General features: G+C 47.5%; 23 protein-coding genes and 1 pseudogene (2 of these 24 running past the window's edge). 1 reads left to right on the top strand and 23 read right to left on the bottom strand.

Annotated elements, in window-relative coordinates; all coding sequences use genetic code 11:
- The 9 genes from H583_RS31990 to H583_RS0105585 form a co-directional block, all read right to left on the bottom strand.
- A protein-coding gene (locus H583_RS31990) for a non-ribosomal peptide synthetase (RefSeq protein WP_051236041.1) crosses the window boundary here: on the bottom strand, positions 1-7483 show its 5' portion. Its footprint begins 3572 nt before the window's first position; 7483 of the gene's 11055 nt are visible here — the first part of the coding sequence; the start codon lies at positions 7481-7483; its stop codon lies off the left edge, out of view.
- A 24-nt stretch (positions 7484-7507) separates the two neighbouring features.
- Entirely contained in the window at positions 7508-15280 is a 7773-nt protein-coding gene (locus tag H583_RS0105620) for a non-ribosomal peptide synthetase (RefSeq protein ID WP_028559621.1), read from the bottom strand.
- Positions 15281-15348: 68 nt separating this feature from the next.
- On the bottom strand, positions 15349-31104 hold the full coding sequence (locus H583_RS0105615) for a non-ribosomal peptide synthetase (RefSeq protein ID WP_028559620.1): 15756 nt from the start codon (positions 31102-31104) through the stop codon (positions 15349-15351).
- 20 nt (positions 31105-31124) lie between these two features.
- Positions 31125-32369: an ACP S-malonyltransferase gene (gene fabD, locus H583_RS31985; protein ID WP_281170098.1), complete on the bottom strand. Its 1245-nt coding sequence runs from the start codon at positions 32367-32369 to the stop codon at positions 31125-31127.
- A gap of 418 nt (positions 32370-32787) precedes the next feature.
- Entirely contained in the window at positions 32788-35187 is a 2400-nt protein-coding gene (locus H583_RS0105605) for an ABC transporter permease (protein ID WP_028559619.1), read from the bottom strand.
- Positions 35188-35190: 3 nt separating this feature from the next.
- Positions 35191-35967, bottom strand: a complete 777-nt coding sequence (locus H583_RS0105600; RefSeq protein WP_028559618.1) for an ABC transporter ATP-binding protein — start codon at positions 35965-35967, stop codon at positions 35191-35193.
- A 35-nt stretch (positions 35968-36002) separates the two neighbouring features.
- A complete protein-coding gene (locus tag H583_RS0105595) occupies positions 36003-36764 on the bottom strand; it encodes a DUF4097 family beta strand repeat-containing protein (RefSeq protein WP_028559617.1) in 762 nt (253 codons plus the stop codon).
- A 6-nt stretch (positions 36765-36770) separates the two neighbouring features.
- The gene (locus H583_RS0105590) at positions 36771-37313 is read right to left on the bottom strand and encodes an HAAS signaling domain-containing protein (protein WP_028559616.1); all 543 of its coding nucleotides are present in this window, start codon (positions 37311-37313) and stop codon (positions 36771-36773) included.
- Positions 37306-37626 carry a PadR family transcriptional regulator gene (locus tag H583_RS0105585; protein ID WP_028559615.1) on the bottom strand — a complete coding sequence of 107 codons (321 nt, stop codon included), beginning with the start codon at positions 37624-37626 and terminating at the stop codon, positions 37306-37308. The genes H583_RS0105590 and H583_RS0105585 overlap by 8 nt, the downstream gene beginning before the upstream one ends.
- 463 nt (positions 37627-38089) lie before the next feature.
- Here H583_RS0105585 and H583_RS36480 point away from each other — a divergent pair, with 463 nt between their 5' ends.
- On the top strand, positions 38090-39271 hold the full coding sequence (locus H583_RS36480) for a hypothetical protein (RefSeq protein WP_154665805.1): 1182 nt from the start codon (positions 38090-38092) through the stop codon (positions 39269-39271).
- Between the two features lie 258 nt (positions 39272-39529).
- Here the strand turns inward: H583_RS36480 and H583_RS0105575 are convergent, their stop codons facing one another.
- The 14 genes and pseudogenes from H583_RS0105575 to H583_RS0105515 form a co-directional block, all read right to left on the bottom strand.
- Positions 39530-40159, bottom strand: a complete 630-nt coding sequence (locus H583_RS0105575; RefSeq protein WP_028559614.1) for a DapH/DapD/GlmU-related protein — start codon at positions 40157-40159, stop codon at positions 39530-39532.
- 565 nt (positions 40160-40724) lie between these two features.
- The gene (locus H583_RS31980; protein WP_051236027.1) at positions 40725-43391 is read right to left on the bottom strand and encodes a carbohydrate-binding protein; all 2667 of its coding nucleotides are present in this window, start codon (positions 43389-43391) and stop codon (positions 40725-40727) included.
- Positions 43392-44342: 951 nt separating this feature from the next.
- Entirely contained in the window at positions 44343-45278 is a 936-nt protein-coding gene (locus H583_RS31975; RefSeq protein WP_051236025.1) for a CPBP family intramembrane glutamic endopeptidase, read from the bottom strand.
- 390 nt (positions 45279-45668) lie between these two features.
- Positions 45669-45806, bottom strand: coding sequence for a hypothetical protein (locus H583_RS37955; protein ID WP_342663514.1), 138 nt, complete (start codon positions 45804-45806; stop codon positions 45669-45671).
- Positions 45807-45812: 6 nt separating this feature from the next.
- Positions 45813-45887: pseudogene (locus H583_RS37950) on the bottom strand (hypothetical protein); the annotation flags it as partial.
- On the bottom strand, positions 45869-46243 hold the full coding sequence (locus H583_RS37945; protein WP_051236023.1) for an aldo/keto reductase: 375 nt from the start codon (positions 46241-46243) through the stop codon (positions 45869-45871). The gene H583_RS37945 and the pseudogene H583_RS37950, both read right to left, overlap by 19 nt.
- Before the next feature lie 629 nt (positions 46244-46872).
- Positions 46873-47865 (bottom strand): carbohydrate ABC transporter permease, encoded by a 993-nt coding sequence (locus H583_RS0105550; protein ID WP_051236022.1) that lies wholly within the window; start codon positions 47863-47865, stop codon positions 46873-46875.
- Between the two features lie 14 nt (positions 47866-47879).
- On the bottom strand, positions 47880-48779 hold the full coding sequence (locus H583_RS0105545) for a carbohydrate ABC transporter permease (RefSeq protein ID WP_028559610.1): 900 nt from the start codon (positions 48777-48779) through the stop codon (positions 47880-47882).
- The gene (locus H583_RS0105540; protein ID WP_028559609.1) at positions 48780-51371 is read right to left on the bottom strand and encodes a DUF5696 domain-containing protein; all 2592 of its coding nucleotides are present in this window, start codon (positions 51369-51371) and stop codon (positions 48780-48782) included.
- A gap of 19 nt (positions 51372-51390) precedes the next feature.
- Complete coding sequence (locus H583_RS0105535) at positions 51391-52011, bottom strand: Yip1 family protein (RefSeq protein WP_028559608.1); 621 nt, start codon at positions 52009-52011, stop codon at positions 51391-51393.
- Positions 51992-53455, bottom strand: a complete 1464-nt coding sequence (locus H583_RS0105530; RefSeq protein ID WP_028559607.1) for a hypothetical protein — start codon at positions 53453-53455, stop codon at positions 51992-51994. Before H583_RS0105530 ends, H583_RS0105535 begins: the two co-directional genes overlap by 20 nt.
- Before the next feature lie 18 nt (positions 53456-53473).
- Entirely contained in the window at positions 53474-54352 is an 879-nt protein-coding gene (locus H583_RS0105525; protein ID WP_028559606.1) for a carbohydrate ABC transporter permease, read from the bottom strand.
- A 4-nt stretch (positions 54353-54356) separates the two neighbouring features.
- Complete coding sequence (locus H583_RS0105520; protein WP_245585851.1) at positions 54357-55229, bottom strand: carbohydrate ABC transporter permease; 873 nt, start codon at positions 55227-55229, stop codon at positions 54357-54359.
- Positions 55230-55309: 80 nt separating this feature from the next.
- Positions 55310-57671, bottom strand: the 3' portion of a protein-coding gene (locus tag H583_RS0105515) for an extracellular solute-binding protein (RefSeq protein ID WP_051236020.1). It continues 578 nt past the right edge of the window; 2362 of the gene's 2940 nt are visible here — the last part of the coding sequence; its start codon lies off the right edge, out of view — the gene reads right to left on this strand; it ends in the stop codon at positions 55310-55312.

Raw genomic sequence — 57671 nt, 5'->3', positions numbered from 1 at the left:
GCATCAAATCGAATTTGGATGCGCCGTTATCGAACGGGTACGGCTCAATGTGCAGATCATCCATCCGAATTTCCTCAATGCCGACATTATCCACAGCAAACATCGTATCGAACAATGGATTTCGGCTTACATCCCGCTTGATGTCCAACTTATCGAGCAAATCCTCGTACTGGACCATCTGATTTTCAAACGCTTGCAACGAATGCTCCTTAACTTCCTCCAAGAAGACCCTGAATCGTTTTTCCCCTTCAGGCCGGTTCCGAATCGCAAGGGTATTCACGAACATGCCTACGACGGTCTCCAGTTCTTTCTGCCATCTTCCCGCCGTCGGGGTGCCTACGATGATATCCTCCTGATTCGCATATTTTGACAAGAGAATGTTGTACCCGGCAAGAAGGAACATATACAATGTAGTTCCCGTTTCGGCAACCGCCTCTCGAATCCGGGAGCTCAAATCAATATCGATTACAACAGAGAAAGCATCCCCTTCGAAGCTCTGCATTAGCGGCCGCTGGTAATCTGCCGGGAGAGTTAGCACAGGCAATTCTCCCGAGAAGCGTTCGAGCCAATATTGCTCTTGCTTCTCATACGCTTCCGTCTGATGCATTTTACTTTGCCATGCCGCATAATCCTTATATTCGATCCGTGTTGCCGTTTCAGCGAGCTGTTCGCCGTTGTATAACCAACCGAGCTCTTCGACCAGAAGGCGAACCGAAGCCCCGTCTGAAACCGTATGATGAAGATCAATCATTAAAATATGCTTGTCCGTCCGCAGACTGGCCAGGCTCGCGCGAATTAACGGCGCTTCCTGCAAGTGAAAAGGCTGGACAAATTGCTGGACGGCTTTCTTTATTTGGCTCGAATCATCCGCTAACTCTATCTGCCCAATCGCAAATGAGACTTCCGGATACACGATTTGAACCAACTCTCCCTCTCTCATATCAAAAGAAGTTCTAAGCGCTTCATGTCTGCGAATCAGACCATCAAACGCCTGCTGTAACCGGAAACGGTCTATATTTCCTGATATCTGCATAACAAAAGGCATATTATAAGTTAGACCGGCCCCTTCGAGCTCATTTAGAATAAGCAAACGCTTCTGTGCTGACGAAACTGGATAGTACTCCTGGTCGGGTACACGTTCGATCAAGGAGTATCGCGTCCGTTCGAGTGCATCGATACTTGCCGCCATTTGTTCCAGAACCGGATATTGAAAGATTCCGCTTATCGGAAAATCGACATGAAAAGCTTCTCGAATATGGGCCGTCAGCGTTGCGGCTTTCAAGGAATGTCCGCCCTGTTCGAAGAAATGGCTGTATGCCCCAATAGGAGAAGCACTGAGCACCTCTGACCAGAGCTCCGCCAGCCGCTGCTCCATTTCACTGCGCGGCGGAACATAGTTAGCTGCAGCTGCGAAAGCAAAATCGGGCTCAGGCAATGCGCGGCGATCCACTTTCCCGTTCGCGGTCAACGGCAATTTATCCAGAAATACATAGTGGACGGGGAGCATATATTCCGGCAGCTCCAAAGCCAGACACTCTCGCATTTCCCTTACCGAGAACTTGCGGGACGCCGAAACATAAGCACAAAGTTCCTTTTCTTGTTTCAAATTCTCCACGACCGTGACAACTGCCTCACGGATTCCTGCCTGTTTCAGAAGGACATTTTCAATTTCACCCAATTCGATACGATATCCGCGGATTTTGACCTGTTCATCCATCCGGCCCAAATATTCCAGGATACCTTCCGGTAGCCATCTCGCCAAATCCCCGGTTTTATACATCCTCTCGCCTGGATAGAAGGGATCCGTCGTAAACTTCTCCGCCGTCAGGTCAGGGCGATTCATATATCCCCGTGCCAAGCTGTCCCCCGCTATGCACAGCTCTCCCGGAACCCCTACAGGGAGAAGCTTATTATTCGGATCAAGAATATAAACCCGCACATTGTCGATTGGTTTACCGATCGGAATATTGTCGTATTCCCCATTCACCTTAAATGCCGTAGTTACAATCGTATTCTCCGTCGGGCCATAGTTATTGACGATTTCGTAGGACCCAAAGCGATATGTTCTGAGTTTATCCCCTCCGGTAATCAAAACGCGCAGCGAATCGTTATCAAGCTGGCAAAATTGCTCGCAAACCGCTGTAGGCAAGAAACTGACGGTAATATGCCGGTTATTATAATAATCCGCCAATTGATGCACATCATATCGAATTTCATCCGGTATAATATGAAGCTCGCTGCCTGATAATAGAGCAGGGAAAATCTCCCATACAGAAGCATCAAAACCAAATCCCGCATACTTTGTACATTTGTCTTCTGTTGTCAGCTTATAATAGGTTTGATACCACCTCGTCATATTCAGTAAGGAGCGATGCTCGATCATGACCCCTTTCGGCTTGCCTGTGGAACCGGAGGTGTAAATCATATAGGCCAGGTCTGATGAGGAGCAATGTACCGGTGACAGCGGCTTCCCAACTTGGAAATCTGCCGGCAACGCCAGTATTTCTTCCAGGTCTATGTTTTCGATCTTCCAGCCCCTTGAAGGCATCAAACTATTTTTGGTAAGCAGCAAACCAGCCCCGCTATCCTCCAAAATATAAGCGATCCGATCCTCCGGATATTCATGGTCAATCGGAACATATGCACCTCCCGCCTTCAACACACCCAGTACAGCAACGATCATCTCGATCGAATGCTCGATTAGAATCGCCGTAACTTGTCCAGCCTTGACGCCTTTTTCTTGCAAAATAAAAGCAAGCCGGTCCGCTTGCTTGTCCAATTCCCGGTAAGTCAGCTGCCGGTCTTTGAATACGACCGCAATATGCTCCGGCGTTCGCGAGGCCTGCTCAGCAAATAATTCATGAGCCGTACGATGCTGCTCAAAATTCTGCTTTGAACCATTGAAATGAATTAGTACCTGGTCGCGTTCCTCAGCAGACAACAACTCGATATCTGACAGCTTGATCTGTCCATTCCCGGCAATTGCACGCAAAACCTCGACAAAATGCTTCAGCATACGAGTTATCGTTTCGGGCTTGAACAGTTTGACCGCAAATTCTGCATCGACGACCATTCCTTGATCCTTCTCTATAACCGTTAATGTCAAATCAAATTTGGACATCCGGCCATCCCAAGAACTGGATTGAACAGTGAGTCCGTTTAGCGCAGCCTCTTGGATATCGATGTTCTGCAGTGTGAACACCGTATCGAATAGCGGATTGCGGCTCAAATCCCGCCTTAACCTGAGCTTCTCGACAAGTTCTCCATACGGGTAGTCTTGATGCTCGAAAGCTTGAAGTGCGCTTTGCTTCACCTCATTCACGAAAGCTGCAAACGACTTATTCGCTTCCGGCTTCACGCGTATAGCGAGCGTATTGACAAACATGCCGATCGTTTGAAGCACATCCGCATGGGATCTGCCGGCTGTCGGGGAGCCGATGACGATATCCTCTTGTGAGGCATATTTGCCCAGCAGAATGCTGTAGGCGGCAAACAGTACCATATATAAGGTCGCTCCCGTGTCATTTGCCAGTTGCTTTAACTGGGATGACAGCTCCCGGTCAATATCCACGGAGACTACTGCTCCTTCAAAGTTCTGGATTTGCGGACGAGGGTAATCTGTCAGCAAATTAAGCACAGGAGGTTCATCAGCAAATTGTTCAAGCCAGAAGCGTTCCTGCTGCTGCAACAATCCGGAACCGAGTTGTGTATTTTGCCATACGGCATAATCCTTGTATTGGATTCGCTGAGCTTGTGAGCCAAGCCCATCCCCGTTATCAGAACGATCTGCACCGCTGTTGTACAGATCGCTGAATTCTTTTACGATCAGGGCGATGGAGGAACCGTCGGCAACGATATGATGAATATCGATAATTAAGACATGCTGCTCTTCCTTCAGCTTGGCACATCCAGCCCGAAGTAAAGGAGCTGAGCCAAGCTCAAACGGTGCGACGAACGAATCCACGATTTCCTCCACGCTCTGACCGGGATGAGCTTCCAAATGCTTTATGGCAAAAGACACGTTCTCATGCACCCGCTGAATCGGCTCGCCCTTCATGAAATCAAAGGAGGTTCGCAATGATTCATGACGTGAGATCAGCGTTTGAAAAGCAAGCTCCAAACGCTTAACATCAAGACATCCTTCCAGCCGCATAACAAACGGCATGTTATATGCGGTATCCATTCCTGCCATTCCATTTAAAATAAACAGTCTTTTTTGCGAGGACGACACCGGATAAAATTCCGCCGCCGGAGCAGGTTCTATTGCGGAATAATCCGTTTCCTCGTTTCCGCTGATCAGAGCCGCCATATCTGAGAGCACAGGCGTATTGAACACATCTTGCAGAGGAAGCTGAATTTGAAACTGCTTCTTCACTTCCGTGATGAGCTTCAAGGCAGTTAAGGAATGCCCGCCTAAATCAAAGAAATGGTCGTACGCCCCAATCGTGGACACAGCCAGAATAGAGCTCCAAATCTCAGCCAATTTCTGTTCGGATTCATTCCGGGGCTCAACAAAAGTCCCGTCATTATAGGTGATGCTCCACTCGGGTTCAGGCAATGCCTGACGGTGCACCTTCCCATTTGGATTAAGCGGCAGCTGGTCCATGAATGTCCAATTGGTCGGAATCATGTAATCGGGAATACTGCGGGACAAATATTCTTTTAAGTCCGCTGCGCTCAAGCTATCGCCACATACAACATAAGCACATAAAGACTTGTTGCTTTCGCCCTTATCCCAAATTTTGACCGCCGCTTCCTTTACACCTTCATGCAGTTGAATTCGGGTCTCAATTTCCCCGATTTCGACGCGGAATCCCCTGATCTTCACTTGCTGATCAAGCCGGCCAATGAATTCAACAGCTCCGTCCGGAAGCCAGCGTACGGCATCACCTGTACGGTATATTCGATCCCCGTCCGCAAATGGGTTATTCATGAACTTTTCTGATGTTAATGCCTCATTGTTGATATAACCCAAGGCCACACCGTCACCGCCAACCCACAGTTCACCCGGAACGCCGATAGGGGATAAATGGCCGTACATATCGACGACATAAACTGTCGAATGGGCAATTGGCCCGCCGATCGGAATGTTTGTCTCTTCATACGAGCGGATAGTATGGCATGTTGAAAAGGTAGTATTTTCAGTCGGACCATATCCGTTTATCATCGTTGTCTTCTCGCAATGCTCCGCTACGAGTTGGATATGCTTGGGTGAAAGGACGTCTCCTCCAATGATCAAGTGGCGTACCGGGCGGAATAATGCCGGCTGCTGCTGGGCCAGCTGATTGAATAACGGGGCGGTCATCCACAACGTCGTGATACCATAATCACGCAGCGCCTTGCCCAGTTGCCCTGCATCCAAGATGGATTCCTTGTCGATCATATAGAGCTCCAACCCGTTTAATAGTGCACCCCATATCTCAAACGTACAGGCATCAAACACGGGAGCTCCCGTCTGCAGAATTCGGTCCCCTTGCTGAAAAGGAACGTAGTTCGTATTTTGGACAAGGCGTACCACGTTTCGATGCTGAACCATCACTCCCTTGGGCCGCCCCGTGGAACCGGAAGTGTACATCACATATGCCAGGCTTGATGGCGTCAAAGCATTTGAAGCCGGGAGCTCATCACTTGGCAGCTGCGAAATTGGCGGCAAGTCTTCTTCCCGTTCTTCCTCATCAAGGATAATCATTTCGATGCCGCCAACCCGGATATCCTCATAGCATTTCGGAGTAACGATCCACTTTGCTTGACTGTCATACAGCATATATTCCATACGGTCCGCCGGATATTCCGGATCAATAGGCAAATAAGCTCCGCCTGCCTTCAAAATACCCAGCATCCCCACCACCGTTTCAGCGGTACGGTCACCGATTAAACCGACAATCTGTCCGGGGCCGACTCCTCTTCTTCTCAGCCTGGATGCAAGCCGATTCACCTTCACGTTGAGTTCCCCATAGGTCATCCTGACATCCTTATGAACAAGTGCAGTATGGGACGGAACTCGTCCAGCCTGCCGTTCGAACAATTGTACAATGGTTTGATCCCGGGGGTACTCGCCCGCTGTATCGTTAAATTGATGCCGTATTTTCCGGCTTTCATTGTCTGTTATGATCGAAATCTCTCGAATCCGCACATTCGGATTCCGGCTAATTTGACTCAGCACGTGCTCATAATGCTCGAACAGCCGATCCATTGCCGATGAATCATACCGGGCCGCATTGTACTTGAATTTGACCTTGAGCCCTTCGTGAGGCATCAGGATCAGGTTGAAATCATAATGCGTCTGTTCAAAATCCTCGAGCTCGGTAATGGAAAAGGGCGGCTCCGATTCATCCACCGGATCAGCGCTGACCGGGTAATTTTGAAAAGCATAAATATGATTGATTAGATTTCGCTTCATAGTTGAAAGGTTCTGAATTTCTGCAAGCGGATAAAAATCATAGTTTTGCGTTTCCAGAGAGATTTGTTGGACTTGTTGTATTAAAGAAGAGAACGATTGGTCGCCGCCAAAGGTGACCCGGATCGGAACCGTGTTAATAAACAGCCCGACCATTTCCTCGACACCTTCCACTTCGGCCGGACGGCCGGAGGTGACGGAACCGAAGACCACATCCTCGGTTCCGTTATAGCGGCCCAGCAACAGAGCCCATGCCGACTGAAGAACTGTATTCAAGGTCACTTGATTCGCCCTGGCGAGCTGTTCAAGCCTGAGCGTCGTCTCCTCGCTTATTAAATAACTGCAATCGACCGGAAGATGCTCCTCTTGCTGCTGCAAGCCACGGCTGGAGCTAGCCTTGCCGTCAGGAGTCTTAATAATGCCCCCAGGTCTCATGCCGAAGGACGGCAGCTCAATTGTGGAGTCATAGTCCTGCAAATAATCGGCCCAGTAGTTTCGGGCTTCATCACGGTTTTGCCGATCCAGCCACTGAATATAGCTCGCAAACGGAGGAGCCTCATCCAATTCCACAGCTTCCCCTTTACTTAGCGCTCCATAGACCCCAAACAGTTCCTGCACAATCGTTTTTAAACACCAGCCGTCCATAATGATATGATGGTAGCTCCAAATCAGCTTATACCGGTGATCATCCATTTGCAGAACGGCTGCGCGCAGCAGCATTTCCTTGGCCAGGTCGAAGCCTTTCTTCTGGTCGGCTTGGACAAAGCGTTGTATATATTGCACCTGCTCCGCTTCATCCAGATGGGATAAGTTCTCGTAGAAGACGGACATGGCTCTTTTTTTGAATACGATCTGCTTCGGGTTTTTCATATTTTCATGGAGGAAGTTCAGTCTTAACACATCGTACTTTTCGATCAGAGCATTAAAACTGCTTTCCAACAACCCAACATCCAGCTGCCCCGAAACGGTGCAGGAAAACTGTTCAAAATATGCGGCAGACTCCGGGTTTAAATAGGTATGAAACAGCATTCCCTCTTGCATTGGCGTTAAGTTGTATATCCCCCCGATCGACAGCTTTTCGTTCATGACCATCTCTCCTTGAATTTAATTTTATTGATTATAAAAATTCATTATGGCTTCTAACTCCTCAATAGACAGATCGTTTCCTCCCACGTCGGAAGGCGTCAGTTCCTGCGTATCCCGTTCCATACAGTGATTAATGACCTCTGTCAGCTGCATCTTGAAGTACCGGCCAAACCGGCTGATATCTGCTTCGGAAAATTCCGCGAGATTGTACTCGATCGTCATCGTCAGTTGGCCATTTTCAACCAACCCCGTAATATTAAGAGCAATTTCCCGCTCCGCCTCCGGGCTCACAGTTTGTCCGTAAGGAACATTGGAGCCCTGGAACACACCTGTGTTTAAATCGTTATCGAATTGCCCCAGGTAGTTGAACTTGATTTCAGGCTCCAAGTGAAATTTCATTTCCCCAAGCTGGCGTTGCGAAGCCAGATATCTCAGTAAACTATAACCGATCCCCTTGTTCGGAATATGCCTCAGGTTCTCCTTGATCGATTTGATATGATAGGATACATCTGCCGAGCTTGGCACGTTGAGTATGACGGGGTAAATCGAAGTAAACCACCCCACCGTTCTGCTGATATTTATGTTCTTCAAAATCTCTTCTCTTCCATGACCTTCCAGACAGATCAGAACACGATCTTGCTCGCCTGTCCACTGCCACACGGCCCTTCCCAAAGCTGTGAGCAGGATGTCGTTTATTTCCGTGTTATAGGCTTTATGCACTTTACCGAGCAGTTGCTCCGTCGCAAGCTTTGGTAATTGGAAGGAATAAGTCATGTTATCCATCACCTTGGCCGGGCCTGTTCTATAACTTGACTTGGGCAGCGCTTTAGTTGGCGTTGATTCGATTTGTTTCCAGTAGGGCAACTCGGTTTGCATGGACTTGCTTTCAGCGTGATCTTTCAAACGCTCCGCCCACGTCCGGAAGGAGTCCGTTTTGGCGGGAAGCATAATCGGCTCGCCTTTGGCGGCTTGCTCATAAGCCAGTGTCAGGTCTTCGAACAAAATTCTCCAGGAAATGCCATCGATGACCAAATGGTGGATGATAACCGCCAGGTGATCGCCGTTATCCGTCTTGAATAGTCCTATCTTGACCAAGGGGCCCCGCTCCAGGTTGATGCTGCCATGAAGCTCATCGATCCTGCGGGACATTTCCATTTTCCCTTCATCCCCATCCGGTACTGCCGTTACAATCAGATCAAACCAAGAACGCTCGGTCTGTCCGATTATCCCTTCATTATATTGCGTCCACTCTCCGGTTTTCTGTCTGTAGACCATTCTCAGCGCATCATGGTGACGGATCAGCTCAGTGAAGGCTTTGGACAACAATTCTTCTTCAAAACCGTCCTGTTTATAGAGCACAACAGCCTGGTTCCAATGGTTTGCCGGCGAGAAGCCGCATTCAAAGAACCACTTTTGAATCGGCGTAAGTTCAACGAATCCTTCGACGGGTCCCTGATCGATTTCATGGTAATCCAACTGAATATATTTGGATAGTTTCCTGATCACCGGATTCTGGAACAAGTCTTTCATTTTTAGCGTATATCCCTGGCTGCTCAATTTGGAGGAAATTTGGATGGCTCGAATCGAATCCCCGCCAAGCTCGAAAAAATTATGGTCGATTCCAACTTGGCTGACACCCAAAACCTCTTCCCAAACCGATGCCAGAATTTGTTCTATTTCATTACGAGGTGCGGCATAACCGCTTTCCAACGCTGTGTTGCGATCAGGAGCCGGTAAGGCGGCACGATCGATCTTGCCGCTGATCAAGAGCGGCAATTGCTCCAGCGTAACGAAATAAGAAGGAATCATATAGCCCGGCAGCGCCTTCTCCAACTCATTTTTAAGCTCCTGGATGCAGGTTTCCTCTTGACCGGTCTTCGAGTCGTTGAATACCAGATAAGCGCATAAGTATTTATTTCCGGTTTCATCTTCCCGAACCAGTACAGCCGTCTGCTTAATATGCGGGGACTGCAAGATGCGGACCTCGATTTCCTCCAGCTCGATCCGGAAGCCCCTGATTTTGACCTGGAAGTCTTTCCGGCCAAGAAACTCCAGATTTCCGTCCGGAAGCCAGCGCCCCAAATCTCCGGTCTTATAAAGACGAGTTTCGGTATCGGATGCAAAGGGATCCCTCACGAACGACCGAGCCGTCCTTTCCGGATCATGGATGTACCCGCGTCCTACTCCGATGCCGGATACGCAGATTTCGCCATAAACACCTGCCGGACACAAATTCATTTGTTCGTCGACCACATAGAGATTCAGGTTCGCAAGCGGTTTGCCGATTGGAACTGATGTCATCCCCTCCGGCAGGCTTTGTTGGATGATGCACTGGCTGACATCATCCGCAGCCTCAGCAGGACCATAAGCGTTTATGATGCCGATCTCGGGGTAAATATCCAGCCACCGTTGAGCCAAATCTGCCTTTATCGTTTCGCCGGTAATCATTAAATAGCGAAGAGAATGAAGTTTTGCCCGGGTCTGTTCCAGCACATCCAGCATCACCGCCAAATAGGATGGAACCACTTCCAGAAGTGTTACTTGGTCTTCAATCACCGCCTCGATAAACCGCTCTACTTCCAAAATGAGATCCTGCGGGTAAATTGCCGTTGTTCCGCCAAGAGCCAATGCGCCAAAACACTGCCAAACTGAAATGTCAAAGCAAATATTCGCGTTCTGGGCAAAAACCAGACGTTGATCCAGCCCCAGTTCATCGGCTTCCGCCAGAATATGGTTCAGCATTCCCTGATGCTCAATCATCACGCCTTTTGGCTTTCCGGTAGAGCCGGAAGTAAACAAAATATAGGCCAAGTTGTTCGCAGCAGGGGCGATGCCGATATTATCCGGACTTTCTCCCATGATCTCCTCCATTACTTGGTCCAGACACAGAATGATGCCTTCATACAGCTCGTCCAAGCCATCCTGTATATACGCTGAGCGGGTAATCAGCACACGGGCACGGGAATCTGCCAAAATATCCGCTTTTCGCTGCACGCCATACTCCGTGTCGATCGGAACATAAGCGCCGCCAGTCTTCCAAATGCCAAGCACGCTTTGAATAAAGTCCGGAGACCGTTCCAGCATGACCGCAGCAATCGCATCTGCTCCAAGGCCCCCCAATCGTCTCTGTAAGTAACGACCAAGCCGGTTTGCCCGCGAATTCAATTCATCATACGTCAAAGCGTTTCCGGCAAACTTCACCGCCGGCAGATCCGGTTGCTCCAAGGCAAGTTGTTCAAAACGCCGGGGCACGGTAAGGCTAAAGTCATATTCTACGGCTTTCCCCCGACTTAACCCCAATATTTCCTCCTTCTCGTCTGCCGAAAGCATGTGGAGCCGGGACAACGGGATATCCGGATTAGCTGTAATATTGTGCAGAAGCTCGATGTAATGCTGCCCGATCCTGTTTGCGGTATCAACGGAAAAAAGATCGGTATTATATTGCAAATCAAAGCTGATTTCCACATTGTCCATACACACATCCAGCATAAGATCGAATTTGGAAATATTATGCTTTAGTTCGTATGGGGTTAAAAGCAGTTCGCCGATGTGAATTTCCTGTTCCTCGCGGTCCGTCAAATTAAACATCGTGTCAAAGAGAGGATTGCGGCTTGTGTCCCGCTCCACATCCAGCAGCTCCACCAATCGCTCAAACGGCAAGTCTTGGTGATCGATCGCGGATAATGTGCTTTCCTTAACTTCCTGGACAAACTGGCGAAACGTCTTATGCCGCTGTGGAAAATTGCGAAGCGCCACCGTATTGATGAACACCCCGAGCATGTCCTGCAAATCTTGATGATTTCGCCCCGATACCGGAGATCCGACAACGATTTCCTCCTGGCCCGTGTATTTGGACAACAGGACTTGGTAAGCGGCCAACAATAACGCATATTGGGTAGTCCCTGTATCTTGTGCCAGCTCCCGCACTGCCCTTGCAAGCCCGGGCTGCAACGCAAATTGCAGCGTTTGTCCGTTGAAGCTTTGCAGCGCCGGCCTGCTATAATTAAGCGGCATGTTCAGCACAGGCAGTTCACCGCTAAATTGTTCCTGCCAGTATTCCTCATGCGCTTTCATCTCTTCGCCGGCTAGTCGTTCATTCAGCCAGACCGAATAATCTTTATATTGAATTTCGAGCGGCGGAAGCTCATCACCCTTATACAACTGTTCCAGTTCACGAAGCATGATAGGTCCTGACAAACCGTCAGAAACAATATGATGCATGTCGATCAGCAGCACCGTTTCTTCGCGGCCGGTAAGAAGCAACTGAATCCGCATCAGGGGCGCTTCCTCCAAATTGAAGGGCTGTACGAACAACAGTATTTGTCGATCAATTTCTTCCTTGGCCGCACCGGTCATCTCTACTGTATCCAGCTTACACTCCGCCTCGGAATGTATCATTTGAACGATTTCGCCGTCCATTAATTGAAAGGAAGTTCTGAACCCTTCATGACGCTGGATAAACCGGTTGACGGTTCGCTGGAATTGCGCAATGTCCAACGGACCTTGAATCCGGTAGGCGAAAGGCATGTTATAAGTCGTTGACCCTGACTCTTCCAGGGTCTGCAATACATACATTCTCCTTTGCGCAGGGCTAACCGGATAATAGTCCATAACCGGGGCAGGGGTGATGGGTACCGCAATGCAAGGCTGTCCGCTTAATTCCTGAATCCGCCTTGCAAGGAGCTCTAAGGTCGGATACTGGAACACATCCTTCACTTTCGCATCCGCGCCAAACTCCCCGTGTATTCTTGAAACGATGACTGTCGCTTTCAAAGAGTGCCCGCCCAATTCGAAGAAATTATCCTCCATGCTCACCATGCTTACGCCAAGGACCTCTTCCCATATGGAAACCAGCGTCTTCTCGACTTCGTTGCGTGCCGGGACAAATGTACGATCAGACCGGTCAGGGCTGGGATCGGGCAAGGCATTGCGGTCGATTTTCCCGTTTGCGTTATGCGGCATTTCTGCAAGCTGTACAAAAACGGAAGGAACCATATATTCCGGCAAACAAGCGTTTAAATACGCCTTCATTTCGGATGCTGTAAGATCGATATCCGCGGTGTAGTAAGCGCATAAGTACTTTTCGGCTTCACCCGCCCCCTTAACCAAAACCGCAGTCTCACGCACTTGTCGATGCTCAGTCAATCGATGTTCGATCTCTCCCAGTTCGATCCGGAAACCTCGTATTTTCACCTGATAATCTTTACGGCCTGCAAATTCAATATTGCCATCTGGAAGCCACCGGCCCAAATCTCCGGTTTTATACAGTCTTACGCCAGGCTGTGAGGCAAACGGGTCCTCAATAAAAGACGACTCCGTCCGCTTTGGATCATTCAGATATCCTCTTCCTACTGCAATCCCTGCAACGTATATTTCGCCAATGATGCCCACAGGACATAAATGCATTTGATTATTCACGATATAGATCCGGATGTTGGGCAGAGGTTTGCCGATTGGAATGACTCCCCTGTTCTCCGGCACTTGGTCCATGACATATTGGCATATATCATCAGAAGCTTCCGCCGGCCCGTAAGCATTGATCATTTTGATTCCCGGGCAGAGTTCAAACCAGCGTGCGACTATAGCCGGGCTGGCTGCTTCTCCAGTAATCATCAAATACTCCAGGTCTTCAAAACGAATGGAACGTGCTTTTACTAAATCCAGCAAAACTGACAAATAGGAAGGGACAACTTCGAGTAAAGTGACCCGATCAGAAATAATTTGATTTAAAAACCGATCAGGTGCCAGAATTAACTCATCGGGATAGATCGCCGTTGTCCCGCCGAGAATCAAGGCCCCGAAAAACTGCCATACAGAAATGTCAAAACAATGGTTTGCTGTTTGGGCAAATACGAGATTGTCGGATAACCCCAGATCGTCCGCTTCCGCATAGATGTGATTCAGCATTCCCAAATGCTCAATCATGACCCCTTTCGGTTTCCCCGTTGACCCGGAGGTAAAAAGTACATACGCCAGGTCGGTAATTGCCGCCTGCAGCTCAAGATCCCTGCCCGATTCTTCATCCGTCGGATAAGCAAGCCGGTCCAATTCGACTAAGCGGTCCGGATAATGGGCGTGCAGACCGTCCTCTGCGAATTCAGATAAGGTGACGACAATTTTGGCATTTGAATCAGCAAGGATTCCTGTTTTTCTGTCTTCTGGATAGAGGACATCCACCGGTATGTATGCCGCCCCCAATTTCCATATTGCCAATATGCTTTCTACCATGAGCGGAGAACGTTCCAGCATAACCGCCGCAAAATCACCTTGTCCCAAACCGCGCTGCATAAATAATCGTGCCAACCGATTCGCATTCCGGTTTAACCGGTCGTAAGTGATTCGTTCCTCTTTATAGATAATCGCCGTTCGATCCGGATGGCGGCGCACTTGTTCTTCAAATAAACGGTGCGCAGGCTTGTCGATCCGATAATCCCGATCCGTACAGTTAAAGCTGCCAATGATCGCTTTCTTCTCATTTTCAGTAATGATTTCAATATCCCGGACGAGAATCTGCTCATTTTCTAACACGCTGTTTGCAATTTTCCGCAAATGCCCTTCCAAGTTTTGCAGAAAAGCCTCGTCATATACGAATCCGTTATATGTAAACAAAACCTCAAGCTCATCTTCCGGAAACACGGCAATGTCGAGATCATAATTCGTGTGCTCAAGCATCTCGCTTTCGGTAATGACCAGATGATTTTCCCCATCTGCGCCAAGCGTGGTCTCCAGCGGATAATTCTCGAAAACAACGATATGATTAATAAGATGATTTTTCAGCACAGTCCTCGATTGAATATCTGCCAGCGAAACATAGTGATGCCGGTTTGCCTCCAGCATCGAATCATGCACAATGCCCAGCAGCCTTTGGAAAGAGGTGTTTGCATCGCTCTTGACCCGCAAAGGAACCGTATTTATGAACAGCCCGACCATGTTCTCAACTCCGGACAATTCAGGAGGTCTGCCTGACACTACCGAACCGAAAACCACGTCTTCGTCATGATTATATTGCTGCAGCAATATTCCCCACATCGTATGAAACAACGTACTTAACGTCACCTGGTTGTTCACGGCTAGTCTTTGGAGCAGCCTGGTTGTGTCCGAATCCCATTTGAAACTATATTTTCGATGATCAAATTGCTTTACTCCTCCCTGAGGCGACGGAACCGAGGCTTGGAGTTCATAATCCTTCAAGTATTCGCTCCAATATTGCAGAGCTGCTTCCTGATCCTGTTCGCCCAGCCACTGGATGTAATCGTTATACGGATACGGCGGCGGCAGCTCGAGCGGAGCATTATCGGCCAAAGCTTTATAAATATGGAATAAATCCTGGGCAATAATGCCCATACACCAGCCATCCATTATAATATGGTGAAATCCCCATATCACTTGATGGGTTTGTTCATCCATTTTGAAAAAAATCATCCGGATGAGCGGCCCCGCTTCCAGATCAAATTTATGCTCCTGATCCCGGATTTTATGAGCTTCTATCCAGCGGGCCTGTTCCTCTTTGGAATACGCCGTTAAATCTTTGTAATCGATTTGCGGCTCACGCTGGGTAAGCACAAGTTGTAAGGGCTGCTCGACCTCCGTATAAACGAATACCGTTCTTAGCACATCATGGCGTTCAATCAGCTTCCGGAAGCTGAGCTGCATCGTTTGAGAACACAAGTTTCCCTTGATCATAAAGGAAACTTGCTCGTAATACGCTTTTGAGTCAGGGTCTATTAAGGAATGGAACAATATCCCCTCTTGAGTTGGCGAAAGCGGATATATCTTTTCTATTTCGTTATTGCTCAATTCGACTCACTCCCCATCTACTTTAGTGACCGGATTACTGCAAATCCGGTCACTCCACTTCCGGAAAACTACAAATTTTTCTTCAGTTTTCTCGAAATTGCATCCAATTGCTTTTGCGAAAGTTTATTGTATTGGTAATCTGTAGGTGTGATTTCTTTCGTTTCCTTATAAGAGCAATGCCGAATAATCTCCGTCAGATGTCCGGAATAGCGATCTGCCAAACCTTGAATCGTCTCTCGACGATATTGCCTCTGGTTGAAACTGATTTCCATTGTGAATTGGTTTCCAATCACCATGCCGTTCATTTCGAGTTTATGGGCCTTTTCAATCTGAGGTCCGACTTCAGGACCGGTCGATATATCGGACAACCGGAACAAATCCGTTTGGGCAGCCGCTTGGTCAAACTGTCCAAGGTAATTAAATACAATTTCCGGCTTTAGCTGGAACTGCAATGGAAGATTTACGGCATTGTTCTTGGCAGTTAAGTACTTCATAATTTCGTATCCCAGCCCTTTACCCGGCACCCGCCGCAGGTGATCCTTGATTCCCTTGATGAGATTGGCGGTATCCGTTGTTCCTTCATCACCAAGCACAAGCGGGAATATGGATGTGAACCATCCCACTGTTCTCGATATATCCAGCCCTTTTACGACATCCTCCCGGCCATGACCTTCCAGTTGGATCAGCACAGAGGCGGATCCTGCCCATTGTTGCAGCGTCCGGCTCAGGGCAGAAAGCAGAATATCGTTGATGTTCGTGCTGTACGCATGATGGACATCCGTTAACAGGCTCCGGGTTACATTCTCGTCCAGACTCAGCTTCACCTTCGCATGATCTCCGGTTTGATTTGTTGAGATTTCATGGTCGACCGGCAGCTCGATCGTAGATGCTTGCTCAACTTCACTCCAATAGCCGGATTCTTTCAGCAGCTTCGTACTCACCGAATATTCAGCAAGCCGCTGAGACCATTCTTTGAAGGAATCTGTTTTATCCGGAAGCTTGACCGGGGTCTGTTTGATCAAATTATTATAAGAAGATGAGAAATCCTCCAGAATAAACCTCCAGGAAACACCATCGACTACAAGGTGATGGATGATGATCAACAGATAGCCGCCGGATTTGGTATGAAAAATGCCCAGTTGAATAAGCGGCCCGTGTTCAATATTCAATCCTGCCTGCAGCTGGGCCGAATGTCGTTCGATTTCTGCCCGGGCATCTGTGCTTTCCGTGAGATCGATAACATTTAGTTTGTAAAACGCCTGACCCTGAGCACCCTGATTGACTTGCACCACCCTATGTTCCTTCCAACTGAAGCGCATCCGCAACGCATCATGATGTTCAACCAAATGATCAAATGCTTGCGCAACCAGCCCTTCATCAAACCCTTCTGCTCTGAACAACATGACGGAATGATTGTAATGATGGACATGCTCCCGTTTCTGCTCTAATAACCGGTATTGGATCGGGGTAAGGCCCACTTCTCCCGTCACCGCTTCCTGACTGATTTTACGGGTAAAAGTCTGAACGTACTTACTTGATTCGCGAATCGTCGGATATTTGAGCAGATCCCTCATTTCCATCTTCAATCCATGGGTCATCAATCGTGAAGATACCTGTAAGGCTTTAATGGAATCGCCGCCGCATTCAAAGAAGTTATGTTCGGTTCCAATGCCTTTTACACCCAAAATCTCCTCCCATACCTGAACCATAGTTTCCTCGATTCCATTGGCAGGAACAACGTTTTTACTTGAAGATTCGATGTCAATCACAGGCTCAGGAAGTGCTTTGTAATTCAATTTCCCGTTCTCGTTCAGAGGCAGGCGGTCAAGGAATACGCAAGCGGATGGGAGCATATAAGCCGGCAGTTTATGCGCCAAATGATTCCGCATGTCCGAGGCCGTCAAGCCTTGAAGCGTAACCATATAAGCGCATAAATATTTCGCTCCATTCCCGGTCTCCTTTACGGTAACCACCGCTTCCCGCACATCCGGGTGCTCCGTAATCCGGGCCTCGATTTCGGCCAGTTCAACCCGGTAACCTCTGATTTTGATCTGATGATCGATTCGGCCGATGAACACAATCTCGCCGCTTGGCAATCTTTTGACCCGATCCCCCGTTTTGTACAGCCTTAATTCCGGAATGAAAGGGTGTCGAATGAACTTCTGCTCTGTGAGCTCCCGTTCATTCAAATAACCGCGTCCAAGCCCTCCGCCGGCAATGACCAGCTCTCCCGGCACTCCGTCCGGCAACAGATTGCCATAGGCATCCATAATATAAGCTTCCGTATTGAAAATCGGCTGGCCGATCACAGGCTGCCGGCAAAACGCTTGAAAATCAGCCGGATTCAGAGGATGGGCAATACAACCGATAGTTGCCTCAGTAGGACCGTAATGGTTGACGAATCTGACCAAAGGATACTGCTCATAATACCGGCTGATATCCTGCACTTTGATTTTCTCGCCGCCAAGCACGATCAGTTCAAGGGAATCCAGCAGACCATTCATTGCGAAGTACTCGTGATTTACCATCATGTGAAATAACGACGGCGTTGCCTTGATGAACGTAATGCCATGACGCGAGATGTAATCCATCACAAATTGCGGATCGGAATAATCGTAGCGGTTGAGCAAATGCAGCTCGCAGCCGCTGACAAGCGCCGGATATAACGCGGTATAGCACAGATCAAAGCCCGCCGAGGAAAGCAGCATCGTTTTCCCCTTGTTATCCACCTTTTGAGTCGTCGTAAACCAATGTACATAATTGACCAGGTTCCGGTGCTCAATCATCACACCCTTAGGTGTACCGGTCGTCCCTGAGGTATAAATAACATAAGCCAAGCCGTCTTCTCTTAACGGAATGTTTAAATTTTGCTCCTGGCCTTCGCTTGTTTTTAAATGATCCAGTAAAAATAGCTGCTGCTCCGTTTCCGTCTCAATCAAACTGTCGGCATAAGTCAGCAGAAATCCGGATCCGCTGTTGGCTAACATATAACGGATTCGTTCTTGCGGAAACTCGGGATCGATTGGCAAATAGGCTCCTCCCGCTTTGAGGACAGCTAACAGGGCCGCAAGCGTCTCCGGCCGGTTCTCCATCATAATCCCGGCAATGCCGTTTCCTTCTGCAAAACCGCTCTCCAGTATCATTCTCGCCAGCAGGTTCGCTTTCGCATTCAACTCGGAATAGCTCCATCGATCCTCCCCGTAAACAAGGGCCGTTTGATCCGGTGTGAGTTCCGCCTGAGCTTCAAACCACCCCACAACGGTATGGAACTTTGGTTTTTTTGCTGCTTCTTTACGGTCGCCCTGAAGGGGGGCTGCCCCTTTCACTTTTTCTTCATCCGACAATAGGGAAATCTTCGCCAACTGCAGATTCGGTTGATCCGCTCCGGTATGAAGCACCTGGACGAGAAGCCGTGCAAACCGCTGCATCGTATCGCCGGTAAATAAATCTGTGCAGTAAACGAATTCCAGCACGATTTCTTCCTCTGTTAATTTGACGAGCAGTGAAATATCGAATTTGGCCGATTGCTGTTCGATCGGGTAAGGTTTTATGCTTAATCCTTCTACTTGAAAGTCTTCCTCGCCCGCATTTTGCATCGTTAACATCACATCAAACAGCGGGCTTCGGCTTAAATCTCTAGGGAGCTTCAACTGATCTACCAAGCTTTCGAAAGGGTACTGCTGATGCTCGTAAGCATTCAGGCAAACTTCCTTCACTTCCTCCAAATAAGCGCGGAAGCTCTTCTGTCCTTCCGGTTTGCTTCGCATTGCAAGGGTATTGACAAAGACCCCCATGACTTGACGCAAATCCGCATGATCCCTGCCGGCCACTGCTGATCCAACAATGACTTCTTCTTGTCCCGCATATTTTGACAGAAGGATGCTGTAACCGGCGAGTAAAATCATATACATGGTTGTTCCCGTCTCTTGAGCCAATTGCTTTAATCGGGCTGTCAGCCCACTGCCGACTGCATGCACCAGCTTTGCCCCATCTTTACTATGCTGCTGCGGTCTCGTGAAATCGGTCGGCATGCTCAACACGGGAATTTCTCCGGAAAAATGTTCAAGCCAGTATTGCTTGTGGGTCTCCAGTTCCCTATTGGTTAGCTGTTCGTTGTGCCAAGCGGCATAATCCTTATATTGAATGCGCAGCTCCGGCAGCTCTTTTCCGCTGTACAGCTCGTTGAATTCCTCGATAAATAGTCCGATGGAGGTGCCATCTGAAATAATGTGGTGCATGTCGACCAGCAGCACATAATGATTTTCGGTCCGTTGAGCCAGACTTGTCCGGAATAAAGGTGCCGTGCTTAAATCAAAGGGAACTGCAAATTCCTCAACAAGCCGTTTCATTTCAGCGTCGTTCACATTGCCATATTTTTTGATCGAAAACGCAGCTTCAGAGTGAATAATTTGCACCGACTCCCCGTCAATCACCCGGAATGAGGTGCGGAATGCCTCATGCCTTTGTATCAGCGCGCGGAAGCAGGCTTCCAGCTTGTCAATGTCCAGGTCTCCTTCGATTTCAAAGGCTGCCGTCATGTTATACGAAGTGTTGTCTCCGTTCATTTGTTCAATCAGGAACAAACGCTTTTGTGCAGCCGACAGCTCATAGAAACTTTGGGTGTCTGCAACAGGAATTTCAGCAAACTGCTTCTGGTCCGATTGTTCAAAAAGCTGCGCCAAGCCCCGAACAGTAGGAGATTGAAACAGTCCTCTTACGGGAATCTCCACGCCTAACTCCTTATTGATTCTGGCAATCAGAATCGTTGCTTTTAAAGAATGGCCTCCGTGTTCAAAAAAGTTGTCATGGATCCCGACTCGCTCAAGACCGAGTTCTTCCTTCCACAGCTGAGCCAACCGTTCTTCCAGCTCATTACCAGGCGGCGTATACACCTCGGATGCGAATTGGCCGGATTCCGGTTCAGGCAGCGCCTTTTTGTCTATTTTTCCATTTGGCGTCAACGGCATCTGCTCCAGCGGAATGAAATAGGACGGCACCATATACTCGGGCAGCGATTTCAGCAGACTTTCCCGAATTGAATCCGTTTTTGCTTCATCTGCCGGTACGTAATAAGCGCATAAGTAATAATTTCCATGTTCATCCTCTTTGGCTGCTGCGACAGCTTCTTTCACGGGCAGCTGCCGGATCATCGTCTTTTCAATCTCCTCCAGCTCAATCCGGTATCCGCGAATTTTAACCTGAAAATCTGTTCTGCCTATATATTCAAGAGATCCATCTTCTCGCCATTTTGCCAAATCGCCGGTTCTGTACATTTTGCGCTCCGGAATATGCGGATTATCGACAAATTTCTGTTCCGTCAAATCTTCACGACGCCAGTAACCCGCCGCCAAACCTTCCCCTCCGATGCATAGCTCCCCCGGTACCCCGACGGGAACAAGCATGTCGTTATCATCAACGAGAAAGACCTGCGTATTGGCAATCGGCCTGCCTATGTCCACGTTCGATTTGCTGGTCAAATTGCTGACACAGGACCAAACCGTCGTCTCTGTCGGACCGTACATATTGTAAATGGTTAAGCCGGAGATATTTTGCAGCTTATGCAATAAGTGAATCGGCAACGGCTCTCCGCCAAGCATGATATCAGACACTTTATTTAGAAACTTCATCTCCGGATCGCTGGTCATCAGCATTTTCAAACGGGATGGCGTAATTTGCAGCATTTCCACATGATGATTCGTAATAAGCCGAGAAAGTGCCCGCGGATCAATCTGGTCTGTTTCACTGGCAATAACGACAGTCAATCCTTTCGTTAACGGCACCCATGTCTCCAGAACGAAAATATCAAAGGAAATGGTTGTTAGGCCCAGGATGCTCTTGCCGGGATTAAAGCCTATTTCCTCAGCCATCGCTTTAGTGAAGTTGTGAACGGCTTGATGCGTAATCATGACTCCTTTTGGATTGCCTGTGGAGCCGGAAGTATAAATGACATACGCATGATGATCGGCGGTATGCAGCCGAAACCCATGACCCGGTTCTTCTTCTTGGTACAGGCTTTCGTCATGGACACACAGAGTTGTAGCGTTGCACTTCACATCATTTGACAATTTCTCTTCAGTCAGTAAAATTTGCGCACCGCTGTCGGCCAGCATATATTCAATTCGATTTACCGGGTAATCCGGATCAATCGGCAAGTAGGCCGCCCCTGCTTTCATTACGCCCAGCAAAGCAACGATCATATCAAACGAGCGGGTAACCATCACGCCGACAATTGTTCCAGGCACGACCCCTTTTTTTCGAAGGGAAGCCGCAAACCGGCTAGACTTCATATCCAGATCCTTGTAAGAATAATGCTTGTTCTCCCAGACCACTGCCACGCTGTCAGGAGTGCGTAATGCTTGAAGCTGGAACAGCTCATCAACCGTTAAATCCCTGTCATAGAGCAATTCCGTTTTATTGAAGTCCATCAGCAAATGCCGGCGTTCTTCTGCGGATAACAGATCAATCCGGGATAGCCTTACATCTGCGTTATCCGCCACGGCATCTAAAATATTCACATAATGGGACAGCACACGTTCCGCTTTATCCTGTTTGAACAGCCTGGTACTGTAATCCAGGTTTAACGTTATCTCTTCCCCCTTCCAATCCTCTGCGCTCAGCGTCAAATCATACGGCGAAACCCCGGGATTCTTCTCTTGCGGCCTAAACGTAACCCCTGCGCCGGATATCGTTTCCATGTCCATATTCTGCAAAATAAACATCGTGTCAAAGAGCGGATTACGACTGGCATCTCTCTGTAAGTTCAGCTTCTCCACCAACAGTTCGAACGGATAGTCCTGATTGTCGAATGCGGCAAGACTGCTTCTTTGGACTTCTTCCAAATATTCGCGGAAGCCCTTATCTTTCGCGGGAAAACTGCGGATCGCGACCGTATTGATAAACACACCGATCAGCGGTTCGATATCGGGATGACTCCGTCCCGAAACCGGAGTTCCGACAACCAGGTCATCCTGGCCTGTATATTTATTTAAAAGCACTTTATAAGCGGAAAGCATAACCATGAACAGAGTGGTTCCCGTATCCGAAGCAAGCTTTCGAAGCCGCTTTGTCAATGGTTCGTCCAGGCGCATAGTCAGGCGCTTTCCTTCCATGCTTAACTGACTCGGGCGCGGATAATCTGCCGGCAAGTCAAGGGCGGGAAGATCCCCCTCGAATTGATGAAGCCAGTATAACTCCTGTTCTTTCGACCTTTGTTCATTCGCAGAGCTGGTCTGCCATTCGGAGAAGTCGGTGTACTGCACTTTTAGTTCCGGCAATACTTGGCCCTCATACAGCCCGACAAGCTCCTTCATAAACACGGACATGGAATAACCATCCGAAATCAGATGATGCATATCGATAAACAAAACATGCGACGACTCGGTTATCTTAACAAGCTCCGCTCTGAACAACGGCGCTTTGGCAAGATCAAACGGCTTGACGAAATGCCCGAATCTATCCTCCACGGTTTCCGAAGGCTGCAGCTCCGCGTACGGTACACCCAGTTCGACGGTTTCACTAATGCGCTGTACGATTTTTTGATCATGGATATCAAATGTCGTTCTGAACACCTGATGCCTGCTGACGATATGCCGAACAGCCGAGATCAGCCGATGCGGGTCAAGCTCTCCATGAAGTTCGACCTGGCCGGGGATGTTATGAACTAACGTTTTTGCATCAAGCTGCTCCAAAATGTAAATGCGCTTTTGGGCTGCGGAAGCCTCATACATATCCCGCTTCTCTTGTAACGGAATCGGCTCAAATGCATCCGTCGAGCCGCCTTCAATCGTATGGGCAAGCTGACGAATCGTCGGATACTGGAACCACTGCCCGATCGGGATCCGGACCCCGAACTCCTGATATATTCGCGATAGCATGACCGTAGCTTTCAAAGAGTTTCCTCCGAGCGTGAAGAAATTGTCCTGAACGCTGGCACGCTCGATTCTTAGGAGCTCCTTCCAAATCCGGACAATCCCTGTCTCGATCTCATTAAGCGGTTCTTGATCCTCCGCAAACTGATCCAATCCAGGCAGCGCACTGTCGTCAATAGCCCCATCCTCCAGCAGAACATACGAATCCAGCATGACCACATGAGAAGGGATCGCATATTCCGGCAGATGATCCGCCATCTCGGATCGCACCAGCGAGACGTCTATCCGTTGGACCGGAGAGACAATATAAACTGCCAGCTCAGGCGAGTGATATCCATCGATCCGCCGGACGGCAGCTTGAGCGTGCCTCAAGCTGGGCAGCCGCAGCAGCGCCTCCTCCAACAGAGATAAATTGACGCGATAACCCCTGACATCGGCCGTCCGGTCTGCCTCGCCACAAAGCTTCATTTCTCCCGACAGCATGATCATTGCCAATTTTCCCGAAGGCACCATACTGCCTGACCCGGAATCCAGCGTATGCAGTTCACCTATAACGCCTACAGGAGCTGAGGTTTTATAACAATCGAGAATCGCCTTCCCGCCGTGATCATTACTAAACTGGCTCAAAAGCTTAGCCTGCTTATCTGTAACAAGCGAAAGACGGGATATCTGTAATGAACAATCTTGAATCATGGCGAGCAAAATATTCTGATACCCCTCTACCCAATTCCTCATGACTTCCGGCTCGATTAAATCTCTGCTGTAGTCAAAATCAAGCATTAATTCCTGATTGATCTCTGTCACATTCAGGAACAAATCATAATGCAAATGCTGAACAGGGTATGAAATTAATTCAGAATCCAGTCCGCTGAAGTTCAATTTCCGAATCGGCCGATCCATATTAAACAATATATTTATGATTGGCATGTGCACTTCCGGCATGCGTTCCGCCAGGCTCGCGAGCGAGAAGCTCTGATGCTGATCCAATTGCTGCATTGCCGTCTTCACGGCACTTATGTAATCTGCAGCCGATTCATTACCGTTGATTTCGGTGTAAACCGGAAGCATGTTTACACAGTTCCCCATCAAATGGGTCACGCCCATATGGGACTGACCTGCCGTAGGAATCCCGACGACCATGCGATTTTGCCCGGCGAGACGATGCAAAAACAAACCGTAGGCGGCCAGCATGGTGATAAACAAGCTGTTTTTGCTCCGGATGCTTAGCGCTCTCAATTGCTTCGTTATGTCCCTATCAAGAATTAAAGTATGCCTGCCGGCGCTGAACGTCTTTTTGACCAGATGCCCGTGCGGCGAAGGCAATTGCAGGATGGGAACCGGCCGGGCAAATTGCGCAGACCAGAAAGCTGCGGCATTGCCGGCATCAGGTTGACGCATCATCCGCTCCTGCCATTGCAAATATTCACGAAACTGAACGGGCTGCGACAGCTTGGGATCCCGCTTCTGGCAAATCGCCGAATACGCCTCTTCCAGCTCGCCCGCAAATATAGCGATGGACCAGCCATCAACAACGATATGATGGAAAGTAAGGGCAAGAATAAATGCCTCATCGGCCATTTGCAGGACGGTGATTCGAAATAAAGGCTGCCCGGAGTTCAGATCAAATGTGTTCGAGGCATCGGCAGCCAGCCATCGGTCCAGCGCTTCCTTGCTCTCATCTGAAGATGGGCAGCGAAGATCACAGACAGTGACGGGCGCTTGTATATCCGGCAGAATCTCCAGGTACTCACCGCTCGCATTGATGATCGTCCGCAAAGCCTCGTGCCGCCGGATTACTAAACTCACCGCTCGCTCCAATGCCTCTTGGTTTAGCACACCATTCATTTTGATCAGAACGGATTCATTGAGCGATGCGGAGGCAGGTCCGCCTGATACTGAGGAAATCCACAGCTGCTTCTGTTCATTGGACAAGCTTGCTGTCTTCCTTCCGCCACCTTTACCCGGCGGCTCGGGATTGCCAGGCAGAAAGCCGCCACGCTGCAAATCGCTTACGCTCTCTTTTACAATACGGATGACTGCATCTAAATCATCTTTTGTATGTGCGGTGGACAAGAAACAGTTGCGCCCTTCCCACACATACAATCCCTTATGGTTCAAATGATAGAAGAGCAGCTCAATATCGCCGAAGGATACGAAGCGGAACAAAGAACCGAAATTCACCATGTAAATCGGAACATTTCTTTCCTTGAAGAAGGAATTCAATTCCTGAACAAGATACTCTGTATTGCCATTCAGCTCATCGTACAATGCTGATCCTTGTGACTCCAGATGGTTAATCGTCTTTAATGCTACACGCATTGTGAGGGGATGAGTGCAGAAGGTTCCCCCGACAAATGTCTTTTGGGCTGCCTTCACCGGATAGGAGGCATCACCGAAATTCCACTTCCCGCCGTCAATCGGGTCCATGAAGTGCTCTTTCCCGGCCACGATGCCGATCGGGAGGCCTCCGCCAACCACCTTGCCGTATACGACCAAATCAGCCTGCACGCCGAACCAGGCTTGCGCCCCGCCAAGACCAATACGAAAACCGGTAATGACCTCATCGAAAATAAGGGCGGTGCCCGAGCCGGCTGTAATCTCCCTGAGCTGCTGCAAAAATTTGCGAGGTTGCAAATCCGGCCGGCGGCTCTGGACAGGCTCCACCAGCACTGCGGCCAATTCGTGTCCATGCTTGCGGATATATTCCAAGGATTCAGGCTGATTGTAGTTCAACATGACCCCATCCCGTACGTAACTCTCCTGGATGCCGGGTGCCATCGGGAGTGTGGAGGCCTCATCGGATTCCGGGTTAGCCACTCCCAAAACCCCGTCAAAAGTGCCGTGATACGAGCCGGAAAAGATGACGACTTTTGAGCGGCCCGTAGCTGCCCTCGCAGTCCGCAATGCAACCATTACGGCTTCTGTTCCCGAATTATAGAAGGCGATGCGTTCTACTCCCGTAATCCCGCTGATTCTCTCCGCCACTTCGCCGGCCAGGTCTGACATCGGACCTAGTGGCGGAAGTGAAGAGGAGGCGTGTGTCTTCATTTCCGATACGATAAAATCCGGATTGTGGCCGAGCAAGTTCACACCGAATCCCATCGTTAAATCGATATATTCATTACCGTCGACATCCCACATCCGCGAGCCGGAGGAACGCTCGGCCACGATTGGATAAATGGCTTCCTTCCAATATGAACGGAATCCCGGAACATTGCGGTTGTTGGCATGAACATAGCGCGTCTGTTTCGCATAGGCTTTAGATCCCCGGGTGCGTTTTATATACTCCGAAAAAAACTGGTCCAAATATGCCTTCTGCTGCTCCGTAAAATTCCCGTCTTCACCTATGATCATCGGCTGATAGGGGATGAACGGCTTTGACTCCTGCGAAGTCTTGCCGGCTTCAGCAGCTTTAATCTTCGGGGGCGTTTGAGCCGGTACCGCCTTCAGATAGGGTTTGAATCCCGGTTCCTTACCAAGCTTCTGCCCATTTCCTTCGGTCAAGTTTCCCTTCATTTCACGGCCGCCCAGCAGCTCCAATTGTTGTCCAAGCAGATCGGTGACTTGACGTTGCTGGAGACTCAATAATTCAATTTGCCGTGTCATAATACGCTCTATTGCTGAATTCCCCATTGCTGATGAGCTCCAATTTTCCATTTCCATAGAAACAGCCGCCGCTGCTTGAAGCTGCTGATCCTCTACCTCCTGCCGCGCTATTTGCTTTTCCATTGGTGCTTCCTGGACCTTAGCTGCGGTTTGGACCCGTTCAGGCAACTCGGCATTTTGGATAATAAACTCCGTTAAACTATTTACATTGGTGATCGAATCAAAGAAGCGTTCGATTGCAATATCCAAATGAAAGACCTCTTCGATTTCCTTCCGAATTCGGGCAAGCATAATGGAATCGAGCCCCATTTCAAGGAAGTGGGCATGGCTGTCAATTTCGGACACATCCAATCCTGAAGCGCCGCTTACCATTTGACTAATCGTATTTTCTACTTGATTTGATAAGGCCTCAGTTGCACCAACTGTCATAAGCATCTCACCTGAATTCGTTTTTGAATATTCCTCCGCTGTTTGGCCTTTGCTGCGTTCGATCTCGACCCAGCAGCGTTTACGCTCAAAAGGATATAATGGCAAGGGGACTTTTTGGGCGGATTGCTTGGAATAAAGCTTATCAAACTCCACACGTGCCCCTTGAACATACAACTCACATATTCGTTCAAGCTGCTCCCGGTTCTTTGCTTCGGCCGGTCCATTTTCCAGTATGACTTGACCCGCTTCTTCACTGATTCGGTTTATTTCCTCCTCTGTGATTTCTCCCTGCTTGCGTCCCTGCCCCGAATCCGAAACTACCCGATATACGCCTCCAAATACTCCCTGTTGCCCTTGGCCCGAAGCGAGGCTGATCAGTTTGCCGGACAATTCCACTTGTGTCGCACATACGAAAGCGATTCGATGTTCAAGATGAGCCCGCCCTGTGCTTGCCGTATAGCAGATATCTGTTATGGATTGCTGCGGATACGAGTTCAAGTGACTTATATACCTTTGCAATAACTCTTGAAGGGAACCCTCACTTTTAGCCGATAAAGTAAAAATATGTGGTTGGCCATGATCATGAATTGACGTTCTCGGGACTGAATCTATGTATTCTTCCATAACCACATGACAATTCGTACCGCTGAAACCAAATGAACTGATTCCGCAGCGTAAAGGCTGTTGAGAATCATCGAATGGAGCAAGCTCGGTATTAATATAGAAAGGCGATTGTTCCAAATCTATTCTTTTATTCGGCTCTCTGAAATGAACCAACGGCGGGTTTTTCCGATGCTTCAGCATAAGTGCCGACTTGATCAGGCTAGCGATCCCTGAAGCTTCAAAGGTATGTCCAATGTTTGCCTTAACGGAACCGAGCGCACAAAACTGCTTCTTATCCGTATAACCGGCAAAAGCTTTTGTCAGCGCGGAAAATTCGACAGGGTCCCCCAGCTTTGTCCCCGTTCCATGAGCTTCAATAAAAGCAAGTGTTTTCGGATCCACCCCCGCATCCTTCCATGCCGACCGAATCACTTCCGTCTGGGAAATCGGGTTGGGCGCCGTAATTCCAACTGTTGCTCCATCTTGATTCATCGCGCTTCCCTTAATGACCCCATACACATGGTCTCCGTCCTGGAGCGCTTGACGAAGCGGTTTTAGCAATACTGCCGCTACCCCTTCGCTTACGCCTGTGCCGTCCGAAGACAAATCAAAGGCACGGGTACGCCCATCACCGGATTCCATATCCAGGCCTAAAGACAAAGGCAGCAGCGATGTTCGAACCCCTCCGGCAAGTGCCATTTCACATTCGCCGTTTCGAATCGCCTGACACGCCATATGAACCGCAACCAGGGAAGAGGAACATGCTGTATCGACTGTTACAGCAGGTCCTTTCAAATCGAGAAAATATGCAATGCGGCTGGCCAGAACCGATGGTAGATTTCCGACAATATAATTCGATAGCCTGTCTGGTTCATGCTTGGAAATCAGACGTTCATAATCATATCCGACCTTAGAGTAGCCAGCATAAACTCCCACTTTCCGGCCACGCAGCCGATCTCCCGCATAACCTGCGTCCTCCAGCGTCTGCCAGGCCTGCTGCGTAAATAAGCGCTGATTCGGATCCATTAATTTAGCTTCATTTGGAGACAATCTGAAAAACGCATAATCAAATTTATCGATCTCGTCCAGGTAGCCGCCTGCCTTGAAGTCGGACTCCCGTCTGTCCAAACCTATGACCGATAAATAATCCTTGGCATCTTCCCGTCTCGCTGAATCATATTCCCCGATTAAATCGCGGCCGTACGCCAGGTTGTCCCAATATTGTTGCAGGTTTGAAGCGCCCGGAAGACAAACGGACATCCCGATAATGGCGATATCTTTTTCGTTTTGCGAATCTTCCTTTTCGTTCCTCTCCATGCAGCTATACAGGTTTGTTTCGGTGATTAGATATTTGGCAAGCTCTCCAATAGACGAATATGAGAATAAATCAGCAACCTCCAATTTGACCGAAAACTTCTGCTCTATACGATCCGCAATTTGGGCTAACTGAAGAGAGTTTGCACCCATCTCGAAATAGCTGTCCCGGGTGCCGATCCCGTTTTTCATCAGCACCTCGCTGCAAATTCGTTGAATTTCCCGTGCGATCTCTGTTTGTGCAGCCCCCGTACCGCTTGACTCTGCCCGCTTCTTTGCTTCAGCTTCACGGGCTATATTATTCAATTCCCGCGAAACCTCGACAAACTCGCCTTCCTTATACTTCTGTGCGAGTGTATAGCGCTGCACCTTTCCGCTGGTCGTTTTCGGCATTCGTTTAAGCGGTACGACATCTGCAATTTCCCAGCCCCCCCGTTTATTCAAAAGCCGCTTCACTTCAACCATGATCGGATAAAAATGCTCCAGTTTTCTCTTCGATACAATAAATAAAACAATGTCTTCTCTCTTCAGCTCCGCATTGTAGACCCCACACGCAGCAACCCTGCCGAGTTCCACACCATCGATTTCCTCCGCAATTCGCTCCAGGTCATGAGGGTATACGTTCTGCCCGTTCACAAAAATAATATCCTTTGCCCGTCCTGTAATGACCAATTGACCGTTTCTCAAGAAACCGAGATCCCCCGTACGCACCCAACCGTCACCCGCCAAAAGTTTTTGGGTTGCCTCCCGATTGTTATAATATCCTTGAGTAACATTCAGCCCTTTAATATGTATATGACCGACGATCCCATCACTCAATTCGACATCCTCATCGTCACAAATTCGGAACTGGCAGTAATCAATCGCATAGCCAACCTCTACGAACGACAGGGCATTGGGGAATTCTTTGTCTACTTCAACAACCGGATTTCCGATATTAAGATGTTCACGATCTACATATATAGTCACAAATTCATTTCCTGGAGGAGGCAGGGAAACACCCACTGAAGCTTCCGCCAGCCCATAAACGGTGTACATCGCAGTCCGATTCAACCTATATGGTGCGAGGGTATCCAAAAAAGAGTTGCATAAATCTGTGGAGATCGGCTCTGCACCGTTAAAGATTAGCCGAATATGCGATAAATCCCAGCCGCTGGCCTTTTCCGCTTTAAAAAATTGCAGGAAGTATTTATAACCAAAATTCGGGGAAGAGATTATGCTGACCTGATGCTCGCTCGCCTTCTTAATCCACATTAAAGGTTGTCTTATAAATAAGGACGTAGGTATGATATATTGATTTAAATTTGCTAGAAAAGGTAACATATGATTACAGATCAATCCCATATCATGCGTTAGGGGCATCCATTGTAAGTAGGAGTCCTCCGCAGTAACTTGAGAGGCGTTAATGATTCCGCAAACGTTATGGAGCAGATTCTTGTGTGTCAGCATGACTCCTTTGGGATCTCCCGTGGAACCTGAAGAAAACTGGATAAAAGCGATATCCTCAGCATGGGGATTGTGAATTTGCGGAGAATACTCTCGTGAAAATGCCTTTTCATAATCGACAAACGCAACCTTGTCTCGAATCATCTCAAATAACTGAGGTTGTCCACTCTTATTAGAGAATTTCTCTAAAGAATGGAGCATTTTCGATTCTGTAAGCAGATAGGGATGATTCAGCCCCTCCCAAATTCTGAATACCTTGCTCTTATGCTCGTCATTGTTTCCCGTACTGACAGGAACCGCGATCATGCCACCCAAGATACACGCCCAAAAAGAAATGATAAAGGAGCGGTTGTCTTCGATTTGAAAAACGACTTCCTGTCCCGGAACTACTCCCTGCTTTTGAAGATAACCGAGGAACCCGCATGATTCTTCATACAGCTCTTTATAGGTCATTCGAACCTCTCGATCATCACCATCAATAAAAATAATACCTCTATTATCTGATTTCCCTCTTTCTTTCATAACATCGACCAGACTAGTAAATTGCTTTGTGTACACATTCTCCCCTCCTAAAATGATTATCCCTTAATCAAAGTTACGACGTTCTTGCTTGTCGGTAATTTGCGGACGATCTTCATCTGTTCATCCGATGACAATTGTTTGGCGGTCAGCACGATCTGCAGCAGATCCCTTATCCGATACAGCGTTGAAGTCATATCCAAATTTCGATCTTGGCGAATTTGTTCTATTAGCTCTCTGATTTGTTGAATTGGCAGGATGACGCCATTGTTATACTCCGTCATGTCCTCATTTCGGTTCCGGGCAATGGCGGCTGCCATTAGAGCCTCATGAATGCTGACGGCAATGGTTTCACGGCTATAATGTCCTGAAGCAAAGATGGAGTGTAAATGCTCTAGTTCTTGAGGATTATCAAAGTGGTAGGTTTGTATAGAAGAATAAGTATCGTTCATTAGTTGAGTCAGCACCTGACGAGGCCCAACTTCCACGGTCCTGCTGACTCCTTGACGGAACAGGAATTCCATTGTGTCCAGCCAGCGAACCGGATGAGTCATCTGACGGTAAAGAAGAGAAGCCAGTTCTTGCAACCCATACGGCCGGGCAGTTACGTTGGATATGACCAGGCAATGGCCCTCTCGAATTTCATGCTCCCCCAAATCAGCTGCAAGCTTGTCTGCTGCTGCTTGCATCAGAGGGCTGTGGAAAGGAGCGCTGACGTTTAAATATTTCACACCGGCTTGTGGAATTTTTCTCTGGATGAGCTCCGCTACAACACCGACTGCCTCTTGATGACCCGCAATGACGTGCTGATTCAGCGAATTATAACAGGCGATAACAACCTGTGCAGTTTCTGTTGCGGACAAGCGGCACCATTGCTCCAGCTGATCTCTTGGGACATGAGTCACAGCTGCCATAGCCCCAAGACCCGCGGAAACCGCGTCTTGCATCAACATTCCACGTTTTCTGACAATACGGAGCCCGTCACGAAAAGAAAACACTCCGCTACACACAAGCGCCGAATACTCGCCAAGACTGTGTCCAGCCATCAAACAGGGCTCCCACCCCAGTTCTTGCCTCCCCATTTCAAAGGCAATGACACTTACAGCCAATATCGCAGGTTGTGTATTCATTGTTTGCATAAGCTCCAAGTGGCTTCCCTCAAAGCAAAGTGTGGCAAGATCGAATCCTAAGGTATCATTTGCTTCTTCGAACATATGCCTCGCTGCAGCGAATTGGTCATACAGTTTTCTTCCCATACCAACATATTGTGAACCCTGCCCCGGAAACAAAAAAGCCGTATTCATCATGCGCAAACCTCGCTTCTGTTTTATTTTGTAGAAGAGTCTGCGTTGCAAGATTCGACATAAAATTACCTTTTTTTATCATTTGATTATAAAAATACAAAAATTAGATATTTTAGTATTAATACATAATAAAAGTATACTATAAATTCTGTCTTGTCAATCCATTTGTTATATTAATTTGTATTATTTAGTTGAATTTTCACATCCAGGAAAGTGAGAAAAGGCTCCGAAACTAAACGGGTCCCCATAGACTGGACACTTAAAAAAGTGTTTAGACTGTGGGTATCAATGGGGACTAAAAAAAAGATGACTCCTGTTCAGTACTCAGTACAGGAATCATCTTTTATTGACAGCCTAATTCTTTTTAAAAAGTGTCCTTGACTAGAGGACCAGTTTAAACAGAGCGGAAGCCACGCAGTTATTCAATTGTCAGAAGTCGCGGTGATGTGGTTTGAACAGACTTGGATGCGAACCATGAACCCAGGCATGCGGCTGCAATACTTAATGGTATCATTATCGCTATGCCTCCTCCATTCATAACCAACGGAACTTGGACAATCCCGTAATCGGCCAAAATGAAATTCAGTAAAGGAGGAAGGCCCGACAATCCGAAAGGAACTCCGACTAAAGCACCGATCGCCGATAAGACCAAAATTCCTGTAGTTTCCGATAAGCGAATCTGTCTGGAGGTCATGCCTACCGATTTATAAATGCCGTAAGTTCGACTCTCTTTCTTCATGTTTATACGGCAAATGCTGTAGATAATAATAAACGTAATCAAGATAAACGACAAAGCCATGACGGACATCGGCAGTACGATGATGGTAAAAGCTTGTGAAAATACCTCGTCAACCAAAGTGGCCTGACTTGCTGCCCAGATTGCACTGCCGTACTTTTGGTGCAGTTCGTTCACAAATTGGTCGACCGATGTACCATCTTGAAGATTAATAAACATCGTATTCATTGCGGCCCCATAGTCGGGATTGACTGTTCTGACTGCTTCAGCAGTAATTCGCCCGGTGTAGGCCATATTCGCAATGGCCTGATAAATCCCGGTAACAGTAAACGTACGCTTTTCCCCGTTAATATAAATATCCAGCGGTTCACCTACGTCCACACCAAGGCTCCTGGCAATATTTACTCCGATCGAGATTTCACTGTCAGAAGCAGGGTTTCGGCCCTTCACATTTTCATAGCCGATTTCATCAAAATCCCCATCAGCCACTGTCAGCAAAACACCAATTGTGTCCTGTTTCATTTCGGCCGAAAGTTCACCATTGATCGGCAATACAGCATTGGCATCCCCATAACGGGAATAATTCTTCACCCTTGGATCCAATAGAACTTCCTCATGAAGCTGTTCATAGGTCAATTTATCCGGGTTATCGATTCTTACCGATAAATCAGCTGAATCATATCCCCACTTCGCAATCGTCTCATGGATCGAAGATACACTATACACGAACAAGAAACCAAATACGAGCACAGAAGTGGACAAAGCTGAAATCATTACAATCAGCATGGAGCCTCGGATATTTTTGGTAACCCCTATTAGCCCGATAACCAGTAATGTTGGAAGGGTGCCGAGTTGAAACAGCTTTCTTTTGCGTCCCGACTTTTGTGAATACTCCTTCTCCGACATACCGTAACGAACGGCTTGTGCCGGCTCAACACTGCGCGCTTTATAGGAGAAGAGCAGCGCTGAGAGGAATATAACAGCGATTACCAGAGCTCCCAGCCCAATCCCTACAGTCGAATAAGAGGAATTCATTTGGGATGCTCCTGTACTGAGATAGGCCATAGAACTGTCGACAATCTTGCCCGCAAAAATATGGCTGGCCCAAACCCCCGGGATGACCGAGACAACTGCCAAGAGCGTATATTGCGTTACATATGCCATAATCACATTACGCGAAGATAAACCAACGGACTTGATGATGCCTATCGTTCTGTAGCTTGAGAGAATCGCATCGGAGATCGTAAAACCCAGTGTGTAGAGAGCGACAGCAATCATGACCACAGCAAGAAAAATCATGACAAAACCAATGAGTTGATTCGCGATCATATAATAAGAAGACAAGCTCTCAAAATCTTTTACCGATTCCAGGTAAGGAGTTCCTAAGAACTGCTCGAATCTTTCCCAGTAGTCCCTGTTATGACTGAAATCATCAAATCTCAGACCCACCATATAATGATCATTGCCCTGCAAAGCAGACAGCTTGGCGTCATAATCCTGATGGCTTAGCCATATTCTCCCGCTGGTCGCAAACGGTGAACAATAAGAGATGTCCACGACGACTGCAGCAACGTCCAATTGAAAGACTCCCTGATCGGTTTTAAATTCAACCCGATCCCCGATTTGAATATCATTGGAATATGCAATCGACGTAGGAATCCAGACCGTACCCGGCTCCGGTGTTTGTCTCTCTTCCCCCTGTACAAACAGCAGCTTATCGACAGGAAAAGGAGCGTTCGGTGTATCCATCATAAACAAGTCGACATTCGGTATTTCCTCTCCGCCATGAGACATACTTGACAGATATCGATACCGCATCAGTTCTGAAGCGGAAACCCCATCCTGTTTTGCCCACCACTGCTGGATCCTTACCGGGTTTTGAATACCGTTTTCCATTTGTAAAATTTGGTGGGCTCCATCGACCTTGCTGTGCATATTCTCATATGCGCGGTTCGTATTGGTAATGACTAATACAGCTGTTGAAAGGAGCAGGGCAGCGAGCATGATAATGATTGCAATAAAGCTGTTTTGAACTTTTTTGTTTTTCAGGTTTTTCCAGCACAGCTTCCATACAGCATACATTCATTATTTCCCCTTCCCTGACATGAACATGAATATTTGGTTTTCTCTTGCTTTCATATCTCCTTGTGAATATTTTCCAAGCTCCAAAATCCCATCGATGGCTCCATCTTTAACGAGGATGAGACGATCAGCCCTGCAGGCTGCCTTAATATCATGTGTTACCATTACGATGGATTGAGAGTCCCGGTTCATCTCGGTCAATATGTCTAGAATGATCGCACCTTGTTCCTGACTTAGCGCCCCCGTTGGTTCATCGGCAAAAATGACTTCAGGTGAGTTGATTAATGCCCTGGCAATGGCGGCTCTTTGCTGTTGGCCTCCGGACACCTGAGAAGGCAGACGATTCGCTTGATCCCCGATTCCCATCCTTTCCATCAGCTTCAGTGCCTGATTGTTAACATCGCTTTTGCCGCGGCCGGCCACATATCCAGGAAAGGCTATATTTTCAAGCAGAGTAAAATCCGGAATTAAGTTTATGGATTGATAAACATAGCCGATTTTGTTGGACCGAAAATCCGAGATCCCCTTCTCTGAGTATTCGTCAATCCGCTGGCCCTTAAAATAAATCTCTCCGGAAGTGACCGTATCCAAGCCGCTGAGGAGATATAACAATGTTGACTTTCCAGAGCCTGAACTGCCCATAATGACCGTAAAATCCCCTTTATAGAGCTCCAGATTAACACTCTTTGCCGCTTGGAACTGTTCTGTTCCCGTTGAGTAAGTTTTGCATAAATCGACCGTTTTGATCAAAATGACTTTACTGGCATTTGCTGTTATCATAAAGAAACCTCCCATACAAAATTAGATTTCAATATTCACTTTTGCTTAATTGTCAAATTGCCGGTGTCGGAAAAAAGATCTACCAACGGCCCGCCTTCTCCAATCTTTCCATCGTGGTAATCGGGCAAGGACACATTGACTTTTCCGGAGTCCGTTGTGAGTTTGGTGTGAAGCGATTTAGGTACTTGGGCAGTTTGCACAGTGATGTCTCCGGTATCGGTTGCAACAATGATGTCATGATCGATGTGGTCAAGTGCAGCAACGATTTCTCCTGTGTCCGTTTTCGCATGGATGTGTCCTTTTTTGATGTCCAGTTTAATAGAACCGGTATCGCTCGTCACTAAATACTCACTGGCATCAACTGAACCTATGTGAATATTTCCCGAGTCGGTTTCTACCTGCAGTTGATTCAATTTTGCAGCAGGAATTCCTACAGTCAACTTGAAGTCCGTATAGATATCAATAAAGCGGAATCTGCTTTCTTGTACAACTTCAATTTGGGCAAGGCCTTGATCCTCGTCCACAACTAATTGGTAATCCTTCATCCATTTCTTCGTCGTCTTCCCCTCCAGCGTTGCCCGGATTTCATTCCCCTCAATCGGGACCACGTCTACCCTGCCTATTTTTGTACGGATTAAGACCCCATTCACCTGATTAGACCGAATCGTTTGTTCGATGGACAACTCATGCACGTTAAAAGGCGAGTTTCCCAGAACGTACATCAATGCGTTTCCAATAATTGCGACTGCAATCAGCATAACGGCCAGTCTTGTTAAATTACGCAGTCTATTGCTCAACTTGAATCACTTCCTTTTAATTACTTTCAGGCAATACCTTAAATACCGAAGCACAAGATCGTAGTATAAACGGGTAAATTTGACGGCTCCGATGAAAAGCAGCAGCCCTGCACCGACTAAACCTGCCATAAGAAAAAACTCATTTGTGAGGATCATGATGGATTGGTGTTGGATACTTAAGAGGATAGGTGACACGATTAAAAAGAGGGCAAAGCCGAATACTCCGGCAAGTAAAGCTAAAGAGGCCGCGAACGGCAGCAGGACAATAATTAGGTTGAACAATCCTAAACTCATTGTCGCAATCACCGCTTTAATTACACCGGAAAGCGAGAGGGATTTCCCCGCCTTCCGAATCTGGTACTGGGCAAGCGCTTCACGTGCGACAAGCCTTGGATTGCCTAACTTTGCGATCACTTCTTCCTTGGACCGTCCGTTGAACTCCGCGAGTTCAAAGTGCTCTCTGAACTCGGCAATGATATCCGCTTGTTCAGCAGGAGGAAGCGGCTTTAAATATTGAATAAGCTCATTCAAATAAACCTCTTTACTCATCTGATCCCTCCTCGATCATCTCCTGAACTCCTTTAGCAAATTTGCTCCATTCGCTTACCAGTTCATTCTTGACTTTCTTTCCTTCATCCGTAATCTTATAATACTTCCGGGGAGGCCCCTCATCAGACTCGAATAAATAGGTTGAAAACAATCCTTCCGCTGCCAGCCTTCTTAATAACGGGTAGATCGTGCCTTCTGCAATTTCAAACTTCTGCGATATCTGTTCGACCAGCTCATATCCATAGCGATCTTTCTTTGCCGTCAAGACAAGAACGCAAAGCTCTAACACACCCTTCTTGAACTGAATATTCATTATCTCCACCACACTTTATTTAGTACTGTGCAATATGCAGTAGCTGGATATACATAATATACCATCAACTACTGTTCATTGCAAGGTACCTGTTATAATTTTTCAAAAATGCTCCAAAAGCGTATAACGATGGAAGTATGCCGAAATGTTGTCGTTGGAATGCACTAAATAAGCTCGATTGGGTAATTTGCGGCGAATCCCGAAATAGTTCCAATTTTTATCAAAATTTCATACATTAGGAATCTATATTTGAACGGTTCCATTTACGTTTAGCCAAGTATTAAACTGGCATTTAACTTTTTTTCAAAATTTTTAAGCTATGCGTTGTAAAAAGACGGTTGGTTTTACCCTCTATTGTGAGAGCGAATTAAAATGGCAATGCCAATGTGGGATCGTTGGTCATGGTCATCATCCCTTTAATTTCTCTTAAATAAATTTTCATAAAAGAAAAGAGGAATTCATTATGGCTTGTAATCAAAGTACAAAAAGCATTGTAAATATCCCAAGAATTTCCGCCGGGACTTTTCCCATCCGATGTTGGGGGAGCCAAGCGAATCAAGGTACTCGTTTTTTTCTTTCGGATAACCCTGAATCCATTTTTCTTAGTCCTCACACGCATGCCACCCCTTTTACAAATGGATTTGCTACGTTATGGAGTGATACGGTTAATGGCAGAAGCAGTGTTCGATATCGTATGTTTGTTTGGCACCTCAACCGAACAGGACAAAACTTGAAATTTGGAATTACCGTTGGCAACGCTGGCACCACCTCTTACTCCATTCATAACATCCGAAGCTCCGTCCAAGTCGTTACAAACTTTATTAATCACGGGATTTGCGCAGCTTCAGCGTTGGTAGGAGATTCGCTTGATGCGCTATCTCCTGTAGATTCCTCCATACCCGCCGGCGGGGTTGGGGTAGTAAGAGAATGGAGTGTCCCTGCCCCTGTTCCCCCTAGTACGGCAGAGTCATTGGTAGGAGGAATTATTGAGTTTACCGTTTCAAACACCGCTCCGGGAGTTAGTCTTAATTACAGAGTTCGTACTTCACTCGCACTAGGAACAACCGCAAACCTTCGCTTAAATCAAACGCCTGTTGTACCTTATATTAGCTCCAGTGATGGAACTCATCCACGTGGCTCTTGGGATTTCACAGACATCACGACAAGTTCCGATTACGCTGCCGGTTCAGGATGGCGACATTTTAGTATTTCGAACGGTAACCCTACGCCTAGCAATCCCGCAACGGACGATATCATGAAAGATACTAATTCGTATCGAATTATTGGCGCTCCTGATAATCAAGGCCCCGCAGCAAGTAATAAGGGGCATTTTGGAACCCGACATATTCACACGGTTAGACTCACCAACACAAGCAACGCTGATCGGCAAGTGAAAATTTACATCGCCCCACAAGTGTATACGTATGCCGGGGCGGTGCTATGGAGCGGAGACGGAATTACGTACAAAGTCCCGAGACTTACTGGCCCCCAAAGTACTGGTGCTTCACCTACAATGCAACAGGCCGTTGAAGTTGCAACGGTGACTGTACCACGAAATACCGTTTCTCCGATGACGCGAACGATTACGCATTCCACGGGTGGTTCTTCTTCAACACCACTGATGGTGATTTATCAGACTCTCTAATAAACAAAAGAAGCTCCTTAACTGGCCTTCCCAGATCAAGGACACTAAAAAAAATTAGGATGTCAATAAAAGATGATTCCTGTTCTGAACACTGAACAGGAATCATCTTTTTTAGCCTCCATTGCTGCCTGTGATGGTTGTAGTAGTGGATGTTGCGATCGTCGGGCTTTCCCCATGATGACCGCCAATGGGCTGGCAAATAATCGTATTTACGAAACTGAACGAACCCTCATTCTGATAGTGTAATCACCAAGTGAGTTACCACTCTACCTGATCAAAGCGCATGTTTTTGTAATAATACACCCTGTCGTTTTCCGTAATCTCACGGAGAACCTTGCATGGATTACCGACAGCTATTACATTGGCTGGAACATCCTTGGTTACCACACTCCCTGCTCCGATCACACTTCCCTTTCCGATTGTGACTCCAGGAAGAATAATAGCTCCACTGCCAATCCAAGCCCCATCCCCGATGACTACAGGCAGAGCAAACATTCCACCTTCTTTGCGCTTTTCCGGGTGTACGGGATGACCAGTCACAGCGATCGTTACGTTTGGGCCAAACATCACATCGTTGCCAATGGCAACTTTATAATCGTCTACAACAGTTAAATTAAAGTTGATATACACATTGTTGCCTATAGTTGTATTCGAACCATAAGCCATACGAATTGGAGGCTCCATCCATACATTATCGCCCATACCCCCAAAGAGCTGACTCATTAAAGTCTTGCGTCCTTCCAGATCATTTGGATGCAAGCGATTGATCTCATAACAAAGCGCCTTGCCACGTTGACGTGCACGTGCTAAAGCTGCGGCTTCCTCAGGATAATTAGCATCATGGTCCGTAAATAGTTGACAGCTTGCCATTCGTTCTTGAATATTCATAGATCATTCTCCCTTTCAAAATTGGAATCTCCCCCAGCGTTCCACCCCAAACAATATATAGAGATGCTCATTGCAAAAGAGAACGCATACAATTGCAAAAACCTTGCACCGTACAATAATCTCATCTAACAAAAGGTCATTACAAAAGTGATCTGCCGCCAAACTCATCCGCTCGCTATAGAAGTACGATTCACAGTTGATACTATCAGGATAGAATAAATGATTGCCCTTTTCCACCAATATCGAATATAATCCTATAAAAATCGTATATAATTTAAAGGGGTGCTCCCTTTTCGAAGAGAACTCTTTCTCTAGGCATACAGCCAGCCTCGTCATATAAACGGGATTCATCTTATACGCGCCCGGTTTGCTATCACCACTGCGAATCATGTCTCCATCACGATGAACTTCATACGACAGGAAGCCGCTTCATACATAGAATGAATACTCGGCCTCACAACAGCAAGAGCCTCCTTTTCCCTATTATTTGGGATAGGAGGCTCTTGCTGTTCGATTACAAAATAAATCGATAAATCTGTTTCAGAAAAAATAACATCCCGTCTTACTAAGGTGTGAACTTGTACAAAACCGACTGTCTAGCGGTAAGCGACAGCTTAAGTTTGCCTTCCTGCGACTCAATAGGCTTATTCGTCCACAGATCGATGATGCTTGCATTGGCTGGAATACCAGCACGGGCGAGATCAACCGTCTTTTCGGCCGAATCCTTGCTGAAGTTGAACACTGCCAGGTAATAGCTTCCTTTATCCTCCATCACGAATATATCCGATGATGCCGTATCCGTGTTGCCCTCAACGGAGCGGAATGCTTTTCCTTTCATCGCCAACTCATTAATACGCGGGTTGGTCATGAGCTCCTGCATGAGCTTTTGCGCTTTCTTATCATTCACATCATCTGATCCCAAGTAGAGGGTACCAGAGATAACAAGAGAATTAACGCGTGTCTGTGATCCTTCGAAGGTTTCACCATTAATCAGCGTCATATAGTCCGGATCGGTATAATGATAGATCGTTCCGTTCTGCCACCAGCCATAAGTTAAGCTGTTAAGCTGGTATTCTGTATTGCCAATCGAACTGTCAATGTCACAGGAAATTCTGCGGCTGTGCGCATATTGACTCGGGAAAATCGGTGCAATAGAGGAGCTTACAAACATGGTGTCACCAATTTGCTCCAGCAGGTACGACATCCCGTGATTGTATGCCTGAATTCCTGTTGTAATGCTCTTATCATAGTAGTCTCCTTCCATCGACGCATGTGTGACGAAGTCGAACTTGAGAAATTCATAGCCTCTCTGTTTGAAACGATCCATATTATATGCGATCTTCATTTTTGTACCCGGATGGGTTGGATCAAGTGGTGTGCCCATCGTATGGGGCACAATTTTACCTTCTTTGTCTTTGAGGACAATATCTCCGTACGTATACTTCCCGTCCGTTCCCTCAACCTTCTGCAGCATATTTTTACCCCAATAGGCGAATGGTGTATAATATGACCCCGCCTTCTGTCCGTTCCTATGAATGGTCTCCGTCACGTCAGCAAGCTGTTCATCCGTCAAGTTATCCCAGAAGGAATCCATGTTGATATATAGCACACCATCATTATTAAACGAAGTGTGCTGCAAATGATCGTGGAAGTAATTGGATACATCTATCATATTCTTATAGGTCAGATGCTCGGCATATGCCCCCCAGCTGTTCCAGCCGACTGGAACACCTTGTGGAATAGTCGGTCCGAAGGCAAGTGGTGGAGCGACAACGGCATTGGCACGGCCATACGCCTCCAATCCATCGCGGTAACCACTGTATTGTCCGACGAAGATTTGCGGCGATTTGAGCGTCGTTCCCGAGATGGCACCATGCTCCATACGATCATAGGTAACGGTAGGCGAAGTAAAGCCTCCATATACCTTCAACTCATTGAGGCGATTGTCCGAACCACCCCAATGAATTCCCGTTTTCCAAGTGTCATGTGTAATCGATCCAATAATTAATCCGTTCCGGCTGTCATTGTCAAAGATAGCGGTTACTTCAGAGCTGATATAATTTTTCGTGTTCAAGTGCGTATTCATCGTTTTGGACAAATAACGCGTGAAAGCGTCATTATCAAACGGTACAACTAGAACCCTATTATCCGTGTATTGGCCGAGATCGACCCCTCCTGCTGTCTTCAGCACAATCGGCGCCATATAGTTCGTGCTGAGTTCGCTGCTGCCGCTCACTTCCTCGGACTTAAGGAAGTAGAGGCTGTTCTCATAGACATGATAGATTTGGTCCAGCACCGGCAGCCCCTGCTTCTCACTTCGAATAACCAGCTTGATGCCCTTGCCATGACCATCCTCAATTGCTTGGATCTGCTCGTCTAAAAGCTGATGGGTATCATATTTGTTGCTGTTGAGAATCTCGTCATTCAGTTTAAAGCTACTATAGACGCCCTTGGCAATCATTTTGCCACCCCAAGAATAGGCGGATAGTCCGTTCTTCGTATTATAGATAATCTGGTAAACCCCACTCTCAATTGTAATGCCCTCATGATGCTGCGTAACGCGAATCGCTCCATAGTGCGACGTCGAGGTTACCTCACCGATATTGCCTGAGTCTCCCCAAGCAAAATCCGGGTCCTGCTCTTCATTGGAGTTTGCAGGTGCTTTTTTAATGATGATTTTATCTAGGTTCGGTGCATACCCATCTCCATCAGAGAATATAAGAACATTATTGCCACTATTTAATTCAACCTCAAGTTCATACGCTCCCACACTATCCCAATCATTCTTCCCGACCTCGGGAAAATCGTACTTCTCCGGTTGAGCGCTTCCATTGACTTCTAAGAAAATAGAACGGGAATCACCAGATGTATAATAGACCGTCATTATATATTTACCCGCTTCAGGAACCTCAACATGATTGAACTGGACAGATCCCCCTTCAAAAAGGCCAACTACCTGTTTCCCGTTGGTACATTGATGGCAATCAGCAACTTCGGTATGAGGACCTTTTAGTGTATTGCGCAGATCATCACCTTCAAAGGAATATTCCACTACAGTTTTATTCAACAAAATATTTTCCTCCAATTCTGCATTGTTAATAATTAACCCCGGTTGAAGCAGTTGCTCGGCCTGCGGAGACGAAATGCGGTATATCAACATAGATATTCCGATAATAAAGGCAAGAGCAATAGTAATCGTAATAACAGCCGACCTTCCTGATTTCAACCGCATCACCTTTCCTCTAATAAAATTTTATTTCAATCGTTATGCAGTTCCCCTTGTTGCTGTCAACCTTATGCCTGACTGCAATTGGTGGCATGCGGTCATTGGAGAAAATAAGCTATAAGTCTCAAGCTGTGGTGATTTAGACAATATCAAGGCTAACAATTATAACTATTGCGTTAACTACAAGTCTAATGCCCCTCCGGAAGCGCTCTCAGACAAAGCTCATAGTAGAGAGGATGCAATGTGCCGTTCTCACGAATGGATAGGCCATACAACAAGTTTTTTGCCTATAGCAAGCCAATGTGAGGTTTCTTTATCATATAGTATTGTCAACCTAATTCACCCCTTTCTTTTTCAGTGAATAATTACCATTCAATCGTACACTATTTCATCCTAAAAATAAATAATATATTTAAAAAATACCTTTTTTTATAGTATTATAGAGATAAAATTAGATTTACCCAAAATTTTTCCGTGAAAAAAAACATGTATATAGAAAATTTAAGTGAATATTTACTTAAATTTTACTGATCAAAATATAAAGGTATCTAAAACAGCTAAAATTATTGTGGCCGAAGGAGGGGAAGCAGTGTATTTGCCTCCAGATCCCACCTCACGATGGACACCATTGTACTTGGCTAGCGGCAGGCGTTCGCCAGCCCTCGTTCGGGGCTTTCACCCTTGAGATGACACCCCTGCTGGACGTAAAACAGAATTTAGCGTTTTTGCTTCGCCATACTTCATCAAATGGAAACTAAAAATTTAAAACCCGCAAAAGGCCTTATAAAATTAAGGTTTTTGCGGGTTTTTATATCCATTAGGATTACAGAAATATTTCATTAACAAAAGAACGGAGCGAAAGATATCGAGCCTTGATAAGGAAGCAACTGAAGTCCTAATTCCCCAAACCTCAACCAGCAAAACTTCCTGTAAGAGCTATTTTTAAAGTATCGCTAATTACTCGAAGTTCTTTTTCCGAGGAGTCAGCTCTGGTCCGGTTCGGCGAGTGGTGAACCATACAATTGCAGTGATGAGGATAACCGCGGCACATTGCAGAAGATATAGCGGCGTTCCCGCTCCAACCGATCGGTCGGCGGCACCCAACAAATCGACGTTTAGCAACAACACGATAACGAAGTAAAGCGTGTTATTAACGGCATGTAAAACAATTGAGTACTCTAGGCCACCCGTACGCCAGGTTATCAACGTAAAGGTAATGCCGAGAACCATGTAATACAGGTTGAACCACGGGTCGGTCGATAAGTGAATAATGGCGCACACCACACTCGAGACAGCGATTCCGACGATAAGCGACGCCCTTGGACTTCGGACCCAACTGGAGGCAACCTGGAATATAAATCCCCGAAAGGCATATTCCTCCCCTGCGCTTTGAAGCGGCGCCAGCAACACAGAAATTGCGAAGACAGCAAGCAGATCATTGACATGCCATTCCGTAGTGGTGTATGGCTCGAGCATGTGGAAGATGACCATGCAGACCGTCCAGATCGGAACAATAAGCAACACCGCACGGCCGAAAACGGCTGGACGGAAGGATGAGCGCACCGAGTGCAGTATAGATCCTTTCACGCCATAGAGCCAGCGCAGTAACAACATGCTCCACGGGATGAGCATAGCAGCCGAAAGAAAGATCCCAGCCGCGAAAACCGGTGTGTATTCCGTACCCCCAGCTAACGGACTAACCCGCCCAAAGACTTGGGCGTCAATTATGCTTGAAATAAAAGTGATCGTATAGATAAAAAAGAACATCCCGCCGATGAGGAGCAAAATAGCGAAAATACCACGTGCTATGCGACGTTTGTCGCTTATGAGTACGCGATGGTAGGGTACCTCTTCCGGCACAGCCACCGTCCCTCGCCCAGTTTGATTTGCCATTAAAAATCACCTCTATTTTCTTTTAAAGCATTTTAGTATCAAGTCAAGTTTCTCATTGACCTCTGAGAAGGCTTGTACAGCGTGAATTGGCTGATTGCTGTTGTTGTCAAAACCCAGTGTGCTCCTCCTAAATATTTTTTCACTTCTCTTTCTCAGCCCCTTTCTAACATCAGTATAGTGCATGACGTTGCGTCAGGCACAAGCATTGCTTTGAATAAAGAGTCATAGCCAAAATGCCCAGGTATGATTGGATTTGCCTGGACAACTATGAATTAGATTCATTGTTGACATAAAAACCCGTAAGATGGACACTTTGAAAAGATGTCCATCTTACGGGTCACAGCTCATGCGCGGTGTTCAGAACTTTCGTTTTCACAACGATCGTGCATCCTATTTTAAAAACAGCTTTGCCAGACTTACATAAATCGGGTTGACCTGGATTCCTTTTGGGTCTACAGAATATCTTTTTCCTGTATCTAATTTAGCAATTTGCTGCATTTCCTCATTACTCAAATTGAAATCAAACACATCCATATTTCCCCTTATACGTTGAGGATTCGAAGACTTCGGAATGATGATTGTATGACGATTTAAATGCCACCGTAACACAACTTGTCCAACCGTCTTTTGATGATATATAATTTCTCTAAAGCCTTCCAAGACTCAACAAAATGGGGGCCGGCGAAATGAATGAGAAACATATCAAGATATGTCGTATTCAGCTTTTTACAACTCTTTTCAAAAGCCCGCAGAGTTTGTTCATACCCCAAATCCGTTGTCCACACTTTGGAGGTTAGAAAAAACTCTTTTCTGGCTATACCGCTATTACTGATAACCTGGCCCAATGCTTCTTCACTGCCGTAAATGCGAGCTGTATCAAAATGGCGATATCCTGCATAAATCGCCTCGTTAATGGTTTTTTCAAAACTGCTATCTCGCTTGATTTTGTAGACTCCAAATCCCAATTGAGGAATTTCAACCCATTGACAGCTTCAATGAAATGACTCATGTTTATGCTCCTTTACATGATGAATCGTTTATTCACATAGCAGCAAGACCTGGTCAATCAAACTGCGTAAATTCAGCATTGCGTGTTTAGCATTTAGTCGATAATAGTTTTTAGTTCCCTCCTTATGTACGCTTACGATGCCAGCATTCTTTAGTACCCGAAGATGATGTCAAACCAAACCGTTAATGCCCTGAATGTAAATAGCTTATCATAAGGTACAGATGGATAATACATCGGGAAAGAAAATCAAGACCATTAAATGGAGTCGCACCTAAAACCCGCGAAAAGCCTTGTAAAATCAAGGTGTTTCGCGGGTTTTTATGTTTTCTCAGAATCCGAAAGAGTCTGCCTGTATAGCTATAACCCCCAAAGTCTTTCTTGCGCAAACGATTACTAATCAATTATTGTTTAGTAGTTAATTAATGACTACTGTGATAAGAAAAAGGAACGTGTTGTTTATTGCATGAAGGACGATAGCATATTCTAATCCGCCAATACGCCAAGTACTAGATCACCACATAAACACAAAAAAGCCTATGACATCCGCCCTTAAGGACAAGCTGCCACAGGCTTATTTTAGCATTCCTAGCCTACGATCCCCGTCCGTTCCACACTCTCAACAAAATAGCGTTGTGCAAAGAAATACATGATGATCAGGGGCAGGATTGCCATCAAAATCAATGTATTAGACAGCATGGATAAATAAAACGGGTCTACGTTCCCTGTACTCGTGGCAATGCCTGCTTCCGAGGCCAGGTACGACGCAATCTGGCCCGCAACTGTGGATACTTTTACAGCCATCAGATCCGGATTAATGAGTACTAACGTCGTGAAATACGTATCATTCCATTGCCATACAAATGCGAAAAGCATCACCGTCACAATGGCGGGAACCGCATTAGGCAGCATGACACGAAAGAAAGTGGTCAGTATGCTGGCGCCGTCGATATAGGCTGCCTCTTCGATTTCTTTGGGAATTCCCCGGAAAAACTGTCTGAAAATATAGATGAACAGCCCGGTCTTTAAGCCCATTGCCAGTGCCGATGACAAAACGAAGGGCCAATATGTGCCAATCAGATTCACACCCGGACGTCCCGTAATCAGCTCATAAATACCGAAAATATCGAAGTTCTTATACAACGCATAGGTCGGAACCATTATCGTCTGCGGCGGCACCAGAATAGTAAAAATGACGAGCATAAACAGGATATTGCTGCCCCTGAATTTCAGCTTGGCGAAGGCATAGCCTGCAAGCGCGCAAGTAATCATCTGAAGCAGCATCGTCCCCCCTGACAAGAGAACAGAGGTAAGCAGCACCTTTGGATAATCAATCACTTGCAGCACGAGGCGAAAATTATCCAGCGTGAAATGTTTTGGAATCCATACAACTGTACTGTTATAGAGGTCCTTCTTATCCTTGAACGCAATCGAAATCTTCAGCAAAATCGGATACACAATCACATATGAAATTCCAATGAGCAGTACGAACCGTACCAGCTTCCACAAAAAGGCTGTAACCACCCGGGAGGCCCATTTATTGCGGACAGCAGGCTGCTTGAACTGAACTACAGGTTTCACTTGGCTCCCCCTTGTTAATCGTAATAGAATACTTTCCTTGCAATCAGCATGTACAGGATAAACAAAATGACCGAAATACACATGAAGTAAATCCACGACATCGCCGAACTGAGTCCAAAGTCGAAGGTTTTGAAGGCCGTCTCTTGTATAAGCCGCGTCATCTTATTGCTGGAGAACGCATCGATTATCGAGTAAATAAGATTCGTCAGAATCAGCGGGCTGATGACAGGGAAAGTAATCTTCCAGAAGGCTTCATACCCTGTCGCGCCTTCGATTCTGGCTGCTTCATACAAGGACGGAGAGATCGACTGGAGCCCTGCCAGAAAGATCAGGATTTGCACCCCTGACCGGCTGATAATCTCATAAATCCGGTTCACCGCATCAGTCAGATAAGCGACAACCGACTCATTGGCTCCCGACTGGATCAGCATACGTTCCAGTTCAAAGCTCTGAAGCAGCGAGAGATTGCCCCCTTGCTCACTATTGGCTGACTGCATGACGCTTTGCATAATATCCCCGCCCTCGACACCCAGCAAAGCGCCTGAAGCCAAAATAACAGGGAGGAAAAAGATTGCCCTGGCAAGGCCCCGGAACCTGAATTTCTGGTTCAGCAACGTTGCAGAGAACAGACTGAAGAAAATAATTAACGGCACGTTGACCAGCATATCAACGATCGACTCGGTTAAGATGCGGTTGTAAGCAGGATGCTCAAGAAAAGCGGTCTTGAAATTTTCCAGGCCAATGAAGTGAAGCGACATCCCTTCTGCCGTCAGCTCCAACTGGCTCAAACTGTACTTGAGCGATTCCACAATAGGCAAGGCGAACAATAACAGGAAGCCAATCAGCCAGGGAGCCAGAAACAATACGCCCATTCTGCCTTTTTTCTGCTCTTGTGTTAAGCGGACTTTAATCATTTATGCTTCCCCTTTCCTGATGTAGTTCTCCGCTTCGATACGTTTTCCATCAACGGTCACCGCCGCTTTGTTATAGTTCACGATAAAGGATGAACCCCCATCATACCGGGTTTCGAATACACCCTCTTGAATTTTCTCATGGCGTTTGATCGTCTGTGAACGCAGCTCCTTGAGAATCGGGTTCAACTCCTGGTAAAGCTGCTTGGCTTCTCCAATCCAGTCTCCGTAATGGGAAGCGTACATATGGTTGAATGCCGTATCCTTTACCGCATGAGACGGAGCGTAATACCATTGATAGTGAATACTGGCTCCGGTCTCCAGCAGCTTCAGCATATTTTTACGGACATTCTGGTCTTCCATCACATTCAGCGGCTCTCCCGCATAATCGATATACCCATGGATTACCATCTCATAGAATGGCACGCTTTCATCAGCAATGGCAAATCTGCTGGACGTTAGCGGCGCATACAAGATACTGGCTGCATAAGGCAGCACTGCTGCATTGCCTCCAATTACCATCACATCTTTCACCTGTTCATGTATGACGGCCATCTGGCCCGCAATGATGTCCTTGGCTTCCTGCCTGTCCAGCACAAGGGAATCACGATAGTCCGCATTGATCTCATAGCCCATATCCCGCAATGAAATGCCCTCAGTCCGATATTTACTGAAGCTGTTCAGGAAGCGTTCTACGTAAGATGGCAGAGCATTGGGCGACAATACGTAATATGGACTGGCCTTCTTGTCCCACTCATAGGTAGCTCTCGAATAGGGATACAGCTTGGCAGGGCTCCGGTTAATGTATCTGGCGGCCTCCTTCGAAGGACTGAACGTGAACGTATTCTTGTAAATGTTCAGAAACGCCACATCCGGGTACAGTCCGATGCCGCGCGCCTCTGTATAATCGGCCAGTTCGCTAAAACCGCCTGCCCCGCCCAATTGCTTATCGATTGTGACACTGCTTGGAGGCTTATGGCTGACACCCTGATTGAACCACCCCGTATACCTGAGCTTTACCTGCTCTACCCCGCCAGCCTGCAACTCCTCCAGAATGAGTCTGGCCTGTTCAAAGGTCGTAAGCGGCTCAAGTGACTGGTATGGGATGCCTAGGAAAGAGGTTTGTTTGGTGATGCCCCCGACCAGCTCCAAAAAGAAGGGAATCGATCCGGCATCCGGCAATCGCTGCAATTGATGCTGTTCTACCAAATAATTGCGATAATAGGCAGCCATCCCCGAGTAATCCGCCTGGTCCCCGGATAAGAAACCGTAACGGATCCGGATATCCCCCTGGTAACGCTCTGCCTGAAAGATCGGCGTAGTCTGCGTAGTCGCGTTTCCAGTCAGTGTCAGTTCATCCTTCGCCGCTAATTGATAGCTGGAATAGACCGTATTGTAGGCATGACGCCTTCCGCTCACGTCCGCTTCGATTGTGCCGAGTGCGTCGCCTTGCTCCAGAATGGCAATGAAGGCATCGTCATCCTGCTTCATGCCAAACACAGGCAATCGTGAGGATTCATCAAATTGCCGGAGTTCTTTCCGGTAACGGCTATTGTCCATTCCATAGAGGGACGACTGATAAGGATCGGCTTTCAACTTTCCGTTATTCAGGTAAATTAGTGCTCCCGATCCGTCAGGGACGAACATATAGCCTTGCTTGCTCTGATTTGCCGCGCCGAAATATTCAAGCAGGCGGAGGGATTGGAGAACATACGACTGTGGTGACGCCACCTCATTTCCCGGAACAGTCACAAGCAGATTATCTCCGTCCAGACGGTATTCAACAGAGACATGGAACAACGGCTTCTCTTCCGTCTGGTCCGCTGCAAAACCGTTCGCCGCATTATCCTCCTGCAGCTCCTCCATGGTGTAGCCCGTCTCTGCAAAGACGTTCATCAGCCGTTTCAGATGTACCTCCTGAATGGCATTATCCCGCCGTTCATAGACCTGCTCGGCCTCTATTAATTTGAACCGCTTCAGTACGTCTCTGCGAACGGATTCGTCCTGGAGTTTGTTTAATATTTTCTCTTTCATCCGCATGACGCTAATCCGCTTGGGAATCACATCAATGCCCTGGGACATGTCCCCCAGTGCATAGCGCACCTTGACCGCACCGTCCTTGATCTCTGTCTCGAATTGGCCGCTGCGTATGCTATCGTTGAAGTTGTCATATTCTTTGACCAGTCCAGCCTCGTTATAATAGGCGATGGCAAGCTGTGAATTGAGTTTGGTCTTGTTCGGTCCGGCGGCCAGCGCATCCTGCTCCCGGTCTTCCGGATTAGTCCGCCATAGCGTTTGCGTCCGCTTGTCTTTAACAGCCACTTCCGTCGTTTCTGGTTGAAAATATAAGGTTAAAAATTCATTCTCGGCCACCTGTTGCATTCCGGTCACCGCATCGGCCATAGCATCGGTTATGGCATCGGCCCCAACATCGGGTATAAGTGCCTTCCGGGCTTTATCAGCCTCCGCCTCCCCGGCTGATAATGATGTTCCTGAAGCGGCCGGATACTCATTGCCCAAGACTGTTCCCAGCAGCAGCAGGTTCGCCAGAACGGCGATGACAAGCACACCGGACAAAACTTTATAGCGGTTCATGCTTCGTACACCCCCTGTCCTATACGCGGAAAATAATTTCATAATAGATCGTCGAGACAAAATTGACGATTTGCTGCACCAGGCTGAAAAACAGCAGGCCCAGAAAAACAATAATCCCCATCACAATAAGCGTTAACAGCATCGTTATGACGGTCTTGCCTGCCGTATATTGATGCGCGTTCATGGTCCCTACAAATAGCAGATATATAAACCACAACAAGGCTATGCTCTCAAACAAATAATAAAAGGGAGCTTCCTTAAGCGTAATAAAGTTGCTGATAATTGTAATCGGAATGTAGATCAAAACTAACGGCACCAGGGAATAGCCCGTGGCAATGACGATATCCCGGAATTTGCCTTCCCCGTCCATAAGGGTCGTAAGCGACCAGTTCGCCACACACCATAAGAGGAACGGGAGAACTACAAATTTTAATTCATCCAGGCTATTCAGTTCCGAAGGCCGGTTAAAATTGACGTGAAAGCCAGCCATTTGACGTTTTATAATGTTGCTGATTGCCAGCATGAACAACAACGACAAGGCGATTGCCAGTTTGCCCTTATTTTCATTCTTGAGTTCCCAAAATCCGTTGAACGGATGGAAAATGACATACAACGGATATTTAAGGAGTTCGATGGACATAGGCATCCAGCCTCGCTTTCCTTCTTCTTTTCACAAAACGGTACACCATTACAAGCAGCACCAGTGCGGATGCGCCGGTCAGAAAGAGGCCCAGCTTGTCCCGCAATACTTCTTTCCGGTAACGCTCATAGGCTTTGGAGTGGTAGGTGCGGCTCATGCCCAGCTTGAAATATTCCATCGCTTCCTGGTTTCGTTCCTGGCGCAGCAGCGCTTTGCCAATGCCAATGTAAGCAATCTCGTAATTGGCATTGGTGCGCAGAACCTCTTCCCAGGCCCGGGCAGACTGCTCTTCCTGTCCCTCGTAATAAAGCCTTACCGCCTCATTGACACTTTGCCCGAACTGCGTCGGCTCGAATACCGTAATCTGATTCATATCACGGTCCAGCACCATCATTTGATCCCCGATCCGCTCAATAGCAACAGGGACCTTGAATGTGCCGGCCTGCTTGCCGATCTTCCCGAATACATACAACAGATCCCCATCATCGCTGTAAGTGAAGATGCGTCCGTTCTTGATGTCCAGTGCGCTGTACATCCCGTATTCATTCACATCAATATCCATAAAAATCGAGCTTCCGCCATTGGTGCCGAAGGTATACTGCAAATCGCCCTGCGGCGAATAGTAGCCTTCCCTCCGCAGGATGTCGATGCCGCTCGGATTCAGCCTTTTGATCGGAGTGAGCGAGTTCCGCTCGGAAGTCGTCGTATAAATAAAGCCACCGTCATCCAGATCGAGGTTGCTGAATTCCACCGGAATGAACTGTTCCAACCGATCACGCTGCGCTCGTGTAGACAGGCTTTTCCAGAAGTAATCCAGAACGTCAACTTTGACGCGGTTTGCTCCTGTAAATTTCGTAAACTTCCCGTCAGCATCAAATTCAATCAGCCCGTCGAATACACCCCTGCCGACGACATAGACACGATTGGCTTTATCAACAGCTACCTTCATCGGGAAATATTCAAATCCTTGACGAAGCACATCTGACACGGGAGCGCCGATTTCACGCTCGAAGCTGCCATCCTGCCGCAACTCCACAATTCGGCGGTTATCCGTATCAGCTACATAAATAGCGCCATTCCCGGTAACGAATATTCCTTGCGGATTGCGGAATTGGTCTTGCACCCCGTTGCGCTGGAATGAATCGATAACGCGAATAGGCTCCCAGGCCGCATTCATGATGATGATCCGGTGATTCCCTGAATCGAGCACATAGATTTGATTCTTCTCATCCACGAACAGGTCGACTGGCGAATTAAAAGCTCCAATGCCCAGGCTGTTACCGTCAATTACCCGGCCAGGCACGTAGGCTGCCGGTGCGGGCACGGCCTCTCCCCAGTACGAATACGTATAGCCCTGCTGAGAGGCGCCATGCGAAACTGGCGTATACAGGCCAGATATAGCCAGTGAAAGGACAAGCATGAGCAAGCCTATTTTGTTGGTCATGTCCCTCCCCCTTTCCCTTTATTCCTTCATGCCGGAGGTTGCCATGGTTTGAATAATTTTGGACTGTGTAAAGACAAACAGCAAAATCGGTACAGACATCAGCAGCAAAGCAACAGCCGCCCCCGCCCCGGCCCTGGCAATTCCCCCGGACACAATCTGGCCGAGCGCATAGTTCAGCGTCTTGAGTTTCTCGCTGTAGATCATCGTTCCCCCGTCCGTGCCCCATAAAATCTGGAAGAGTAAAATCGTCAGGGTCAACCAGGCCGGCTTCACGAGCGGCATCACGATCGTCCAAAAAATACGGTACTCGCTTGCCCCGTCAATCTTCGCTGCTTCCATCAGCGCATCCGGAATTTGCTCCATGAATTGCTTCATCAGATACAGCCCTAACGGAAATGCGAACGCCGGTATAATAATAGCCGAGTACGTGTCAATCCAGCCAAGCTGTCCAATCACCATATAGTTCGGAATGGCCGTTACATGCGGCGAGAACATTAACGCCAGCACGATAACACTGAACAAAATCTTATTGCCCCTGAATTTATGCTTGGCCAGCGGGAAGGCCGCTGCAGATGCCAAGAGCACATGACCAATTGTTCCAACGGCGGTAATAAACACCGTATTAAAGGCATACCGCAAAAACGGAACCCAGGAGTTCGACAAGAGATGGAACAAATCCGTAAAATTGCTCATGGTCGGGTTTCTTACGAAAAACCGCGGCGGAAACAGGAAAAGCTCATCCAGCGGTTTGAATGCGTTGTTGATGGAATACACGAGCGGCAACGCCATGAAAGCACCGAACACTGCAAGAAACAGGAATAACAGCAAATCTCCCCATACCGATCGGTTCACTTTACTTTGCAGGCGCAGGGAAGCGAGTCTTGCCACGAATCTCATGCCGTTATTCACCTACCTTTCTCAGCAGTTTTTGAGTGAGTAAATTGGTACCGAGCATAATGGCAAAGAGAACTGTGGCAATCGCCGATGCATAACCCATCTCGAAACGGATCGAGCCGTAATCAATCAGATGCGTTACAATGGTATGGCCAGCGTACTGCACACTTGGGAAGCCGGCCAGATTCATTGAGACGTCCGCTACCGCGAATGAAGACGTAATCTGAATAACGGCGCCAAACATGAGCTGAGGCCTCATCGACGGAAGAGTAATATACCAAAGCTCCTGCCAGCGGTTTTTAATCCCGTCGATAGCACCCGCTTCGTACAAGGTATGATCCACATTCTGCAAGCCCGCAATGAAGGCCAGGAAACTGGTACCGAGGCTCAGCCATACCTGCACAACCATAATAATGGCCAGGACATACTTCGGATCTTGAAGCCATAATATAGGCTCTTCGGTAAATCCTGCTTTCATCAGAAAGCCGTTGAAGTAGCCGTACATATCCCCGGAGAAAATAATGAGCCAAATAAAATAAATATTCCCGGAAATCGACGGCGCATAAAACACCAGCGTAACAAACGCCCTGACTTTCGGCGACAGATCATTGATCAGCCAGGCAAAAATAAAACACATGATATAGCTCACCGGCCCGGTAATGACAACGAAGAGCAAAGTATTCTTCAAGGCGATCAGAAAAACATCGTCCTCCAAAAACAGCCGGGTGTAGTTTTGCCAGCCGATCCACCGGGGAAATTCCAGCATATTGAAGTAGGTAAAGCTAATTACCAGAGACAAGATGACCGGAATAACTGTGAACATACAGAACAACAGGTAGTAAGGAGCCAGCAGAATATAAGAATGCTTCTGCCGCCTCATATCGTTCAACAAGATCGCCAGCTTGCCGGGTTCTTTGTGAACGGAGCGGCTTGCAGCAACAACAGGTGCATCCGATGATTTCATGAAGCCGTGTCCTCCCCTTCTGCCGGCAGGCCAAATTCTTTGCGTTTCAGCGTAATTTCTTCATTGATATAGCGAACATAATCATACAGCGCTTCGCGTGGATTCATACCGTTCGTGACAACCTCCCGGAAGGCGTTATCCAGATGTCTGCCCGTAAAATATCCACCCGGAACCTCGGGGATCGCCCGGACGGATTCCCATTGCTCATTCAGAGCCATGTAATCCTTCACCGGCCAAGGCAGTTGCTCCAATGCCTCTACGTTCGCCGTCGGATATCTTGCAGCCGCCCCCATCAAGCCTTCCATCTCCCGGCCGAACCGCACCTGTGCCTCCTTGCTGGTCCACCACTTCATGAACGCCCAGGCCTTGTCCTTCTGGCTGCTGCTGTCCAGCATGATCACGCTGCTGCCTCCGCTTGCCACATCGCGACGAATGGAGCCGTCAGCAGCAGGGATGCCGGGAACGGGAACGAAGTCCCACAAGCCTTTAATCTCTGGCGCCGAAACCGACAGATGATTGTAGAATGTATAATCAGCGATGCCAATCGGCATCTCGCCTGTGCGGAAGCGGTTCGGGAAATCGAACTGGAGCGGAAATTTGTAATTGGTATAGAACTCTGTCCACTTCTTAAAGGCTTGCATGGACAATTCCGTGTTCAAAGCACTGAACTGGTGATTATCCGAATAAAACTCACCGTCTGTCTGGTACAGCATCATCGCAAATGCCTGATTCGGCTCAAGATTAACAGCGACCTGACCCTGCGCAGGCTGCGCGAGCGGTAACGCAAACTCCAAATGGTGCTTTTGCAGCACGGGAATCATCTCGTATACATCATCCCAGGTTTGCGGAACGCTCAGCCCAAGCTCCTCCAGAATATCCTTCCGGTAAAATAGCATACTGAACAATTGCTGCTCCGGCAGCGCATAGACCCCATTCTGAAAGGTATAAGGGATAAGCGCACTCTCCTTGAAACGTCCTGCTACTTCTGTGTAATCCGGGAATACGGTCAAATCCTGCACGGCCTTCCGGCTCGCATAGTTGACCGGGAGATCATTGCCGATTTGCATCGCAACATCAGGCCCTTGCCCCGACAGAGTCGCCGGCAGTAACACGCCCATATTGACCAGCTTCAAGTTAATATCAATGCCGGTCTGCGGTGTAAACGTATCATCAATCATGGCCTTCAAAACCTGGGCCTGGTCCCGGCCGGCTCCAATCCACACTTCTACCGCTTGTCCGCTGTCAGCTACGTTGCCGATGCTGTCGTAATCCTCCGTGAAGGAGTGGAAGAACGCCGACACCTCGTGCATCATCCGCTGAAATAAAGGCGCTTCCGCCTTTGGCAGCTTGCGGTCCGGGGAAGAGACAACGAGATAATCAATCTCCAGCGGTTGTTCTCTCGTTTGCAAAATCCATGTGCCGAGTCCGCCGACATTTACCTTGAATGTGTCCAGTCGACGGGGTACCGATTCCGGATTTTTCACCATCCCGTTAAGCTGATGAACCATCGTGTTCAAGATCGCTACCCGGTCACTGCTCTCGCCAGTCAGCTCTTTCAGCGTAGCTGCAACCTCTGCAAGCTGCTCGCTCTGCCGGGTGAATACATCGATCATATCCGGAATTTGCTTGTCGAGATTGTAATCACGAAGCCGGTCGGGCATGGGTCCTGTGACCATGAGAATTTTCCGGTAAATATAATTCAGCTCCAGGACGCTGGACTCCACCTGGCGCAGCAAGGGAGATAATGAGCCGAGCGTAACCTCCAGCTTGATTTCATGCTTGCCCTTTGATAGATAGAATAAGAATGGCTGTTTTTTTGTCCCAAGCGATTTCATTTGAAACAAATCGTTGTATTCAAATGGAATCGCCTCAACTTCAGCAAACGGCACCTTGCCGTCGATGTACAATTTCCTGGATGAGTAGAGGCCCCGAAGAAAATTTTGCTTATATTTCAGGCCAAGCTCATACAAACCGTCTTCCTCAACCTCCACTTCCCATGCCAGCCATTGGGATGGCATACGCCAGTTGAAGCCGCCAATGGTGTTCATCCGAATCTTGGATACATCATAAGGCTCGACTGAGGGACTGCTGCGATTATTGAGCGGATATAGTGTCGGATCAGACTTGATGACGGCATTTTCTCCTTGAATTTTAAGCAGTACATCCTTCGCTGGCTGATAGCCCTGGTTCTCATAGACTTGATATACTTGCTCGTAGGACAGAATCTCTTCTTCCTGGAACAGTACCAGTTGATTGATTACCATCGGTTCTCTTGAAGATACCAGCGAAAGGGTATGCCGTCCCTCATCCAAATAGAAACGGTACGGCTCACTGTAATAGCCCTGGTGGTCCCTGAAT

Origin of the sequence: Paenibacillus pinihumi DSM 23905 = JCM 16419, from assembly GCF_000422505.1 — a bacterium.
Lineage (GTDB): Bacteria > Bacillota > Bacilli > Paenibacillales > Paenibacillaceae > Paenibacillus_D > Paenibacillus_D pinihumi.
Note: the sequence above shows the minus strand (reverse complement) of the source record. Positions and strands in the feature narration are given on the sequence as shown.

Bases quoted from the DNA above. Each gene is read 5' to 3' on its own strand.
- fabD (WP_281170098.1), bottom strand. From the start codon at position 32,369: ATGAATACGGCTTTTTTGTTTCCGGGGCAGGGTTCACAATATGTTGGT.
- H583_RS0105605 (WP_028559619.1), bottom strand. From the start codon at position 35,187: ATGTATGCTGTATGGAAGCTGTGCTGGAAAAACCTGAAAAACAAAAAA.
- H583_RS0105600 (WP_028559618.1), bottom strand. From the start codon at position 35,967: ATGATAACAGCAAATGCCAGTAAAGTCATTTTGATCAAAACGGTCGAT.
- H583_RS0105590 (WP_028559616.1), bottom strand. From the start codon at position 37,313: ATGAGTAAAGAGGTTTATTTGAATGAGCTTATTCAATATTTAAAGCCG.
- H583_RS0105585 (WP_028559615.1), bottom strand. From the start codon at position 37,626: ATGAATATTCAGTTCAAGAAGGGTGTGTTAGAGCTTTGCGTTCTTGTC.
- H583_RS36480 (WP_154665805.1), top strand. From the start codon at position 38,090: ATGGCTTGTAATCAAAGTACAAAAAGCATTGTAAATATCCCAAGAATT.
- H583_RS0105575 (WP_028559614.1), bottom strand. From the start codon at position 40,159: ATGAATATTCAAGAACGAATGGCAAGCTGTCAACTATTTACGGACCAT.
- H583_RS31980 (WP_051236027.1), bottom strand. From the start codon at position 43,391: ATGCGGTTGAAATCAGGAAGGTCGGCTGTTATTACGATTACTATTGCT.
- H583_RS31975 (WP_051236025.1), bottom strand. From the start codon at position 45,278: ATGGCAAATCAAACTGGGCGAGGGACGGTGGCTGTGCCGGAAGAGGTA.
- H583_RS0105545 (WP_028559610.1), bottom strand. From the start codon at position 48,779: ATGATTAAAGTCCGCTTAACACAAGAGCAGAAAAAAGGCAGAATGGGC.
- H583_RS0105540 (WP_028559609.1), bottom strand. From the start codon at position 51,371: ATGAACCGCTATAAAGTTTTGTCCGGTGTGCTTGTCATCGCCGTTCTG.
- H583_RS0105535 (WP_028559608.1), bottom strand. From the start codon at position 52,011: ATGTCCATCGAACTCCTTAAATATCCGTTGTATGTCATTTTCCATCCG.
- H583_RS0105530 (WP_028559607.1), bottom strand. From the start codon at position 53,455: ATGACCAACAAAATAGGCTTGCTCATGCTTGTCCTTTCACTGGCTATA.
- H583_RS0105525 (WP_028559606.1), bottom strand. From the start codon at position 54,352: ATGAGATTCGTGGCAAGACTCGCTTCCCTGCGCCTGCAAAGTAAAGTG.
- H583_RS0105520 (WP_245585851.1), bottom strand. From the start codon at position 55,229: ATGAGGCGGCAGAAGCATTCTTATATTCTGCTGGCTCCTTACTACCTG.